Genomic DNA, 56666 nt, shown 5'->3' on the forward strand with positions numbered 1-56666 from the left:
GGATCCGACATGCGCGACACCCCACCCTGAGCGCGGATGTCAGCAGGCACCCGCTCCAGGGCCATCACAGCCACCGCACCGGCACCCTCGGCGATCTTGGCCTGCTCGGGGGTGACCACGTCCATGATCACCCCACCCTTGAGCATCTCAGCCATCCCGCGCTTGACGCGCGCGGTACCGGTCTGGTTGCTCGAACCGTTCTGCGCCGCGCCAGCGACTCCCCGGTCGCTGCGCTGCTGCCCGCCGATATCCACTGCTATGTCCTCCAATTTGCTACTGATTCAGTCTAGTGGAGCCGCCAAATCCATTAAATCCGCAGTCAACGGATGGATTGCAGCTCGCGAGGCGCGGTCCCGCGCGTGTTCGCCAGCGTCGTTGCCGGCTGTTCGGCCAGTTCATTGGCCTGAGCCAGCAGCTCACCCAGTTGAAGCGGATACACGGCCTCCCCGCCGGCAACCAACTCGGCGATCATTGTCTCATCGCACCACCGGTGGCCGTGAATGTAGTGCCGCTCCAGCGTCGTGCGCCCCGTTGCCGACGGCTCGAACCGCGTGGTCCGGTGGATGAAGAAGTACTCCTCGCTACGGATCACCGACGCGTTGAAGTCGATGACGGCATCGCGGCGCCACACCGGGCCGACGAGATCGGCCGGGTCCGCCTCCAAGCCGGTCTCCTCGGCCAGTTCGCGCGCCGCGGCCGTAGCCAGATCCTCACCGGGCTGAACCGCCCCGCCGACCGTGAACCACCACCGCGGCGCGGGCTTGTCCGGGTCGTCGATCGCCGGATCACTGCCATGCAGCAGCAGTACCGCGCCGGTTTCGTCGAGCAGCACCACGCGCGACGAGGTTCGACGGCTCACCGGGTTGACCTCGTCCTGGGATTCGGGACGTTCGACGATCTCGAAATAGCTTGGTAATGCCGCGGTTCCACCGAGTCGCAGCGCCCGCACCGCCGGCCGTTCCCGCAACGCCAAGGTGTCGCGCACGGCGTCGTTGTGGAAGCGGCGGGCCAGCAGCACCCGGGCTTCGGCGTCGGCCAGCTCGGCGACCAGCCGCACCGGAAGATCGGCCGGGTCGACCGCGGCCAGTGCCGCCGACAAATCGTTCTCGGCGGCTTCACGTCCCGATCGCGGCGCCCGTTCGGCTGCATCGGCCAGCGCCACCAGCCGCTTGCCCTGCGCAGCCCCGGCGTAGGCGTCGATCGCGACGGCGCGAGCCACCACGGCGCGCCGCGCCAGCGCACCGTCGAGCGCCTGCCAGGACAGGTCGTAGCGCACGTGCAACCGGTCGAGGCGATTGGCGGTCTGATAGGCCCATCCCCCGGCCAGTAGCAGGACCACCAGCACCACCAGTGCCGCGATCACCATCCAGGTAGCCATGTCTAGTCACCCACCTGCACTTTGCCTCCGGTACTGGCCACCGTCTCGTACACCCGGAGAATCTGGCCGGCGACCACCGACCAGTCGTAGCGGGCAACGCGCTCGGTCGCCTTGTCGATGTACCGCGCGCGCAAGTCGGCGTCGTCCAGCACCTCGATCAACGCGTCGGCCAGCGCCTCGGCGTCGCCGATCGGCACCAACCGCCCGGCCTGTCCGCCGTCGAGCACCCGATTGAAGGCATCCAGTTCACTGGCCACCACCGGGGTTCCGGCCGCCATCGCCTCGACCAGCACAATGCCGAAGCTCTCCCCGCCGAGGTTGGGTGCGCAATAAACATCGGCGCTGCGCATCGCCGCAGCCTTGGCATCGTCGTCGACCTGTCCCAGGAACCGCAGGTGCCCGGCCAGCTCACCGGCTTCCTCGCGCAACGCGTCCTCGTCGCCGCGGCCCACGATCAGGATCTCGATGTCGGTGAAACGTCGAGCCAGTTTCGGCAAGGCGCCCAGCAGTACCGCCATGCCCTTGCGCGGTTCATCGAACCGCCCGAGGAACAGCACGCTGCGGCCGGGCCGCGGATACCCATCGAGGCGAGGCGCATTCGCGAACGACGGGACGTCGACCCCGTTGGGAATCTCGACGGCGTCCGAGCCCAAAGCCTCCATCTGCCAGCGCCGGGCCAGATCGGACACCGCGATGCGACCGACGATCTTCTCGTGGTATGGCCGCAGAATGCCCTGGAACACGCTGAGCGTCAACGACTTTGTCGTCGAGGTGTGGAAGGTCGCCACGATCGGGCCCTCGGCAGCCTGCAGTGCCAGCATGGACAAGCTGGGCGCATTGGGTTCGTGCAGGTGCAGTACGTCAAAGTCCCCTTCGGCGATCCACTTCTTCACCTTGCGATGGGTGGCCGGGCCGAACCGCAGCCGGGCCACCGAGCCGTTGTAGGGAATCGGGACGGCCTTGCCGCCCGAGACGACGTACTCGGGCAGTTTCACATGTGGTGAGGACGGGGCCAACACGCTGACGTAGTGCCCGCCCGCCCGCATCACCTCGGCCAGTTGCAGCACATGGGATTGCACACCGCCCGGGACATCGAACGAGTACGGGCAGACCATCCCGATACGCATCGCTAGCTCCGTCGCCTCTTCGCGCAAGCGCTCATCAGGTGGTACCCAGTCGGGCACGACGCTCATCGGACAGATCGGACAGCCACTGCGGTTGCAGCATGTGCCAGTCGGCCGGATGGGCGGCGATGTTCGCCTCGAACACCTCGGCCAGTTGCTGGATCACCACCGACACCTCCCCCGACGACGTGTCGAGTGCGTCGAAGACCTCGACCACACAATCTTCACCGTCGTAGTGGACGTGCGCCGGGTGCAGCGGTGCGCCGGTTTCGATTGCCAACTTGGCCGGCCCCGCCGGCATTCGGGTCGGCTCGCCGAAGAAGTCGACCTGCACCCCGTTACGGGTCAGGTCGCGGTCGGCCATCAGACAGACGAACATGTTGTCCCGCAACCGTTCCGAAAGCACCTCGAACGGCGGCCGCTCGCCGCCCGACAACGGGAACACCTCGAATCCGAGGCTCTCGCGGTAATCGATGAAACGCCGATACAGGGATTCGGGCTTGAGCCGTTCGGCCACCGTGGCGAAGGTGCCGTACTGCTGGGCCAGCCACACCCCGGCCATGTCCCAGTTACCGCTGTGCGGCAACGCCAGCACAGCGCCGCGGCCGGCCGCGTGCGCAGCGGCCAACTTGTCCGCACCGACGAACACCTCGTCGAGACGTTGTGCCACAGCGGTCAGATCCATCGACGGCAACCGGAACGCCTCCCGCCAATACCGAGCGTAGGAGGCCAGTGAAGCACGCATCAGCGCATCGGGCACCTCGTCCGGGGCAACCCCGGTCACCCGGGCCAGGTTCTTGCGCAGTTGCTGCGGCCCCCCGCCACGTGCGGCGTAACGGGCGCCCGCATCGAACACGTTGCGCGCCATAAGTTCCGGCATCGACCGGACGAGCTGCCAGCCCGCCGCATAACCCAGATCGGTCACCTGTCCCGACAGCGGAATGATCACGACGCTCCCGGCTCCTGTGTGTCGTCGCCGTCGGGTTGCGGACGTTGCAGCAGATCCATGGCACCCGGCGAGGTGCGCACCGCGTGGATCCGCTGTGCCACCGTGATCACGCTGGCCAGCGCCAGCAGCCAGGCGGCCCCGTGCAGCAGCCACGGCGCATGCAAGAACGGCACACCTGAGAGTCCCGCACCGACGAGCACGATCACCAGGCGCTCCGGGCGCTCGATGATGCCGCCGTCGCCGCGGAGTCCGCTCGCCTCCGCGCGGGCCTTGATGTAGGAGATCACCTGTGAGGTGACCAGGCAGATCAGGAGCGCAACCACGAGCGTCGGATCATGCAGGCCGAACGCCGCCCACCACAGCAGGCCGGCGAAGATGGCGCCGTCGGCTATCCGGTCACACGCGGCGTCCAGGACGGCGCCGAAGCGGGTGCCGCCGCCGCGTTCCCGGGCCATCGCTCCGTCGAGCATGTCGGCCAGCACGAAGAGGAACACCGCGAACGCGCCCCAGAACAGCTGACCCATGGGGAACAACGTGAGCGCTGCGGTGACCGACCCGGCGGTGCCGACGATGGTGACGATGTCGGGTGTCAGGCCCGCGTGCAGGGCCGCCTTGGCCACTGGCCTCGACAGCTTGGCGTAGGCCGCCCGGCTCATCAGGAACAGGTTGCTCACGGCTGACGGGCCCATTCCGCGGCCAGCAGCTCCCTGGTCTGGCTCAGCAGCTGCGGGATGACCTTGGCGCCGCCGATGATCGTGATGAAATTCGCGTCACCACCCCAGCGCGGCACCACGTGCATGTGCAGGTGCTCGGCAAGCGAACCGCCGGCCGAGACGCCCAGGTTCAATCCGACGTTGAACCCGTGCGGCCGGGAAACGGCCTTGATGACGCGAATCGCCTTCTGCGTGAAAGCCATCAGCTCAGCGCTCTCGGCTGCGTCGAGATCCTCGAGCTCGGACACCCGCCGGTAGGGCACCACCATCAGGTGGCCCGGGTTGTACGGGTAGAGGTTGAGCACCGCATACACCAGCTCACCGCGGGCGACCATGAGCCCGTCCTCATCCGACATCGCGGGGATGTCGGTGAACGGCTGCGACGAGCCGGCCGAGCCCACCTTCTGGTCGCCCTTGACCGCCTCGGTGATGTAGCTCATCCGGTGCGGCGTCCACAGCCGCTGGAGATGGTCGGGGGAACCCACGCCGTGGTCGATGATGGCGTCTCCGCCGCCGTCCTCGGTCACTTGACCACCTGAATCAGATCGGCCGTCGGCACCGCGTTGTCGCGATCGGCAATCCACTTCACGATCGCCTCGACCGCCTCGTCACGCGGCACACCGTTGATCTGGGTGCGGTCACCGAAGCGGAACGAGACGGCCCCTGCTTCTATGTCCTTGTCCCCCGCAAGGAGCATGAACGGCACCTTCTGGTTGGTGTGGTTGACGATCTTCTTCGCCATCCGGTCGTCGCTGCCGTCGACCTCCACCCGGACACCACGCGACTTCAGTTGGGCCGCAACGTCGTACAGGTAGTCCAGGTGCGCGTCGGCCACCGGGATGCCGACCACCTGCACCGGCGCCAACCAGGCTGGGAACGCGCCCGCGTAGTGCTCGGTGAGCACCCCGAAGAAGCGCTCGATCGAGCCGAACAGCGCGCGGTGGATCAGCACCGGACGCTGACGTGTTCCGTCGGCGGCGGTGTACTCCAGCTCAAAGCGATCGGGCATGTTGAAGTCCAGCTGGATCGTCGACATCTGCCAGTTGCGGCCCAGCGCGTCCTTGACCTGAACGGAAATCTTGGGGCCGTAGAACGCCGCGCCACCCGGATCCGGTACCAGATGCAGACCCGAGGCCTCGGCGACCGACCGCAGCGTCTCGGTGGCCTCGTCCCACATCTCGTCGGAGCCCACGTACTTGTCGGGATCCTTGGTGGACAACTCCAGGTAGTAGTCGTCCAGGCCGTAATCCGAGAGCAGATCGAGTACGAACTGCAGCAACGAGGTCAGCTCGTCGCGCATCTGCTCCCGCGTGGTGTAGATGTGCGCGTCGTCCTGCGTCATACCGCGCACGCGGGTCAGCCCGTGCACCACGCCCGACTTCTCGTAGCGGTACACCGAGCCGAATTCGAAGAGCCGCAACGGAAGTTCGCGGTACGAGCGGCCCCGGGCCCGGTAGATCAGGTGGTGCATGGGGCAGTTCATCGGCTTGAGGTAGTAGTCCTGGCCCGGCTTGCGCACCGTGCCGTCCTCGTTGTACTCGGCGTCGATGTGCATCGGCGGGTACATGCCGTCGGCGTACCACTCCAGGTGGCCCGAGGTGATGTAGAGGTGTTCCTTGGTGATGTGCGGGGTGTTGACGAACTCGTACCCCGCCTCGGCGTGTTTGCGCCGCGAGTAGTCCTCGAGCTCCTTGCGGATCACGCCACCCTTGGGGTGGAACACCGGCAGGCCCGAGCCGAGCTCGTCGGGGAAGCTGAACAGGTCGAGTTCGACGCCGAGCTTGCGATGGTCGCGGCGCTGGGCCTCCTCGATCAGTTCGAGGTGGCGGTCGAGAGCCTCCTGGGATTCCCACGCGGTGCCGTAGACGCGCTGCAGGCTGGCGTTCTTCTGGTCGCCGCGCCAGTACGCGGCGCTGCTGCGGGTCAGCTTGAACGCCGGGATGTACTTGGTGGTCGGGATGTGCGGACCGCGGCACAGGTCGCCCCAGACCCGTTCCTTGGTGCGGGCGTTGAGGTTGTCGTAGGCGGTCAGCTCGTCGCCGCCGACCTCCATCACGTCCGGGTCACCAGACTTGTCGTCGACCAACTCCAGCTTGTACGGCTCGCCGGCCAGCTCCTCGCGGGCCTGATCCTTGGACTCGTAGACCCGCCGGGAGAACAGCTGGCCGTCTTTGATGATCTTGGCCATCTTCTTCTCGAGCTTGTCGAGATCTTCTGGGGTGAACGGCTCGGCGACGTCGAAGTCGTAGTAGAACCCGTCGGTGATCGGCGGACCGATACCCAGCTTGGCCTGCGGGAACAGATCCTGCACAGCCTGGGCCAGCACGTGGGCGCACGAGTGCCGGATCACGCTCCGGCCGTCCTCGGTATCGGCGGCGACCGGGGTCACCTCGACGTCGGTGTCCGGGGTCCACGACAGATCACGCAGCCGTCCGTCGGCGTCGCGCACCACCACGATCGCGTCGGCGGCCCCGCGGCTGGGCAGACCCGCCTCGCGCACCGCCGCACCGGCGGTCGTCCCGGCCGCAACCCGGATCGGGGCAGCGGGGGCTGAGCTGAGGGCGGCGCTCATCGGGGAGTCTCCTACCATGCGAGGGCTAGTGCGAACGCTGTCATGTTATCGGTGTGGGCCACCGGGGTTGCTGATCAGGACCCCAGCCCGATGGGACTCTTGAGCCACGGCTGCTCGGCGCCCACCCAGCCCGCCACGAGGCCGATCGCGCCGAACAGCCACAGTGTGGCCACCACGATCAGTGCGGTGAACGCCGCACTGAGTCCCTTGACCGCGATGTGCTGGCGATCGAACCAGGCCATCACGGCGTCGTAGCGGATCCGCACGTAGTGCAATGCCCGCTTGGCGAAGGCGAACTCGCTGGCCAGAATCGCCAGCCCGAGAAACACGATGGCCCAGCCGGGACCGGGATACGGAATCGCGATGATGCCGACCACGAGCACGAGCGTGCCGACGACGGCGATGGCAATCCGGTAGGCGAAGTCGGCGGCCCGGCGCGCGCGCAGCTTGTCGCGCCATGCCGTCCAGCGTCGCTTCACCTCGGCGAGGTTGTTCGCGAGGCTCATGGCTGCCCCGGCTTGAGCCGCACGAACAGCGCATTGCCCTCGGTGAGCACCTGGCCGTCGTCGAGAACCCGTCCGGCGACGAAGATCTTGCGGCCCTCGATGCGGTCGATCCCGGCGTCCACCTGTAGCTGCGTACCGATCGGCACGATCTTGCGGTAATCGATGCCCAGGTGCGCGGTGCGTTGGTAAGGACTCTGGGTGAGGCTCGCCGCGGTGTACCCGAGCAGCGAGTCGAACATCAGCCCGAGCACGCCGCCGTGCACGGCACCGTTACGTCCGAGGTGGTACCGGCGAAAACGGACCGTGCCGGTGACCCGGCCGTCGGTGACCGAGACCCGCAGCGGCACGGAGGTGATGTTGCCGCGGTTGGGCAGATCCAGCCGCCGCCCCGACGGTGCGTGCCATTCGTCGGCCTCGTACGGGGCGAGCAACGCCGACACTTTCTCGATCAGGTCGGCGGCCTCGGTGATCACCTCATCGGGCGCGTCCGCACCGCGGGCATGGTCCTGCAGGGTGCGTACCGCCTCGATGAACCGGCCGTAATCGGGCCCACCACGATCGGTCGGGTTCGGCGGGTTGAAGCCGCCGCCAGGGTGGGATCTGGCGGTATCGATTTCTGGGGCCACGAAGCCACCGTATTGGTGTCATGGTGGTGACGTGAAACTGCACGAGTTGATGCGGCTGTCGTTGACCTATCCGGAGGTCGGCGCCACGGCCGGCGAGCTGCCTGCCGGTTACCGCCACACCCGGGCTTCGGCGGTCATCGGCACCGGCCGCGACCGCTTCGAACAAGCCGGCGCCTCGGTGCTGCGGTGGGGCATGCAACGCGGCGCAGGTCTGCGGGTGCAGGCCGCCACCGAGACCGCCGCGGTCGGCACCGACCTGCTGGTCCGGCTCGGTCCGGTTCCGGCGCCGTGCCGGGTGGTCTATGTGCTCTCCGAATCAGGTCCTGACACCGACCGCCGCGGGTTCGCCTACGGCACCCTGGCCGGCCATCCCGAATCGGGCGAGGAGTTGTTCTCGGTCCGCTACGACCCGGCGACCGACGAGGTGCACGCCGAAGTGGTGGCGTTTTCCCGGCCTGCCACCTGGTGGAGCCGGTTGGGTGGGCCGGCGACGCGGCTGCTGCAGCGCGTCGTCACACGCCGGTATCTCACCGGCATCTGACTACCTGACGACGGCCGAGCTGGGTTCGCGCGGCGCACCCAGCATGTCGCGGTGCGACGGCGGCACCCGCCCACCTTCGTCGGTGATGCCGTAGCGGGTCGCGAGTTCGGCACCGATCACGGTGTGCCCGGACAGCTGCGGCAGCTCCGGATCCCGGTACAGCGCATCGATGAGATGGCCGGTGAACTCAGGGGTCTCGGCGTGCTCGGCGGTCTTGGCGAGGGCCTCGGGGTGCCCGGCGAAGGCAGCCTTGAATTTCTCGGTGAGCAAGATGCCCATCCAGATCGACACCGTCGACACGCCGGTGCCGTCGAAGTCGACTGCCATGTCCGCGGCCAGCTTGTCCACGCCCGCCTTCTGCGCACCGTAGGCCGGGCCGTGCATGTAGCAGACCGATCCGGGCGACGAGGTGAACGCGATCAGGCCCTTGTCGGCGGCCAGCAACAACGGGGCCGCATACCAGGACGCCACATAGGCCGATCGCAATCCGACGTCGAGCACATCGACCAACTCGATCGGCTTCTCCCAGAACGGTTTCGGATTGACCAGATCATCGTGGACGGCGGCGGCATTGTTGACCAACAGGTCGAGCCGGCCTTCCTGCTCACCGATCCGGTCGAAGAACGCACCGACGGCAGCGTCGTCGGAGTGGTCGAGCTGAACGGCGATGCCGCCCTCCCCCGGATCGGTCACCGTCCGCCCGGTGACATATACCCGCCAACCCGAAGCGAGCAGGGCGGCGGCGATCCCGCGGCCCGCGCCACGGCTCGCCCCGGTGACGACAGCGATGGGGGTGTCCACGGGTACCAAACTACGGCTATGCCAACCGGGCTTTGTCACGCCGGCGCGGCGGTGGGCGGCGAGAGCCACGCCGGCGTGACAAAAGATGTGATCAACCTCAGCGCGAGGGCAGGCCCAGACGTTCCAGTTGCTCACGCAGCAGGTGCCGTCCGGACAGGGAATGCGGGCCGGCCAGCCGGCTCAGCACCCGCTCACTCCAGCTGCCCGACAAACCGTACCGGTTGTTGTAGACCGCCAACCGTTCGTCGTAGGCCGGCACATGCGAATCCGCAGTCTGCGCGTCGTACCGTTCGCGGTGCAGCACCGCGTCCCGGGGCAACCGCGGCTTGATTCCGGCGTTCTCCGTCGGGTCCGGCGCGCCGACCGCCAGGCCGAAGGTGGCGACGGCGTGCGGCGGTAACCCCAGCTCGGCCGCCACTTCTTCCGGGTGGTTCCGAATGGCCCCGACGAAAACTGTTCCCAAACCAAGTGATTCGGCGGCGACGACAGCGTTCTGTGCGGCCAGCGCGGTGTCGACGAACCCGATGATCGTGGATTCCAGGTAGTCCGCCCCGTCCAGCGCGGTACCGGACCGCTGCGCCAGCCGACGGGCCCGCCCCAGATCGGCCACCCACACCAGGAACAGCGGCGCTTCGTTGATGAACTGCTGGTTGTTCGCCAGTGCGGCCAACCGGGCCTTGCGTTGCGGATCGCGGATGGCGATCACGCTCCACGGCTGCAGATTCGAGCTCGTCGCCGCCGACTGGGCGGCCGCGACCAATGCCGAAAGGTGCTCATCGGTCACCGGTTTCGCGGTGAACTTGCGCACCGACCGGTGCGCGAGTTGCAGTGCCAGCGTCTCGTTGTGCACGGCCAGCGCCGCGTCGATGTCGCCGTAGCGTGCGGTGACGGTCATCACGCTCCGTAGAACGGTTCACCGGACACCGACTCGGACACGCGTCCGTCCACACCCTTGGGCACATCGCCTTCGAGCGTGACCCGGTAGAGCACCCGGTCGTAGTCAAGGTGGCCGGCGTCGGCGATCGCCAGGTGCGCGGTGGCCCGGTTGTCCCAGAACGCGATACTGCCCGGGGCCCAACGGAACCGCACGGTGTATTCGGTGCGGGTCGCCTCGTCCCACAACAGCTTCAGGATCGCCTCGCTCTGCGTCGGCGTGTAACCCCGGATCTCGCGGGCACCCCGGGTGAAGCCCGGACTGACGAACAGGGCCCGCTCCCCCGTGACCGGATGCACCCGGACCGCAGGGTGATAGCTCACCAGATTCGCCTCGCGCACCTTGCGGTCGCGCTGGCTGCCGGCCACGGCCCGGGCATTGAACTGATGCCTGATGTCAAGCGTGTCGGCGAAGTCACGCAGATCCTTGGGCAGATTCTCGTAGGCCGCAACGAGATTCGTCCACGCGGTGTCACCGCCGTAGGGCGGCAGGATGTGTGCCCGCAGGATCGACGCCGCCGGCGGATTGATCAGCGCGGTGACGTCGGTGTGCCAACTGCTGTCGTAGGACGTGCGCTTGCGACCCAAATGACGTTCGTAGCGGCGGCTGTCGATCGGCAGGATTTCGGGGAAACCCTCCGGGGGCTCCTCCTCGTGCGGATGGGCCGGGGTCACCTTGCCGAACCTCCGCGCGAAGGCAACCTGTTCGGCGTGACCGATCTCCTGGTCGCGGAAGAAGATCACCTTGTAGGTGTGTAGGGCGTTGCGGATCTCCTCGACGACGCCGGCCTCCAATTCATCGCGCAGATCGACACCACGGATCTCGGCGCCGATGTAGCCGGCCACGGGCACGACGTCCAGCCCAGTGTCGGTGAGAATGCTGCTTTCCCTGGCTTTTTCGCTGACATCGGTCATCTGCTGGCTCCCTTGTCTCGGTGGTGGGCTGAGCGAGGCCTCTCGCACTGGCCAGAGTCGATGCGACCGCGGACACGAACAACAGTCTTTGGCTACCGGAATCCTTCAGCACGACTTAATCCCGCGTGAAGCCTGGATGACGCCAGAATTACAATTGCAATGATTTCTGTCGCATCGACGCCCAAAAGACCTGCTCACCGAGATCTGGCTGATTAGCGCGGCGTATCTTTGAGCTGCGCTCAACCGCCGATTCTGTCATTCTGTCGACCGTGTATCCGACGGAGAGCACCATTGGGCAACACCGCGTCGGCGGTGCGTGATGCTGGACCTTCGTCGGATGATGCTGCTGGCAGACCTTGCCGACCTCGGCTCGGTCAGCGCCGTGGCATCGCAGCGAAATATCACGAGTTCTGCGGTGTCCCAACAGCTTCGAGTCTTGGAGGAAGAGGCCGGAGCGGTGCTCTTCCGCCGGGACGGACGCACCCTCGGGCTGACCCGCAGCGGCCAGGTCCTCGCCGAGCATGTGCGACGAATCCTGGTCGCCGTCGACGAAGCCATGACCGCGGTGGCGCAAACCCGGGACCGAGCGGCCGGGCAGGTCGCCATCGCCACGTTCAACATGGGCATTCCGACGCTCGCGGTGCCGCTGATGCAACGCCTCACCACCGAGGCGCCGGATCTGCGGGTGCAGGTTCAGCAGGACACGAGCACTGCCGCACTGCGCCTGCTACGCCAGGGTGAGGTCGATGTCGCGATCACCTGCCGGTACGACTTTCTCGGTCCGGACCCGGCCAGCGGACTGGTCACCACGCCGTTGGTGCGCGAGCCGCTCGTGCTGCTGGCCCCCACCCACGCGCATTTGAGAATCCGCAAACAGGGCCTGTCCGCGCTGGCCGACGGCTTCTGGGTCACCGGCCCGCAGAATTCCGGGATCGAACTGGCCACGATGCGGGCGTGCGAACACGCCGGTTTCATACCTCAGGTCAAACACCGGCTGATCGGTGCGCAGAACCTCTGCGAGTTGGCGGCCACCGAGGTCGCGTCGGCCATCGTGCCCCGGTTGTCGGTGCCCGCTCACCTGGAAAGCCTGATTGTGCCGGGCCTCGATCTCGGCGGCCGCGCCATCGCTGCCGTCGTCCGCGCCGGGCGGCAGCGCGATCCGAACATCGGCCTCGTCCTGCGCACGTTGCAGACGATCGCAGCTCAGGCGTTACCCGAGCCGCTCGGCGTCGCATCGTGAGATACCACCGTCGTGCTCTGCACACCGAAGAATCGAGGCAACCTGCGATGGCGAGAATTGTGACCCGCCCGTTCGTGGTGTACGGCGTCGGGGCGATCGGTGGTGTGATAGCCGCCCAGTTGCGGTTGGCCGGGTACGACGTGACGGCGGTCGCCCGTGGCGCGCACCTCAACACGATCCGCACCTGCGGACTCACCCTGGTGACGCAGTCCGGTACCGACACCGTCGACCTGCCGGCCGCCGCCGGGTCCGGTGAGGTCGACTGGTCCACACGTCCGGTGGTGATATTGGCCGTCAAGAGCCACCACACCGCCGCGGCACTCGAGGATCTCAGCGCCCACGCCCCGACGGACACACCGGTGTTCGTCGCTCAGAACGGGGTCGCCAACGAGGCTGCCGCGCTACGCCGGTTCGCCAATGTCTACGGCGTCACGGTGATGCTGCCGGCGGCTCATCTCGATCCCGGAGTCGTCATCCAACAGAGCCATCCGGTGGCGGGCATCCTCGATCTCGGCCGCTACCCGACCGGCTGCGACGCACTGGCCGAACAGATCTCGACCGCCCTACGGGTAGCGCGGTTCGAATCACAAGTCCGCGACGACATCATGGCGTGGAAATACCGCAAGCTGATCGCCAACCTCGGCAACGGGGTGATCGCGGCCTACCGGCCGGGACCCGAGGCCGACACCTTGATCGCCCGGGCCCGCGAGGAGGCCGAACACGTTCTCACCGCTGCCGCGATTCCCTTCGTCACCGCAGAACAGGACGCGCAGCGTCGCGGCGATCTGCTGCAGGGCCGGGTTCACGACGACTACTTCAGTTCCACCTGGCAGAGCGTGGCCCGAGGGCACACCCAGGTCGAAACCGACTGGTTCAACGGCGAAATCGTGCTGCAGGCGCGCCTGCACGGCCAGAGCGCCCCGGTCAACGAGTTGATCCAACGGGTCACCGCCGAACACGCTCGGGTGGGCCGCCCGGTACGTTCACTCGATGCCGCCGCCGCGCTGAAGAAGCTGAGGCCTGAGCCCGATGCGCGATTTCGACGCGCCGTCGCCGTGACGACAAGCGCTTAGCCGCGCACCCCGGATCACCTCGGTGCGGAAGAATCGTGTCCGCCATGACCGATTCTCCCCTGACTGACGAAGACGACCCGTCCGCCACCAACCGGTGGCCGCACATCCTGCGGCTCATAGCGTTCGTGGCGTTCCTGTTCGGCCTGTTCTACCTGGTGGCCGTTGCCCGCGTCATCGACGTCGACGACGTTCGGGGCGCGGTGGCCGCCGCCGGCCCTGCCGCGCCGCTCGTCTACGTCGTGGTCTCGGCGGGCCTTGGCGCGCTGTTCGTGCCCGGTCCGATCCTCGCTGCCGGCAGCGGCGTCTTGTTCGGGCCGGTCCTGGGCACCTTCGTGACACTGGGCGCGACGGTGGGTACCGCCGTGGTCGCGAGCCTGATCGGCCGGCGCGCGGGACGCGACAGCGCCCGAGCCCTACTCGGAACCCAGCGGGCCGACCGGCTCGACCGCCAGATCCAACGCGGCGGCTTGTGGGCCGTGGTCGGACAGCGTTTCGTCCCGGGCGTGTCCGATGCCCTCGCGTCGTACGCCTTCGGTGCGTTCGGGGTTCCGTTGTGGCAGATGGCTGCCGGGGCGTTCATCGGATCGGTTCCCCGCGCGTTCGTCTACACCGCGCTGGGCGCGTCGATCGGCGACCTGTCCGCGCCCTTGGCCTACACCGCGATCGGCGTATGGTGCGTCACGGCCGTCGTCGGGGCGTTCGCCGCCCACCGCGGGTACCGCTCCTGGCGCCGCCGCGAGCCCTAACGTCCGAAGCCGGCGTTGCGCAGCGCCTCGGCCATCGAGCCCATCGGCTGGTTCGAGTCGCGACGCCCGGAATTCTTGCCGCGGCTCTGATTCTGGTTCTGGTTGCGCCGGTCGCCACCGCGGCCCTGATTGCCGCCGTCACGACGGTTCGGGCCGCCCTGGCCACCTTGGCCGGACCGCTTGCCGGCCTCACGCTGCGGAGTGTCGTTGAGCCGCAACGTGAGTCCGATGCGCTGCCGTTCCACGTCGACGTCGACGACCTTGACCTTGACCACCTGTCCCGACTTCACCACCTCGTGCGGGTCCGAGACGAACCGGTCGGCCATCGCCGAGACGTGGACCAGGCCGTCCTGATGCACACCCACGTCGACGAAGGCGCCAAAGGCCGCGACATTGGTCACCACACCCTCCAGCACCATGCCCGGCTTGAGGTCGGCCACCTTTTCGACACCGGCGGCAAACGTGGCGGTGGAGAACGCCGGACGCGGGTCACGTCCGGGCTTCTCCAGTTCGGCCAGGATATCGGTCACGGTGGGAACGCCGAACCGCTCATCGGCGAAGTCGGCAGGCTTGAGGGTCCGCAGGGTGCGCTCATCACCGATGAGCTCGGCGAGCGTCACGTTGGAGCGGTCGAGGATCCGGCGCACCACCGGATAGGACTCGGGGTGCACCCCGGAGGCGTCCAGCGGGTCCTCACCGTCGCGGATCCGCAGGAAGCCCGCACACTGTTCGAAGGCCTTGGGGCCCAGGCGCGGAACGTCCAGCAGCGCCTTGCGGCTCCGAAACGCACCGGTGCTCTCGCGGTACGCCACGATCGCCTCGGCCAGGGACTCGGTCACTCCCGACACCCGGGCCAGCAGCGGCACCGAGGCGGTGTTGAGATCCACGCCGACGGCGTTCACCGCGTCTTCGACCACCGCGTTGAGGCTGCGGGCCAGCGAGCCGGGCGTCACGTCGTGCTGGTACTGGCCCACCCCGATCGACTTCGGGTCGATCTTGACCAGCTCGGCCAGCGGATCCTGCAGCCGCCGGGCGATCGAGACTGCGCCGCGCAGCGTCACGTCCAAGCTGGGCAGCTCCCGCGCCGCATACTCCGAGGCCGAGTACACCGAGGCGCCGGCCTCACTGACCATGGCCTTCACCGGCGCTTTCGCCCCGGCTGCGCGGATATCGGTGATCAGCTCACTGGCCAGCGCGTCGGTCTCGCGCGAGGCAGTGCCGTTGCCGACGGCGATCAACTCGACGTTGTGCCGGGCGACCAGGGCCGCCAACGTCGCCTTGGACTGGTCCCACTGCTTCTGCGGCTGATGCGGGAAGATCGCACAGGTGTCGACCACCTTGCCGGTGGCGTCGACGACCGCGACCTTGACCCCGGTGCGGAACCCCGGGTCCAGGCCAAGTGTGGCGCGAGTGCCGGCCGGGGCGGCCAGCAGCAGGTCCTTGAGGTTGCGGGCGAACACCGCGACGGCCTCTTCCTCGGCGCGCTGACGCAGCCGGATGCGCGCATCCACGGCAGCCGAGATCATCAGCTTGGCGCGCCACGCGAGCCGCACCGTGGTGGCCAGCCACGGGGTCGCCGGGGTCTTGGCGGTCATGTCGATGCCGAGCGCCGAAGCGATCATCGCCTGGTACTGCTCGTCCTCGCCGCCGTCGAAGTTCAGCGACAGCGCCTGCTCCTTCTCACCGCGCAACACGGCCAGCACCCGGTGCGACGGCATGTTCTCCAGTGGTTCGGAGAACTCGAAGTAGTCACGGAACTTCTGGGCGGCAGCGCTTTTCGCAGCCTCGTCGGACCACGGGCCGGTACGCAGCGAGCCGTCGGCCCAGAACTTCTCACGAGTGGCGCCGACCAGCTCGGCGTCCTCGGAGGCCCGCTCGATGATGATGTGGCGGGCGCCCTCGAGGGCCGCGGCCGCGTCGGCGACATCGTCGTTGAGGAACTCACCGGCCACCTCGTCGGGCACCAGGGTGGGATCGGTCAGCAGCCGGTCGGCCAGCGGCTCCAGCCCGGCTTCCCTGGCGATCTGGGCCTTCGTGCGCCGCTTCGGCTTGTAGGGCAGGTAGATGTCTTCCACCCGGGCCTTGGTGTCGGCCGCCATCAAGGCAGCGCGAAGTTCGTCGGTGAGCTTGCCCTGCTCCTCGATCGAGGCCAGCACGGCCTCACGGCGCTGGTCGAGCTCCCGCAGGTAACCCAGGCGCTCCTCCAGGGTGCGCAACTGCCCGTCATCAAGGCTGCCGGTGACCTCCTTGCGGTACCGGGCGATGAACGGGACCGTGGCACCCTCGTCCAGCAGCGCCACCGTGGCGGCGACCTGCCGCTCGCTCACGGCGAGTTCCTCGGCCAGACGGGCGGTTACGGACTTGATGGTTCCCACGGTCACGCTCTGAGTCACGTCGGAGGACCCTACCGAATCGAACCGACAACACCCGGGCACGGGGAACTGTGTGTCCGGCCACGAAAAAACGGCCCCGGATTTCTCCGAAGCCGTGAGTGGTGATGGTGGTCCCGGCTGGGTTCGAACCAGCGACCTTCCGCGTGTGAGGCGGACGCTCTCCCACTGAGCTACGAGACCGTGGGAACGACGTCGAACACTAGCACGCATCTGCAGCCATCCCCGAATCGGCGCCCGCGCGACAGAGTTGTTCCGTTTGCCAAAAATGCACGCCGATGCGGGCGTATCGTCACCCGCCATGGTCCACCTGCGTGTCCGGCTGACTGCTGTCAGCGGCGCTGTTTTTGCTGCTAGTGCCGTATTTACCGGCTGTGGCAGCGATCCGACCACCGTGACAGATCCGGCCCCGGGCGTAACGCCGCACGTTCCGAACGTGTCCGGATTGGCGAACCAGCAGGTCAACGGACCGACCAGTTTCAAATCACCGTCGGGCAGCGTGCGGTGCCGGCTCGATGCCGAGCTGGCCCGGTGCGACGTCGCCGACCGTAGCTGGGCCCCGCCGATGCGGCCGGCCAGTTGTGAGTTCGATTACGGCCACGGCATCTCGGTGCGTCCGGGTCGCCCCGCCGAGTTCGTCTGCGCCACCGACACCACCCCACAGACGAATGCCCAACTGAGGGAGCGGGAGTCGGTCACCGCCGGAACCCTGCGCTGCGAGAGCGCCGGAACCGGCATCACATGTCGGGACATGAAATCCCGTCATGGTTTCGCCATCTCACGCCAGGGGTACCAACTGTTCTGAAACACCGTTTTAAGCCCCACTTCGCCCTTGCGTAATGGGGATTTGTGTCTGCGCGCGTCCGTGGACTAATGTTCTGCATCGCGACGGGCGACGATCTCGCTCGTGGCGCGCGGATGTAGCGCAGTTGGTAGCGCATCACCTTGCCAAGGTGAGGGTCGCGGGTTCGAATCCCGTCATCCGCTCGAAGGTGCGATCGTGGCATCAACCCCAGTGGTGGAGTGGCCGAGTGGTGAGGCAACGGCCTGCAAAGCCGTGCACACGGGTTCGATTCCCGTCTCCACCTCCAAGAAAGAGTTTCAACCCGCGCGATTAGCTCAGCGGGAGAGCGCTTCCCTGACACGGAAGAGGTCACTGGTTCAATCCCAGTATCGCGCACCAGCATAGCCCCTGATCAGGGCTATTTTTTTGCCTCGATTCGGTTGCCGACCCCGTGCACGTCCAACGTTGGCTTGTGTTCGAAGATCCATTGACCTTTCGCGCACAAGCCGACGTTCGTGGCGCAAGTTGCTGTGCGGGAACAGCACCTACGCCGGCGGGGATGGCGGAGCCGATGGAGGCCCTGGCGGCGGAGGCACCGGCGGACCGGGCGGCGGAGGCGGTGCGGGCAGTTGAGGAGCCGGCGGCAGCGGGTCGGCGACCGCGGCGGGATTGGCGACCGGGCTGCCCGGCAAGGCATCTCCCAGACGGGTGGCGCGAACCGGCACGGTGATCACCGCACCCTGCAGTCCGCACTCGTTCGATTGGATGGTGGTGGTCTGCGCGCCGGCCAGCCCACCGTCGGGCTGTGGCGCCAACGCCAACGCCGTATCCATCGCCTGGAATTGACCGACGATCGGCGCCTCGCACGGCAACGACCCTCTACCCGGATCGCCCTGCCAAGAACTCTCGATGAAACGAAATATGGCAGTCATGCCGCCACCCTCGGCGGAGGGGACCGCATTGTTGGTGCCGTCCATGCGCGTCGACGTCGCCACACATCCCGAGGGTCTACACGTCGAACGGAATGCCCACCAATAGCTGGCGATCTGGTTGCCCGCCGCCGGCCAGGGATTGCCGTTGAGGGCGGCGTGTGGGTTGTCGTAGTCGAGGCGGTAGAGGCCGTCGAAGGTGGGACCGGTGGGCTGCGCCGGAGTGTTCGCCACGTTCGCGCCGACCACGTTGGCAGCGCTCGGCGGTGGGCTGGGCTGTCCACTGGCCGCCGCGTTCGGAGACGGCCACAACTGCCACAGTCCGATACCGACGACGCTCACGGCGGCGATCACGGCGGCAGGAACCCAGCCCGATTGCTCGAGAACCCTGTATCGGGGCTCAGGCTGAGCGGCAGCAGGTGCGGCCTGGTTCGGAGCCAAAGCCGGTGCAGCCATGGGAGTTTCGTCAGCAAGTGCGTGTGCGAAAGCGCCGCAGCTGGCGAACCGGTCAGCCGGGTTCTTCGCGAGAGCTTTGGCCAGCACCGGATCGAGGTCGGCCAATTCCGGCCGACCGTCGGCCAATTCCGGCGGCTTCGAGTTGACGTGACGGCTGACCACGACAGCGGGATTGGAATGCGCGAACGCTTGCATCCCGGTCAAGAGGTGATAGGCCGTACAAGCCAAGGCGTACTGGTCGGCCCGGCCGTCGACCTCCTCCCCCACAAGTTGCTCGGGTGCGGCATAGCCGGGCCCGACGTTGTGAGCGATACCCAGTCCGACGACGGTGACTGGCGCCTCCCCGATACCGTTGACATCACCGCGGATGACGTTGGCCGGCCGGACGTCGCGATGTACCACGCCATGCTTGTGTGCGTAGTCGAGTGCTGCGGCAACCGTGGTGATGATCCGGAAAACCTGCTCGCGCGGCAGGCCGTCGGGGTGCTGTTCAAGGAGACCAGAAAGATCCGTGCCGTCGACGAAGTCCGTCGACAACCAGAGCTGACCGTCATGTTCCCCGTGCTCGCGAACCCGAGCGATGCTGGGATGCCACAACCCGGCGGCACCATCCGCCTCCCGGTGAAACCGCTCCCGGTACTCCGGGTCGGCGGACCACGCCCGCGGCAGCAACGTCAACGCGTCACGGCCGGGGCGCCGGGCATGTTGAGCGAGGTAGACCTCCCCGGCCCCGCCTGAGCTCAGCGGTCGAATGATCCGGAACACGGCGAACGTCTCACCGACGTTGAGCGGCATCCAGGAATCCTACGAACTGCGCTCCACCGCCTGCCGTCGGCATCCGGATCACCGGCGCCCCTAGCCGAGCGGGCACCGTTTGCATTGCCCCACAAAGCAAGTCAGAGGCGAGGAATTTGTGCCTGCGTACATCGGTGGGCTAGTGTTCTGCATCGCGACGGGCGACGACCTCGCCTGTGGCGCGCGGATGTAGCGCAGTTGGTAGCGCATCACCTTGCCAAGGTGAGGGTCGCGGGTTCGAATCCCGTCATCCGCTCCACGATGGGTTTGTGCCATCAAATTCCGCGGGCCGACTGCTAAGGCTGCACTAACAGCTTCGGACTTCGCGGCGGACGTTAAAGTCGAGCGTGCCCAGGATCAGCGCCTCATCGGTCGAAGAACACCGCGAGCTGGTCCAACAGCGCATCTTCGAGGCTTTCGCCGCGCTGATGGCCGAGCACAGTTTCGACGCGATCACCATGGCCAAGCTGGCGGCCGAGGCCGGCATCGGACGGACCGCGATCTACCACCACTTCCCCGACAAGGAATCGGTGGTGATCGCCTTCGCCTCCCACGAGACCACCCGGTATCTCGACGGGCTGCGCGCCGCGCTGTCCGAGGTCGAGGATCCGGTCGAACGTCTCAAGGTCTACATCGGCCATCAGCTCGAGGCCGGCCAGGAATTCCATATGGGCATGGGCATGCAGCTCTACGGAGCCCTGTCCACTGAGACGATGCTTGCCATCCGCGATCACGTGGTGGCGGTCGAAGACGTGCTGCGCGAGATTCTCACCCGGGGTGTCGCCGCCGGGCAGTTCGTGGTCGACGACGCGGCCGCCACCATGTCTCTGCTGCATGCCTGCCTGGCGCCGCGCCATTTGCCGCGGGCGAACATCGAGCGGTTTGTGCTGCGTGCGCTGAACGCGACGCCGTAACTCACAATCCGTAGCTCCCCGAACCCGTCGGGACCGTGTTAGGTTTCCGACAGGTTGTCAGCATGATGCTGACAACCTGTCAAAGCGCAGCCCTACCAAGTGGAGCCGAAATGCCGCCGAGTGCCGTCGCCGCCGAGTCCATCCGCCGCCTGTCGGCAGCCATGCGTCAGGACTCGACCGACCAGCACGAGGCCGCCGAGCAGTCGCCGTTTGTCACCGAACTCCTCAACGGCCGGGTGAACGAGCAGGGCTACGTCGACTATCTGCTGCGCCTGCGGGTGATCTACCACGCATTGGAGACCGCCGTCCGAGAGCACCGGGACGATCCCCTCGTCGGCGCGGTGTACGACCCGGCACTCGAGCGGCTGGATGCCATCGACGCCGATCTGGACCACTGGGCGCCCGGCACCGAGCGCGACATCGACTCACCAGCGGCCCGTGCCTACTGCGCCCGGTTCGCCGACTCGCCGTGGGGCGGCGCGCTGGTGGCGCATCACTACACCCGCTATCTCGGTGATCTTTCGGGCGGACAGGCCATCGGCCGGATCTTGGAGCGCTCGTTCGACCTCGACGGAAAAGGCTTGGCGTTCTACACATTTCCGGTGCGCCCCAAGCCCTACAAGGATGCCTACCGCGATCGCCTCGACGGACTGGGCTTGGCCGAGGACGAGATCGATCGCGTGGTCGATGAAGTGAAGGCGGCATTCAGCCTCAACCAGCGCGTCTTCGACGAACTGGCCGAGAAGCTGCCCACCTACCACCGCTGACCAGCCCGAACTTCAATTGACGATTCCGCCAAAACATAGGAACTTCATACCCCAAACCGGCTGAAGTTAGCTTACGCTAACCATACTTTCTGCTGGGGGGGCACCGCGATCGAGAGGAGACGCCCGCGCGATGACCGCCCCCGTCTGGATGGCCATACCCCCCGAGGTGCACTCAGCCCTGCTCAGCAGCGGCCCCGGCGCCGGCCCACTGCTGGCTGCTGCCGGAGCCTGGAGCGCGTTGAGTACCGAATATTCCTCAGCAGCAACAGAATTGACGACGCTGGTGGGGTCGGTGACGGCAAGCGCATGGGAGGGACCGAGCGCCGAGCGTTACACCGCGGCACATGGCCCCTACGTGGCCTGGCTGAGCCAGAGCAGTGCCAGCACTGCCGGAGTGGCCGCGCAGATCGAGACCGCCGCCGCGTCGTACAGCGCAGCCCTGGCGGCCATGCCGACGCCGGCCGAGTTGGCCGCGAACCGCACCACCCTCGGTGTGCTGGTGGCCACCAACTTCTTCGGCATCAACACTGTCCCGATCGCGGTGAACGAAGCCGATTACGTCCGGATGTGGATCCAGGCCGCCTCGACGATGACCGTCTACCAGAGTGCCTCCGAGGTGGCCGTGACCACCGCACCGGCGTCGACCGCGGCCCCGCTGCTTCTGGTTCCGGCTGCCGGGGAGGTCGGTTCGGCCTCGGCAATGATGATGCAGTCCGCGGCCGGAGCCCGGGCCACCGAGTCGGGGCTCGCGCTGAGCAACCCGTTCAAAGACTGGATCGAAGCAAATGATCCCATCGGGAACTGGCTGGCCGGGCAATCGGAGCATTTCTACGGAATGTACGACCAACTCCGGGAATTCATTCTCGAGCCATGGCGGATCCCCCAGGTTCTCGCCGAGATCATCGCCGATCCCTCGTTGCTGTTCAGCACGTACATGAACGTCTTCTTCCTCGGCGCCTACTCGGCAGTCTTCGCCATCTTGGGGACCCCGCTCTACGCCGCGGTGACCGCAGCGGTATCCCCCGCCATGCTCGGGCTGCTCGGCATCGTCGGGCTGGCGCAGAGCTACGACATCCCGATCGATGCGCCCGCCGACGAGATCGCCACGCCGGCCGAGCATCCCGCAGGGGCCGCGATGCCGGCCTCACCGGCACCGTCGGCACCCGCGAGCGCACCGACGTCGCCGGCACCGACGCCGGCCACGCCCGCCCCCGTGTCGGCGCCCGCCCCGATCGCCGGCGGGGCCGAGGCCGCCATGTATGCGGTGGGCGGCGGCGGTCCCGGATTCGGCTTCGGCCCGACCATGCGCCACGCTGCCACCGCCCAGGCCTCGGACTCCGTGGGGGCATCCGCGGCGGCCGCCGCCACGGCCGCGGCGTCCAATCGGCGACGGGCGCAGGCACGCAAGCGACGTGGCGGCACAGTCAAGGATCGTGGCTATCGCTACGAGTTCATGACCGCCGGCGGCGACACCGAGACGCCGCCACCGCCGGAGACCGTCACCACCAGCGCGTCGGCCAGCGGATCCGGGAATCTGGGATTCAGCGGCACCGCAGTGAAGGCCACGGCCGGCGGACCAGCCGGGCTGACCACGCTGGCCGATGACACCTACGGCACCGGTGCGGCCCTGCCGATGATGCCGGGGAGCTGGCAACCCGACGGCGTGGATGACACCGGCTCCGAAAAGGACGCTTAACCGAACTATGTTGGGGCTATGAGCAATTCGTGAGAATTGCGGTGCGCGGTCCGTGCCGGCGAGCCGTCGGCACCCCGGTATGCCGATACTGGGAGCCCGAGGAGGAGGGAGCACCGCATGACCGGCGACACCGCACCGCAAGCTGACACCTGGGACAGCACGCTTCCGCACTTCTCCACTGTCGAAAAGCACGGCCGGATCACCGTGCCCGTCACCCATCCGTCGGAAACACTGCGTTTCTTCGCCGTGCTCACGTTCATCCTGTGGATACCGATCGCCGTCGGCGCAGCATTCTGGATTCACGGCATGCAGACCCGCGAACCGTCGACGTGGTTGGGCATCGCCGCGATCGTCGGTTCGTTTCTTCCTGCCATCCTCGGCGGCATCGTCTCCGACGAGGCCCGCGATACCTTCGGCCAGCGCAGTACCGGCCACCGGGTGGCCCTGATCCCGGCATTGACCGGCATCGCGGTCGGATTGCTCGGGGCCGCACTGTGGTTCAGAGACTTCAGTGCCGGTGTGATGGCGACGCTCAGTGTCGTGTTCGCTTTTGGGGCAGCAATCGTCACCTTCGCCGCGTGGCAAGGCATCCGCTACACCCGGCGGCGGCAGCGCCGGCTGGCATCGCTGCGACGGCACGGTGTGCGTTCGCCCGGCGAGCTGCGCAACGTGAAATTCCTGAAGCGCTGGACCGCAGACGACCCTCAGTTCACCGTCACCATCGCCTTCGACGCCCCGACCGGACGCCGAGTGGTGGCCGCGAACATGGTCGCCCACCATTCCCGAGTTCCGCTGGCAGGGTCAGCCGTCGTCGTGTTCAGCGCACCCCATGACGCGGGCGACGACGTCTTGATCGAACTCGACCCCGCCGAACCGCCCAAGTACGACCGTGACCCCAGCGGTCAGTACCGTAAGCCGACCGGCAGCTAGACCGCGCGGCGGGCCAGCTCCCGCAACACCAGATCCGTTGCCTCCCAATCCATGCACTTGTCGGTGACCGACTGGCCGTAGGTGAGCGGGCGCGCTTCGGGAGACTGCGCGCCGGCGATCAAGAAGCTCTCCAACATCACACCGCTGATCGGCAGGCCGTCGCGCACCAGCTGCGCCACCTCGGCGGCCACCGAGGCCTGGCGGACATGATCCTTGCCGGAATTGGCATGGCTGCAATCGATCACGATCCGACCGGGCAGCCCGGCGCCGGTCAACTTCGCGGCGGCGTCGGATACCGAGTCGGCACCGTAATTCGGCCCGTCAGTACCGCCGCGCAGGATCACGTGGCAGTCCTCGTTACCCGCGGTGCTCACCACGGCTCCCCGGCCCATGTCATCCATGCCGAAGAAGACATGTTGGGCGGCAGCGGCTTTCACGCCGTCGACCGCGACCTGAACGTTGCCGTCGGTGCCGTTCTTGAAGCCGACCGGCATCGACAACCCCGACGCCAGCTGACGATGCACCTGCGACTCGGTGGTCCGGGCCCCGATCGCACCCCAGGCGACCGCGTCGGCGATGTATTGGGGGCTGGTCGGCTCCAGGAACTCGCAGCCGACCGGCAGGCCGATGTCGATGATGTCGAGCAGGAGTTGGCGGGCCACCCGGAGGCCACGCGCGACATCGTAGGTACCGTCCATACCCGGGTCGTTGATCAGGCCCTTCCAACCGATCGTGGTGCGCGGCTTCTCGAAGTACACCCGCATCACGATCTTGAGCTGGTCTTTGAGGGCGTCGGCCAGCTTCACCAGGCGCGACGCGTACTCCAGCGCAGCGGCGGGATCATGTACCGAACAGGGTCCGACCACGACCAGCAACCGGTCGTCGCGGCCGGCCAGGATGTCGGCGATCTCATCGCGGTCGCGGGCCACGCGTTCGGCCCGGCGCTCGCCGAGCGGGAACTCGGTCAGCACGTCGTGCGGGCTGGGGATCGCGCTGAAGCTGCGGACCCGTCGGTCTGATGTGGCGGGGGCGTTGGCGATCTGCGCCAAGTTCATTGTCAGGTGCCTTCCTGGTGGTGGGCACCTGCGAGAGTTCCGGCGCCCTGTAACGACGAAAGGCAGCGACCGATGGTCACTGCCTGGGCTCCGGGTGGATGCGTGCTTAGTGCTGCGCTTTATCGGCTCCGCCCGGAGCCTTGATAAAGCGCCAATAGCCGGCACACACACCGATAGTCACGTCGGCCAGGCTACACCACTGCGGCCCGCGGACCACAACCGGCGCGTTCACAAGCATGGTTTGTGGCCGCAACCTACGATCCTGGCATGCCGCTGAGCGCCCGGATGCCAGAGCTGGCAGCGTTCGAAGTGCTGCTGGCGATCGCCCGCACCGGCAGCCTCGGAGCTGCGGGACGTGAGCTCGGATTGACCCAGCAGGCGGTGTCCTCGCGACTCGCCTCCATCGAAGCTCAGACGGGGGTGCGGCTGGTTCAGCGCGGACCCCGCGGATCACGGCTGACCGCGGCCGGTGCGGTGGTCGCCGAGTGGGCGGATCAGTTGGTCGACGTGGCACACCGGGTGGACTCCGGATTGGCGGCGATGCGCAGTGAGAGCCACAGCCGTATCGCCGTCGCCGCCAGTCTGACGATCGCCGAGCAACTCATGCCGCGCTGGCTGGTGTCGCTGCAGGCCGAGGCGGCGCGCGCCGGTGCCACCGTGCCTCAGGTCATCCTCACCGCGGCCAACAGTGACCAGGTGATCGCCGCGGTGCGCGACGGCTCGGCCGATCTGGGGTTCATCGAATCTCCCGGTCTGCCACGAGGACTGCACAGCCGAGTGATCACGCACGACGAGCTGGTGACCGTGGTGCGGCCCGATCACCCCTGGGCGCGACGGTCTGCTTCGGTCACCGCCGCTCAACTCAACGACACCGCACTGGTCTCCCGCGAACCGGGCTCCGGCACACGGGAAGCCCTCAGCACCGCCCTGCGCGCGGCGTTGGGCCCCTCGAGTCGGCAAGCCGAGCCGGCCATCGAATTGTCGTCGGCGGCCGCGATGCGCGCCGCGGTGCTGGCCGGTGCCGGGCCCGCCGTGATGAGCCGACTGGCCGTCGACGACGACCTCACCCTGGGCCGGTTGACCGAAGTGCCCGTGGCCGGACTGGATCTGCGCCGCCAACTGCGTGCCATCTGGTCAGGCGGGCGGACTCCGCCGGCCGGGGCAGTACGTAACCTGCTCGCTCACATCGCCTCGGCGCGGTGAGATCAGCCGCGCAACAGCCGGCCGGATCGCAACCCGCGAGCGGTGTTGGTCGCCACCGTCGCCCACGCTCCCAACAGCAGCACATACAACGCCACGGCGAGCCACGAGATCACCATCGCGCCAGTGGCCGCACCGAGCGCGGACGCCCCCGTCACGCAGGTACCGACCGGGAAGGTGAAGCTCCACCAGGTGAGGCTGAACCTCAACCCGCGGCGGGCGCCGTGCACCGTCAGCGCCGCCGCCAGGCAGAACACAAACGCCCCGAAACCTGCCATCACCAGCCCGTACACGATGCCGAAGGCGTGCAGAGCCGAAACCGCGGCAGGATCGTCGAGCACCGCGCCGGCATGGGCGCCGAGCAGGTTGGCCGCGGTGATCGACTGCCCCACCACGCCGAGCACGATCCACACCGTGGGAATCGCCTGCACCTGGCTGAACCCGCCGTGCATGAGCCGCGAATACACCATCGTGGTGGTGATCAGACCGGCCAGCAGGCTCAACCCGAACATCGCATAACACGCCACCAGCAGCGTCATCCCGGCCTGCCCTGGGCCGAGGTGTGACAACAGCAGCGCGCCGGTCGAGGCCGAGACCATGGGCGAGACCACCGGCATCATCCAGGCCGGCACCGCCGCGATGTCGCTGTGATCCGCACGGGTGATCATCGCGAACGGAAGCCACAGGCTGACAACCAATCCCAACAGCGTGCCGGCGGTCCACAGACCCACGTCGAGCGCCAGGGCGACGGACTCACCGAACATCGCCGGCCCGAGCAACAACGCACCTGCGCCGACGGTGAGCAGCGCCATCGCCGGGGCGCCGTAGAACTGACCCATCACCTCATGTGCCGCATAGGCTTTCGCATGTTCGCGATGATGGATCCAGTGGGCCGCGAATGCGACGGTCAAGATCACCAACACGGTGCCGGCGAGAATCCAGACCGCCGTGGCGAATTCAGGCAGACCAGGCACGCGCAACGGCAGGGTCGTCGCGGCGGTCGCGACGATCCCGGTGCCCATGACCGAGGCGAACCAGTTCGGCGTGATGTGGCGCAATACCGAACCGGCACTGTCCGACTCGGCCACCAGCGCGGTGTGGAACGGTCTCTGGGCTGTGTAGGCGGCGGTGTAGGCGGTCACACCGTCAAGCGTGGTGGTTGTGACCGCTCAGCGGTAGCCACCACAACGTTGTGGGCTCACAAGGACGTCTTGTGGGTCAGACGTAGCGGTTACGGCCCGACAACGCCCCCGCCACCATCTGCACGAGGTAAACGACCAACGCCATCGCCCACGGTGCGGTCCAACTACCCGTCAGCTCGTGCAGCAGACCGAACAGGAACGGGCCCACGCCGGCCAGCAGGTATCCGAAACCCTGCGCCATACCGGACAACTGCGCGGTGTCCTCGGCATTGCGCGCCCGTAGCGCGATCACGGTCAGCGCCATCGAGAACACGCTCATCCCGATACCGACGAACAGACTCCACAGCAGCGGCGCCGCGCCGGGATCGACGAGCAGGCCGATCATCCCGACGATCCCGATCAGGCCGAGTCCGACGATCCAGCCGCTCTGGTGCTTCTGCTTGGCCGCCAACGGCGGGATGATCAGGCTGATCGGAACGGCCAGGATCGACACCAGCCCGACCAGCAGACCCGCGTCGGTCTTGCTGACTCCGTTGTCGATGAAGACCTCGGGCAGCCAGCCCATCACGATGTACGCCAGGAAGGACTGGCAGCCGAAGAACAGCGTGACCGTCCAGGCCAGCGGGTTGCGCAGCAGCGAGCGGCGGGCCGCGCCCGCCGATTCCGCGGCGCGGGCCGAGCTGATCCCGCGCGCTCCCACGAGCCAGAAGAGCAGCGCGATGACGGCCACGACTGCCCACGAGCCCAACGCCCCGCGCCAGCCGCCGAGCAGCGGTTCCAGCGGTGGTGTGACCGCGGACCCCAGTGCCCCGCCGCCCTGCAGCGCCGCGGTGTACACACCGGTCATCAGACCGATCTGGGCCGGGAACGAACCCTTGATCACCACCGGGATGAGGACGTTGACCAACGCGATACCGGCGGTGGCCACCAAGGTTCCGCCGATCACCACATAGGGGCCGTCGACCACCCGGATGACGAGGCCGACGCTGAGGATGACCAGCGCAATCGAGATGGCGCGCCCCAGACCGATCCGGCGGGCCAGCCATGGGGCGGCCAGACCGGCCGCGGCAAAGCACAGGCCGGGCATGGTCGTCAGCACACCGGCCCAGACCGCCGACGCACCGAGCGACTCGCGCATGTCGCCGAGGACGGGCCCGATGCTGGTGATCGCCGGGCGCAGGTTCAGCGCGGTCAAGACCACCGCGACAACCAGCAGTGCCCCACCGGCCGCCATCGCCGCCGGGCGAACCTTTACGGCGCCGTCCAGTTCGAGTTCCAGATCGTGCTCGTAACTGTTCAGCGATTCGCTGCGTAGAGGCCGGTTCACTCGGCTATGGTGCCATACATCCCATGATTGGATGAAAGGATTTTTGAGTGCCGCTCGCCACAACGCGACGCACCGGCCTGGTCGATCAGGTGATCGAGCAGCTGCGCACCCTGGTCACCACGGGTGAATGGCCGGTCGACAGCCGGATTCCCACCGAGCCCGAACTGGTCGAGGCGCTCGGCGTCGGACGCAACACCGTGCGCGAAGCCGTCCGGGCACTGGCACACAACGGCATCTTCGAAGTTCGACAAGGCGACGGCACCTACGTGCGTGCCACCAGCGAGGTATCGGCCGCCCTCCGCCGGTTGTGCGGATCCGAACTGCGCGACGTGCTCCAGGTCCGGCGCTGCCTCGAGGTGGAGGGGGCCCGCCTGGCCGCGGTCGCCCGGACCGACGACGACGTCGCCAACCTGCGCTCTCTCCTGGTGCACACCGACACCACGGATCATGTGCAGTTCACCAAGTCCGACACCGAGTTCCATCTCGCGGTCGTGCGCGCGTCGCACAACCCGGTGCTGATCGAGATCTACCGCGGGCTTCTGGAGGCGATCGCCGCCAGCGTCGCGACGACGAGCGCCGCACCCCACGGGCTCATGTTCCCGCACACCGAGCTGGTCGAGGCGATCGCCGCCGGCGACGTGGACCGCGCCGGACGCGAAGCAGCGGGCTTTCTCGACGAGATCCTGGCCCGGACACCGGTTCAGGACTGCTGAGCACGCCGGAGTTCAGAACGGCGCGTCGTCCATCCGTCCCCGGGTCAGCGGCAGCCGTAGCAACAGCCGCGCCCCGCCCAGCGGGCTCTCCAACAAAGCGGCTGTGCCGCCGTGCAATTCGGCCTGCTGCGCCACCAGTGCCAGCCCCAACCCGGACCCAGACCGCGACGCCGTGGAACCGCGCGCGAAACGCTCGAACACCCCGGCCCGCTCGGACTCGGGCACGCCGGACCCGTTGTCGTCGACCACGATCTGCACGTCGTCGGCCGAGCTCACCGCACTGAGCCGGATCTCGGTGGCACCACCATGCTTGACGGCGTTGGCGATCGCGTTGTCGATCACCAGCCGCAGCCCGGCCGGCATGCCCAGCATCAACACCGTCGGCGAGGGCATCAAGGTGGCCCGCAGCCCTGGATAGGTATGCAACGCATCGTGCGCGGCCCGGTCGAGCAACTCGGTCACATCCATCGGCACGAAATCCTCGACGGTGGTCAACTCTCCCTGCGCCAACCGCTCCAGCGCGGTCAGCGTGCCCTCGATACGACTCTGGGTGCGCATCACGTCGGCGATCACCTCCTGACGCTGCTCGGCGGTCATGTCCAGGGTCGAGAGCACCTCGAGGTTGGTCCGCATGGCCGTCAACGGAGTCCGCAACTCATGGGAGGCCACCGCGGCGAAATCGCGGGCCGATTCCAGCGCGGCCTTGGTGCGTTCCTGTTCATTGCCGATGCGCGCCAGCATGCCCTCGACCGCCTCGGCGATCTGCACCGCCTCGAGCACGCCGCGCACCTGCACCTCGTCGGGCTTGGACTGGGCGTTGATGGCGCGGGCCTGCTGGGCCAGCAGGCGGAACGGGGTGATCATCACCAGGGAGATCATCCAACCCACCACGACCGTGCTGCCGATGACGCCGGCACAGATCAACAGCACCCGCAGATGTAATTCGTCGATCCGGCGCTGCGTCTCGGCCAGCGGTGCGCCCAACGCGATCGTGGCCGGCCCCGCGGTGAACGTCCGCACCCGGTACTCGACACCGTCGATCGTGGTGTTGGCGTAGCCGTTCTCCAACTTGGGCAAGACGATGTCACTGGGCACCGAGACACTGACGCCCCCGATGTGTGCGGTACGCACCAGACCGCCGTCGTCGGGCATCGTCGTGTCCGCCGATCCCGGTTTGGCCGCGGTGAGCAGCGTGCTCACGTCACCGAGGCTGCTCAGCGAATCCAGACGCCGGTCCAGCTGGCTGTACTGGTCGTTGGTGACGCCGAGCCACACCCAGGTTCCGAGCGTGATGACCGTGACCACCACCGACAACGCAGCGACGATGACGATGGTGCGCAACGACAGCACCCTCATCACGGGCCGCAGCACGGGGCGCAGCAGTCGCAGCACGCGCTCTTCGAGACTCACCGGCGTTATCTTGCCTGATCCGCACAACGCGCCGCTGCGACACCGGCACCGCCCCGTCCCGGCCGTCAACCAATAGTTGACGATCGGGCATCGTCAACCTACGGTTGACGTATGAGCCAACCCGTCGTGATCACCAACCCCGTCCGCCTCGACGACCTCATCGGGGCGATCAAGAAAGCCCACACCGAACCCCTCGAGCAATTGATCGACGCAGTCATCGCCGCCGACGCCCTCGGCGAGATCGCCGACCACCTCATCGGACATTTCGTCGACCAGGCGCGGCGCTCGGGCGCCTCCTGGACCGATATCGGCAAGGCCATGGGCGTCACGAAACAGGCCGTCCAGAAGCGTTTCGTGCCAAAGGTTCCCGATTTCGATCCATCCACACTCGACCCGAACACCGGCTTCGGACGGTTCACCCCGCGGGCCCGCAACGTCATCGTGGTCTCCCAGAACACCGCCCACGATGCCGGCAATTCCGAGATCACCCCCGATCACCTCCTCCTGGCGCTGTTCGCCGAACCCGAGGGGTTGGCTACCAAACTCCTTGCCAGCCAAGACATCACCGCTGAATCTGCCCGAGCTGTGATCACCCTGCCACCGCCTTCCGGCGCGGTGCCGGCGCTGATCCCGTTCAACGGCGCGGCCAAGAAGGCGCTGGAACTGACCTTCCGCCAAGCGCTTCGCCTGGGGCACAACTACGTCGGCACCGAACACATCCTGCTGGCCCTGGCCGAGGCCGAAGACGAAGACGGTCCACTGCACCGACTCGGCGCCGACCTCACCCGGTTCGAGTCCGAACTCGCCGCTGCCCTGGCCCCGCTCATGGCGAAAAATCAGGAGCCATCGGGGAATGAATGAGGCGAGGCATTCGTAGAAGCAAAGGTGTTACTCAACGACGCCGCACGCGAATTGATCGGCGCAGGAGCCGACGCCACCCTGGTCACGCTGAATCCCGACGGCGGTCCACAGGTCACGCTGGTCTGGGTGGCACTGCAATCCACCCCGGCCGGTGACGAACTCGTCACCGCACACCTGGCCGAGCACAAGAAGGTCCGGAACATTCGCCGCGACCCGCGGGTCGCGGTGACCATCCTGGACCCCGGACGGGTCGGCGAGGCGATGCGTCCGTACCTCGCGATCAACGGCACCGCGCGTGTCGTCGAGGGCGGTGCGCCGGAACTTCTCGAACAGCTGGCCCAGACCTTGGCCGCACCCGGGGTTCCGTTCCCGCCAAAAGACGCCCCGCCCGGTTGGCTGACCCGCATCCGGATCGACAAGGTCGGCGGCGTCGGGCCCTGGGTGTCCTGACCAACCGGCTGTAACACGTTTCAGTCTGTGCGATCATGCCTGGCATGCCTCGCTGGTTCGCGTTCATGTTCACGGCCGTGATGGTGGCCGTTGCCACCGTCGTGGCCCCACCGGCGGCTTCGGCCGAAGGAACCCCCATCGGTCGGATCGGTGAGACGCTGCGCGTCGAGAACGACGGCGTCGTCGCCGATGTCACCGTCCACGACGTGCTCGCCAGCGACGTCCCGCCGGGCTGGGGCTGGAACGGCTCACCCCGCTGGCGCGCCCAGGGCGGCCCCTGGCGCGCCCCGGTCACGGTCACCACCATCGCGGCGCCCAACCCGTACCAGATGGCACTGGACTTCACGTTCAACGGCGTCACCCCGTACGCCGACGCCTACGTACCCAAGCACACCGATGCACCGAATCGGCTTGAGGCGGCACTGCGCAACGCGCCCCCGGGCGCCACGGTCAACGGTGACGTGTACTGGGATGTCTACCGCGCCCTGGTGACCAACGTGGTCCTGGTCGACACCCGCTCGGGCAAGCACCTGGCGCAGTGGAATCTGTGGCAGCCGGGCAGCCCGTTGCCTTGATCGAGCCGGCCACGGCGGCGGACGTCCCCGAACTTGCCGCGGTCGCGGCCGCCACGTTTCCCCTTGCCTGTCCCCCGTCGGCCACCGGCGACAACATCGCCGCGTTCATCGCCGAGACCCTCTCAGAGAAACGCTTCGCCGCGTACCTGACCGATCCCGGGCGCATCGTGCTGGTCGCACGAAGTCCGGCAATCACCGGGTACGCCATGCTCATCCACGGTGTCCCCGACGACCCCGACGTCCAGCGGGCGGTGACGCAGCGGCCCGCACTGGAATTGTCCAAGATCTATGTGCTGCCCGATCGTCACGGCCGCGGGGTCGCCACCGCCTTGATGACCGCGGCCCTGGACGCCGCAGCCGACTCCGGTGTCCGCTGCGTCTGGCTCGGCGTGAACCAGGAAAACGAACGCGCCCAGCGCTTCTACGCCAAGAGCGGATTCACGGTCAGCGGCACCAAGACGTTCCGGCTCGGCGCCGGCGTGGAGAACGACTACGTGATGGTCCGGCCGGTTTAGCCGGTCCTCTGCGCCGCAGCCGTCAGGGCCAGCAGGCGCGAAGTGGCACGCAGGTATTTCTTGCGGAAGCCACCGGCCACCATCTCCGGGCTGAAGATCGTGTCCAACTTCGTCCCCGACGCGAGCACCGGGATGCCCGCGTCGTAGAGCCGGTCGGTCAACGCCACCAGACGCAGCGCCACACTCTGATCCTCGATCGGGTGCACTCCGGTGATGAACACCTCGGTGACACCTTCGATCAACGCGTGATACCGGGACGGATGCATGGTGGCCAGGTGGGCGCACAGCGCGTCGAAGTCGTCGAGGGTTGCCCCCGCGATTCCCTCGGCCCGCTCGGCCACCTCCCCGTCGGACAGCGGCTCGGGGGCCGGCGGCAGATCGCGATGCCGGTAATCCGGTCCCTCGATGCGCACCGTGGTGAAGATCTGAGCCAGCGTGTTGATCTCCCGCAGGAAGTCCTGGGCGGCGAACCGGCCCTCACCCAACTGCTCGGGCAAGGTGTTGGAGGTGGCCGCGATCGACACGCCACGCTCCACCAGAGCCGACAGCAGCCGGGAGATCAGCGTGGTGTTGCCGGGATCGTCGAGTTCGAACTCGTCGATGCACACCACCACGTACTCCGACAGCAACTCGATGCACTCGTTGTAGCCGAACACCCCGGCCAGCTGGGTCAACTCGCCGAACGTGGCGAAGGCCGTCGGGGCTTCCCCCTGCGACAACGTGTAATAGGTCGAGGCCAACAGGTGGGTCTTGCCGACACCGAAGCCGCCGTCCAGGTACAACCCCACCCCGGGCAGCACCTCGCGCTTACCGAACAGCTTCTTCTTCCCCGCCCGGCGGAGGGCTGCCTGCTCGCAGAAAGCGCGGCACGATTGCACCGCGGCGGCCTGCGACGGCTCGGCCGGATCGGGACGGTAACTGTCGAAGCTGACCTCGGCGAATGTCGGCGGCGGGATCAGCTGTGCGACCAACCGCTCCGGCGTGACGGTGGGATGACGATCGGCGAGATGAGCGACGCCGCTGGACCCGTGCATGCAGGCAGCGTAGCCACGTGCTCCAATTCAGTTCATGTCCGATGACATCGCCGGATTCGACCTGACCGTGCTGGGAAACGTCGACACTGTCGCCGACGCACAGCTCCAGGCGTACTACGCCTACCCCGATGACCTGCAAAAATGCTGGGTGCGGGGCAACATGATCAGCAGCCTGGACGGGGGCGCCACCGAAGACGGCAAGACCGGCGGCCTGGGCAACCGGGGTGACCGCGCTGTGTTCAATCTCATGCGGCAGGCCGCCGACGTGATCCTGATGGGCGCGGCGACCGTGCGCATCGAGAACTACTCCGGGGTACAGCTTTCGGTCGCCCAACGCCAGGAGCGTCAGCGCCGCGGCCAGGCCGAGGTACCGCCGATCGCCGTCGTCACCGCGTCGGCCGACCTCGACCCACACGCCAAGTTCTTCACCCGCACCGAAGTACCGCCACTGATCCTGACCGGCAGCCGAAACGTGGTCGACGCCCGCCGCCGACTGGGCGCGGTCGCCGAGGTGATCGACGCATCGGGCGCCGACCCGACCCTGGTCGACTCCGCGGTGGCATTGCGAATCCTCGCCGAGCGCAAGCTGTTCCGAGTGCTGACCGAGGGCGGCCCGCAACTGCTCAGCACGTTGATCGAAGAGGATCTGCTCGATGAGTTGTGTCTGACCGTGGCGCCCATCCTGGTGGGCGGGGTGGCCAGGCGCATCGCCACCGGGCCGGGCCAGGCGCACACCCGACTGCGGCCGGCCCACCTGCTCACCGACGACGAGGGCTACCTGTACACGCGCTACGTGCGATGAGCATGTCGCTACTGTGGTCAGCATGCGTCATCAGCTGGTGAAAGCCCTGCGGAGGTCGGCAGTCGCGGCGCCCGTCCTGTCACTACTGCTCACCGCCTGTTCACCGCTGTTGGCCGCTGATCCGCGCTATGCCACCGACCACGGCGAGCACCCGGAGGGGCAGCCGCAGACCACCGTTGCCGCCCCGGCCGGTCCGCCCGGCATCGAAGCGCCGAAGAACGACCTGTCCTGGCGGGACTGCACTCCCCGCGTCTTCGGTGACGCCGGCGTCCAGCCGCCGCCCGACGTCACGCTCGAGTGCGCAACCTACGACGCCGATCTGGATCCGATCAGCGGGGCCACCGGCACCCTCAGCATCGGCGTGGTCCGCGCCAAATCCACACAGACGCCGGCCGATGCCGGCCCGCTCGTGATGACCACCGGATCCGACATCCCCACCTCGGTGCAGTTGCCGACGTGGTTGTCGCGCTCGGGAACCGACATCCTCAAGACCCACCCCATCGTGGCCGTGGACCGACGCGGCATCGGAATGTCCGGCGCATTGGACTGCCGCGACCTCTACGACCGTCAGGAAATGCTGGATCAGACGCAGTTCCAGGCCGGCGACGATCCGGTGGCCAACCTGGGTGCGGTCACCATGACGGCCACCACCAGTTGCACCGACACGATCGCCCCGGGCGACTCGGCCTACGACAACGCCCACGCCGCCGAGGATCTCGAGAGACTGCGCAGCACCTGGGATGTGCCCACGCTGGCGCTGCTCGGCGTCGGCAACGGCGCCCAGGTGGCGCTGGCCTACGCCGGCTCGCATCCCAACAAGGTGTCCCGGCTGGTCCTGGATTCCCCGCTGCCGCTGGGCATCGCCGCGGAGGCCGCCGCCGAGCAGCGGGTCAAGGGGCAGCAGGCCGCCCTCGACGCGTTCGCCGCGCAGTGCGTCGCCACCAACTGCCCGCTGGCACCGGACCCGAAGGCCGCCGTCGACGCCCTGTTGACCGAGGCCCGCGCCGGACGCGGCCCCGGCGGCGCGTCGGTGGCCACTCTGGCCCACGCGATCGCCACCGGAATGGGTTTCCCGCAAGGTGACCGGGTGGCCGCGACCAACAATCTGGCCGCCGCCCTGGCCGCGGCCCGGGCGGGCGACGCCGGTCCGATCTCGGCGCTGATCACCCAGAGCGACAACCTGCGCCAGTCCGACGGGCACTTCGTCAACTCCTGCAGCGACGCGCTCAACCGGCCCACCCCCGACCGGGTCCGCGAACTCGTCGTCGCCTGGGGCAAGCTCTATCCGCAGTTCGGCACCGTGGGCGCACTCGACCTGGTGAAGTGCCTCAACTGGCCCAGCGGCTCGGCACCGAAGGACCCGCACGATCTCAAGATCCCGGTGCTGCTGCTCGGTGTCCACAACGACCCGATCGTCGGCAACGAAGGCGTCGCCGCCGTCGCGGCGACCGTCATCAACGCCGGCGCCAACAACCGACGGGTGATGTGGCAGGGCATCGGTCACGGGGCGAGCATCTATACCGCCTGCGCGCTGCCGCCGGTGGCCGGCTACCTCGAAAGCGGCAACCTGCCCGAGACCGACACGTACTGTCCCGCCTGACGACGGGCCCCGACGGCGTCGGTGTACGGTTCGCTGGTGGCGGCAGCAGATTCCATCATTTCCGGCGTCCTGAACGCATTCCGTCCCCGCACCTCCCCGCCGAGCACCGCCACGGTGCTGCGCTCGGCACTGTGGCCGATCGCCATCCTGTCGATCATCCACCGCAGCTACGTGCTGTCGACCAACGGCTACATCACCGACGACTTCGGCCCGGTGTACCGCGCGGTGTCGAACTTCCGTCGGCACTGGGACATCTACAACGAGCACTTCAACTTCGTCGATCCGCACTACCTGTATCCGCCGGGCGGCACGCTGCTGCTCGCGCCCTTCGGTTTCCTGCCCGAGTTCGCCTCCCGCTTCTGGTTCGTGGCGATCAACTCGGTGGCCGTGGTCATCGCGGCCTGTCTTCTGGTACGGCTGTTCAAGTTCTCGCTGACCTCGGTGGCACTGCCGGCCCTGCTGCTGGCCATGTACTGCACCGAATCAGTCACCAACACACTGGTCTTCACCAACATCAACGGCTGCATCCTGCTGGCCGAGGTGCTGTTCTTCACCTGGCTGCTGTCGGGCAAGGTGAGCCATCAGTGGTGGGCCGGCGCGGCGATCGGACTGACCCTCGTCGTCAAACCCGTGCTGGCGGTGCTGCTCCTGCTGCCCCTGCTGAACCGGCAGTGGCGGGCATTGGTGACGGCGTTCGCCGTCCCGATCGTGTTCAACGCGGTGGCCTGGCCACTGTCATCGGACCCGATGGGCTTCGTGCGCAACACGCTGCCCTACATCATGGAGACCCGCGACTACTTCAACTCCGCCATCCTGGGCAACGGCATCTACTACGGCCTGCCGATGTGGCTGATCATCGTGCTGCGGGTCGCGATCGTGGTGCTCGCGGTGATCAGCCTGTGGCTGCTGTACCGCTACTACCGCGAACGCGATCAACTGTTCTGGATGCTGACCTCCTCGGGTGTCCTGCTGGTCACCTCGTGGCTGGTGCTCTCACTCGCCCAGGGCTACTACTCGATGATGCTGTTCCCGTTCCTGATGACGGTGGTGCTGCCGAACTCGGTGCTCCGCAACTGGCCGGCCTGGCTCGCGGTCTACGGGTTCATGACGATGGACCGCTGGCTGATGTGGCGCTGGCCGACCACCGGGCGCTTCCTCGAATACATGAAGATCACCTACGGCTGGTCGCTCTTGGTGGTGGTCGTGTTCTGCGTGCTGTACTTCCGCTACCTCGACGCCAAGTCCGACGGCAGGCTCGACGAAGGCATCGACCCGCCGTGGATGGCTCGAGCCCGAGAACCCGAATCAGCCTGAGGTGAACTGCATGATCTGACCCGCCAGCTGGGTCCTGGTCTGCATCTCCAAACCGTGCCGGGCACAGACCCGGTCGAGTTCATCGGGATTGACCAGCCGGAACGGCGAGCGGTCGAGCCGGTGGATCGCCGTGGCCACCGGGGTCCGGGTCAGGTCGTACCCGGTGAACACACCTCCGGGCCGCAACACCCGGGCGATCTCGGCGACGGCTTTCTCCCACTCCACGATGTGGTGCAGCATCAGGCAACTGACCACCGAATCGAAGGAATCGTCGGCGAACGGCAGATCGGTGGCGTCGGCTCCGCGCACCGTCACGTCCGGGTACACCTGCAGCCGCCGCGCCGCGGAGCGCACCATCGCAGGGTCGAAGTCGGTCGCGGTGATCGCCAAATCCGGATTGGCCTGCCGCAGCCGCGCCGCGATATCACCACTGCCGGAACCGATTTCGAGCACCTGACGACCCAACCGGTCAACCGGGAGGCTGCCGAGCACGGCCTGACCGGTCCCTTTCCGCCACAGCGCGGTCTTACAGAAGGCACGCTCGATCTGTGACATTGTCGGCATGGGGGCTCCTGTCGTCGGTGTGGACTTCCAGGATCGCCCGGCGTGCCGGCTCAATGCTTGTATGGATCCGTCCGATCAGCCCAACGCCCGTGCGACGTCACTGGGGGCGACACCGGTCAACTCACGGCACACCCGCGCGGCGTGAGCGCCGTCGGCGAATCCGGCCTGATGTGCCGCATCGGTGATCGACGCACCGGCGCCGAGATACTCCAGCGCGCACAGCAGGCGCGTCCACCGCGCCATCGCCCCGAACGACGTTCCGGTCTGTCTGCGAAAAAGCCGGCCCAGATAGTCCGCCGAGATCGCCACCTCACCGGCGACCGAGCCCAGATCCGTCGGACTCGGCATCCAGGCCGTGACGAGTTGGATCGCCGCCCTCACCTGCGGGTGCACCGCCGCCTCGGTGTCGGCGCCGGCCCAGCCGAGCAGGGCGTCGACAACCATGTCCGCCGCGTCGGCGAGATCCTCGGCCCGCACTGCGGCAGCCACCACCACCGCCGGCGAATCGTCACCGTCGATCGCCCACAGCCCGGGGCTGGCACCCCGTGCCCGGATCACCGCGTTGAGCCTTGTCGCAGTGGGTGTTTCAGCACTGAGATAGACCGACAGCGCGGCGCTCGCACCGCCCGGCCGCATCGCATGCCGGGTACCACTGGCCACCGCCGCGACGGAGCAGCGCTGTTCGGTACCGTCGCCGGCCACCAACACCAGCGGGCCGTCGATCCCGACCGCGATCTGCACCGCGGGATGGTGGTGCACCTCGATGTCACCGAACGAACCCACCACCGCCGTCACGCCTGGTCTGGTGAACCAACTGCCGCTCATACCGCAGGCTATCGCGCTGACGACCGCCGGCGTCGGGTAGCGATCCGGCGTACCTGGCGCGCACCGGCGGACACCACGTAATTTGGGGTCATGACGACCGACGGTCCCAAGCTGCAACTGACCGATGACCAGTGGCGCGAGAAGTTGACCCCCGAGGAGTTCGCGGTGCTGCGTCGCGCGGGCACCGAGCGGCCCTTCACCGGGGAGTACACCGACACCAAGACCGAGGGCGTGTACGAATGCCGGGCCTGTGGCGCCGAGCTTTTCCGCAGCACCGAGAAGTTCGAATCGCATTGCGGGTGGCCCTCGTTCTTCGACCCGACCGATTCCGATGCGGTGATCCTGCGCTCCGACGACTCACTCGGGATGCGTCGCGTCGAGGTGTTGTGCGCCAATTGCCACAGCCACCTCGGCCACGTGTTCGAAGGTGAGGGCTACCCCACCCCGACCGATCAGCGGTATTGCATCAACTCCATCTCACTGAAGCTGGTGCCCGCGTCCGAGTGACGAGCGGCCTCAGTCGACCCGGGTGGCGTGCACCTCCCAGAACGGCATGTGCACGCGGCCGTCGACCAGCCACGGTTCGATCACCCGCAGTCGCTCCAACACCGGCGCCATCTGGTCGGCCCTGTCGGGGTTACGCGCAGACATCGTCTCGAACGCCTCGACGCTGACGTTGCCCTGGTAGGTCGTCGTCCCGAGGTAGGTGATCTCCCAGCCGGCCTCCGGGAGCACGCCGCGGAAATCGTCGGCCGACATCGACCGCGGCATCTTGAAGCCGTTGACGTTGTGCTCACCGAATTCGTACATGTACAGCCGCGCACCGGGTTTGGTGGCTCGGTGCAAGGCCCGCACGTACGACTTCTGCAGTTCGGGCTCGTCGGTGAACACATGGTAGAAGGCGGTGTCGACGACGGTGTCGAACCTGCCTTCCAGCCCGTCCAGCTTCGTGGCGTCGGCCACCTGGAAGTCAACGGTCACCCCGGCCTGCCGCGCGTTCTGCCGAGCCCGCTCGATGGCGGCCGGTGAGGCATCGATACCGGTGGCCGACAACCCTTTTGACGCGTAGTGGATGGCGTGGTGCCCGGGTCCCGTGCCGGGATCGAGCACCTCCCCCTTGACGGCGCCCAGTGCGACGAGCTGCTGCACGACCGGCTGCGGCCCGCCGATATCCCATGGCGTCGCGGCGGGCAGTCCGTGCGATGTCCGCTCGTCGCGATACATCTCTTCGAATCGATCGGATTCTTGCGGAGCAGTCATGTCCGCGAGAGTAGACCCGTGGATGGATAGCCCAGGTCAGGCCGCTCGCGCCGGACTTGTCTGCGGATCATGGCGGCCCCACGCCACCCGATTGTCACGCTGGAGTGGCGCCCGACGGCGAGGGCCACTCCAGCGTGACAATCGCGAAACGACCGGACCTGCTTTGTCACTCCAGCGTGGCAGCGGAGCTCGACAGCCACTCCAGCGTGACAAAGCGGGCGGCGGCACGGCCAGAGTAGACCCGTGGATGGATAGCCCAGGTCAGGGCAACTTGGCGACGAGATCCTCGACGCTGATCCGCGGGCCGGTGAAGAACGGCGTCTCCTCACGGGTGTGCCGACGCGCGTCGGTAGCCCGCAGATCGCGCATCAGATCGACGATGCGGTGCAGTTCGGGCGCTTCGAAGGCGAGGATCCACTCGTAGTCGCCGAGCGCGAATGCCGGCACGGTGTTGGCCCGCACGTCCTTGTAGCCGCGGGCGGCCATCCCGTGCTCGGAGAGCATGCGGCGACGCTCTTCGTCGGGCAGCAGGTACCACTCGTAGGACCGCACGAACGGGTAGACGCAGATGTAGTTGCCCGCGTCTTCACCGGCGATGAAAGCCGGGACATGGCTCTTGTTGAACTCGGCCGGCCGGTGCAACGCCACACTGCTCCACACCGGGTCGCTGATCCGGCCCAACGCGGTGGTGCGGCGGAAGTCCGAGTACGTCGCCTGCAGCGCCTCGATGTTGTCCGCATGGGTCCAGAACATGAAGTCGGCGTCGGCGCGCAAGCCGGCCACGTCGTACAGACCGCGCACCACCACACCACGTTCTTCGGTGGTCTTGAAGAACGCCGCCGCCTCGTCGGTCACCTCGGCACGGGCAGTGTCTTCTGCACCCAGGATTCCAGGTTGCACCGCGAACACCGAGAACATCAGGTAGCGGATGGTGGAGTTCAGTTCGTCGTAGTCCAGCTTGGCCATAGGCCTATCGTGCCACGCGGGCGTTCACCAGTTCCGCGGCCGCCCGGGTGGCGGTGCCCACACACGCGGGCACCCCGATTCCGTCGAGATATGCGCCGGCCACCGCCAAGGTCGGCGGCAGCCCGGCCCGCAGTTCGGCGACCAGATCGCCATGGCCGGGACCGTACTGTGGCATCGCGTCGATCCAGCGGTGCACATGGCTGTCCACCGGGTCCACGGTGACACCGAACAGGGTGTTCAGATCGCGGGCCGACCAGGTCAACAGGTCCTCGTCGCCGGTACTGCGCGCGATATCGTCGCCGTAGCGGCCGAAAGACAACCGCACCAACTCGACGTTGCCGCGTCGGCCCCACTTGCGCGACGACATGGTGACGGCCTTGGCGTTCAAGCGTTCCCCCGCAGCCACCAGCACCCCCGATTGCTGCGGCAACGGCGTCCCGCCGGGCAGGGCCAGGGCCACCACCGCGGCCGAGGCCACCCGGATACGTCGGGCCGCGACGGCGGTACGCGGCGCGATGTGCTCGATCAGCCCAGGCAGGTGTGGCGCCGGAACCGCCAGCAGCACCGCGTCGGCGTGCCACTGCGCGCCTTCGTCGTCGAGCACCGCCCAGCCACGGTCACGACGATCCACCCGCACCGCGGCAACCTGGGCCCAGCGCACGTCGGCCCGACGCGCCAACTCCTCCAGCAGCACCGTGTAGCCGCCGTCGACCGCACCGAAGATCGGGCCGTCCGACGACGGCGGCAGGGCGGCTCGGACCGCCTCGGTCAGGCTGCGAGCACCGCGATCCAGCGCGGCGGCCAACGATGGAACGGCCGAACGCAGGCCGATCGTGGCCGACGACCCGGCGTACACCCCGCTGAGCAGCGGGTCGACCGACCGGGTGACCACCTGCGGGCCGAAGCGGTCTCCGACCAGGTCAGCGACCGACGGATCCGCGCCCCGGCTCCAGCGCAGCGGCCGGTTACGTTCATCGAGGATTCGCGCCACGGTGTCGTCGTCGACGAGACCCAGCATCGACGACGCCTGGGCCGGAATGCCCTGCAGTGTGCCCTGCGGCAGCTGATGCAACCGGGCTCCGCTGTAGATCAGCGGGCGGGCACCGGTGGGGCTGAGCCGCCGGCCCGTCAGGCCCAGCTCCTCGAGGAGATCCAGCATCTCGGGCCGGCGCGCCACGAACGCTTCGGCTCCGACGTCGAACGGTTGCCCGCCGACCCGTTCGGTGCGCAATACCCCGCCGAGGCGGTCGGCCGGGTCGAGCACCGTGATCTGTGCTCGCGGCCCGGCGGCCAACCGCAACCGGTACGCCGCGACAAGGCCCGAGACGCCCCCGCCGACAACGCAATAAGCGGCACTCACAGCGAGTGCACCAGCGTCACCGCCTCGGTGATGATGCCGGGGTCGGTCGCCGGCAGCACACCGTGGCCCAGATTGAAGACGTGACCGGCCGCCCCCGCCGCCACCGCGGCACGACCGTCGTCGACCACGCGGCGCACCGCCTGCTCGGCCACCGGCCAACCCGCCAGCAGCACCACCGGATCGAGGTTGCCCTGCAGCGCGGTGCCCGGCTTGACCCGGGCCGCGGCGTCGACCAGCGACGTGCGCCAGTCCACCCCGACCATGGTGGCCGGCGCGGAGCCCAGCGCCTCGGACATCGCGCCCAGCAGCTCGGCGGTGCCGACGCCGAAATGCGTCATCGGCACACCCGCGGCGGCCATGGTCGCGAACACCCGGGTGGTGTGCGGGAGAACGTACGTGCGGTAGTCGGCCAGCGACAACGTCCCGGCCCACGAGTCGAAGACCTGCAGGGCATCCACCCCGGCGTCGACCTGAGCCTGCAGGAACGCGATGGTCAGATCGGTCAGCGAGGTCATCAGGGCATGCCAGGTGGCCGACTCGCCGAGCATCATCGCCTTGGTGCGCTCGTGGTGACGGCTGGGACCGCCCTCCACCAGGTAGGACGCCAGGGTGAACGGGGCACCGGCAAAGCCGATCAGCGGCACCTCCCCCAGCTCACGCACCAACATCGAGACAGCCTGCGAGACCGCCGAGACCTGCTCTGGTTCAAGCGGTTTCATGGCGTCGACGTCGGCCGATGTGCGGATCGGGTGTTCGATCACCGGCCCCACATCCGGGACGATGTCCAAGCCGATTCCCGACGCCTTCAGCGGCACCACGATGTCGGAGAACAGGATCGCGGCGTCGACACCATGCCTGCGCACCGGCTGCAGGGTGATCTCGCAGACCAGTTCGGGATCGAAGCAGGCCTCCAGCATGCGGTGCTGGGCGCGCAACTCGCGGTATTCGGGCAACGAGCGGCCGGCCTGCCGCATGAACCACACCGGCACACGGTGCGGGGTGCGGCCGCTCGCGGCGGCAAGATAGGGGGAATCGGGCAGCTCCCGGCGGGTGTTCATCGGCTCCTATGGTGCCACGAGCCCGCCGGCGCAGACCGTTGCCGGTTCGTGACGCTCCCGCTACGGCGCGCCTGCGAACTGTCCTGGCCGCATCCGCTAGCGTCAAACGCCGTGACCTCTGCCGAACCGGCCCAGTTCCGGACGGCGGTGGCGGCCATGAGTGCCACCACCGTGCGGCCGGAAATCGAGCTGGGTCCGATACGCCCGCCACAGCGGTTGGCGCCGTACAGCTACGCACTGGGCGCCGAGGTACGACATCCCGAGACCACGGTGGTCCCCGAGCGCTCCGAGGGCGACGCCTTCGGACGGTTGATCCTGCTGCACGACCCCGACGGGGCCGAGGCGTGGGACGGCACGATGCGCCTGGTCGCCTACATCCAGGCCGACCTCGATTCCAGTGAAGCCGTCGACCCGCTGCTTCCCGAGGTGGCCTGGAGCTGGCTCGTGGATGCCCTGGAATCGCGTGCCGAGCACGTCACGGCGCTGGGCGGCACCGTCACCGCCACCACGTCGGTGCGCTACGGCGACATCTCCGGCCCGCCGCGCGCCCATCAGCTCGAGTTGCGGGCGTCCTGGACCGCCACCAATCTGGAATTGGGCCCGCACGTCGAGGCGTTCTGCGAAGTTCTCGAACACGCCGCCGGCTTGCCGCCGGCCGGTGTCACCGACCTGAATTCCCGTACCCGCGCTTGACATGATGGACGAGGACCCTCGACTCTCAGAAGCCACCGAGCCCGCCGAGGCCGAAGCAACCCCATTGCTCACCCCTGCCGATGGCGTTCCCGACGTCTGTGTCACCGCAGATGAAATTTCTTCTGCGGCAATATCTTTGGCAAAGGGCAGTGGCCCGTTCGCGATCGACGCCGAACGCGCATCGGGCTTCCGTTACTCCAATCGCGCTTACCTGGTGCAGATCCGCCGCTCCGGCTCGGGGACCGCGCTGATCGATCCGGTCAACCACGGCGGCTCCCCCATCGACGCGATGGCGCCCGTGGCCGATGCCCTGTCCGACGACGAATGGGTGTTGCACGCCGCCGACCAGGACCTGCCCTGTCTGTCGGAGATCGGCCTGCGCCCGGGCCGGCTCTACGACACCGAACTCGCGGGCCGGCTGGCCGGTTTCGAGCGAGTCAACCTGGCCGCGATGGTGCAACGCCTGCTCGGTCTGCAACTGATGAAAGGCCACGGCGCGGCCGACTGGTCCAAGCGCCCGCTGCCCGCGGAGTGGCTCAACTATGCCGCCCTGGATGTCGAGGTACTGCTGGAACTGCGCAACGCGGTCGCCGCGGTCCTCGAAGAACAGGGTAAAACCGATTGGGCGGCACAGGAATTCGAGTATCTGCGGGCCTACGTAGCGCAGCCCACCCGGCGTGACCGCTGGCGGCGCACCTCCGGTATCCACAAGGTGCGCAACCCGCAGGCGCTGGCCGCGGTCCGCGAACTGTGGACGACGCGGGACACCATCGCCCGCGGTCGCGACATCGCCCCGGGCCGGATCCTGCCCGACTCCGCGATCATCAACGCCGCCACGGCCGATCCCAAGACGGTCGACGAGCTCATCGCACTGCCGATCTTCGGCGGCTCCAAACAGCGCAAGAGCGCCGAGGTCTGGTTGGACGCGCTGGACCGGGCCCGGGACAACACCGATCCGCCGGAAGCCAACGACGCCCAGAGCGGCCCGCCGCCGGCGGCCCGCTGGGCCAGACGCAAACCGGAGGCCGCCGCCCGGCTGGAAGCCGCGCGGGCCGGCCTGGCCGAGCTGTCGCAACGGGTCTCGGTGCCCGCCGAGAACCTCATCACCCCCGAGGTGGTGCGCCGGCTGTGCTGGGACTGGAACCCCACCGGCGACGTCGCCACCGCGATATCGGAATTCCTCGTTGCGGCCAACGTCCGGCCCTGGCAGCGGGAGCTGACGATCCCGGTGTTGACCAAGGCGCTCAGCAGCAGCGACTGATCCCCGTCAATCGACCTGGTGGCCGACTTCCTCACCCTCGGGCACCCCGATCGCGGCAATCCAGCCGGTGATCTGGCGCGCGATGTGCTGATCGGTCAACCCGATCTCGGCGAGCACCTCACCGCGTGAGGCATGGTCCTGGAACACCTGCGGGACACCGAGATCCCGGCACGGCACGTCGATCTCGGCGTGCCGCAGCGCCGCGGACACCGACGAACCGATGCCGCCGTGCACCCCGTTGTCCTCGACGGTGACCACCAGCTTGTGCTCGCGGGCCAACTCACCGACAACCTCGGGGACCGGGAGCACCCAGCGTGGATCTACCACCGTGACCCCGATGCCCTGGTTGCGCAGCCGTTCGGCCACCGCCAAGGCCATCGACGCGAACGATCCCACCGCCACCAGCAGCACGTCGTCGGTGAGACCGGCCGCCGGAACCGCGAGCACGTCGACGCCGCCGCGGCGCTCGATCGCCGGAATGTCTTCGCCCACATCGCCTTTGGGGAAGCGGAGGGCGGTCGGACCGTCGTTGATCGCCAACGCCTCGTTGAGTTCCTCGCGCAGGCGCGCGCCGTCGCGGGGGGCGGCCGCACGCAGACCCGGGATGATGCCCAGGATCGACAGATCCCAGACCCCGTTGTGGCTGGCGCCGTCAGGCCCGGTGACCCCGGCCCGGTCGAGCACCATGGTGACGGGCAACTTGTGCAAAGCGACGTCCATCATCAGCTGGTCGAACGCCCGGTTGAGGAACGTCGAATAGAGCGCCACCACCGGGTGCAGGCCGCCCATCGCCAACCCGGCCGCCGAGGTCATGGCGTGCTGCTCGGCGATGCCGACGTCGAAGAACCGGTCGGGGAAGCGATCCCGGAATACGCTCAGCCCCGTCGGGCCCGGCATCGCCGCGGTGATCGCCACGACGTCGCGGCGTTTGGCACCGATCTTGACGAGCTCGTCGGAGAACACCGAGGTCCACCCCGGGCCCGAAGCCTTCGTCGGCAACCCCGTCTCCGGATCGATGACGCCGCAGGCGTGCATCTGATCGGCCTCGTCGTTCTCGGCGTGCGCATACCCCATGCCCTTGCGGGTCACCACGTGCACGATCACCGGCGCCTTGAAGCCTCGGGCGTACCGCAGCGCGTTCTCCACCGCATGCTCGTCATGACCGTCGATCGGGCCGACGTACTTCAGGCCGAGGTCGGTGAACATCACCTGCGGGGCGATCGCATCCTTGATGCCGGCCTTGATGCTGTGCATGCACTGGTAGCAGAACTCACCCACGACGGGCAGGCCGCGCACCGCCTTGCGGCCCTCCTCAAGGAGCCGCTCGTAGCCCGGCTGCAACCGCAGGGCGGCCAGGTGTTCGGCGAACCCACCGATGGTCGGTGCGTAGCTGCGGCCGTTGTCGTTGACGACGATGACCACCGGGCGACCCCCGGTGGCGATGTTGTTCAGCGCCTCCCAGCACATCCCACCGGTCAGCGCGCCGTCACCCACGACGGCCACCACGTGCCGGTTGCGGTGCCCGGTCAGCTCGAACGCCTTGGCCAGACCGTCGGCATAGGACAGCGCGGTGCTGGCGTGGCTGGACTCCACCCAGTCGTGCTCGCTCTCGCTGCGCGACGGGTATCCCGACAAACCGTTCTTGGAACGCAAGGTGTCGAATTCCTGTGCCCGCCCGGTCAGCATCTTGTGCACGTAGGCCTGATGACCCGTGTCGAAGATGATCGGATCGTGGGGCGAATCGAACACCCGGTGCAGCGCCAGCGTGAGTTCGACGACACCCAGATTGGGGCCAAGATGTCCGCCGGTCGCAGCCACCTTGTGGATCAGAAATTGCCGGATCTCGACCGCCAGATCACTCAATTGTGACTGCGACAGGTGCTGCAGATCAGCGGGACCGCGGACCTGTTCAAGCATTCCGCCAGTGTACGCACGCATCAGAATTCAGTCCTGTCGAGGCTGATAGATGTCGGGCACCCCGTCGTCGTCGGCATCGAGGGTTTCCAGCTGGTGAATTCGCCGGTATACGGCATTGCGCGACACCAGAACCACCGATGCCAGCAGGCCCGCGACCACCGATCCGGTGGCCACCGCGATCTTGACGTCGTCGTCGGCGACAGTGCCGTGCCCGAAGGCGAGTTCGCCGATCAGCAGCGAGACGGTGAACCCGATGCCGGCCAACAACGCGACACCCAGCACGTCGCGCCAGGCAAGATCCTCGTCCAGGGTCGCGTGGGTGAAGCGAGCCAGCAGATAGGTGGTGCCCAGCACGCCGATCGGTTTGCCGAGCACCAGGCCCACGATCACGCCGATGGTCACCGGATGCGACAACGCCGCCGAGAAGCCCGACCACCCGCCGACGGTCACGCCCGCGGCGAAGAATGCGAACACCGGGACGGCGAACCCGGCCGACAGCGGCCGCACCAGGTGTTCGAAGTGTTTGGCCGACGCATGGCGACCCAGCACCGGCACGGTGAATCCCAGCACCACCCCGGCCACCGTGGCGTGCACGCCACTGGCATGCACCAGCGCCCAGGCCAACACCGCCGGCGGCAACAGGATCCACCACTGCCGAGCGCCGCGCTGCACGGCGAGCGCATACAGCCCGATCGGCACCAGAGCGCCCAGCAACGGTCCGGGCGCGACGTGATCGGTGTAGAAGAGGGCGATCACGGTGATCGCCAGCAGATCGTCGACCACGGCCAGCGTCAACAGGAAGATCCGCAGCGCCGCGGGCAGGTGCGTGGACACCACGGCCAGGACCGCCAAGGCAAAGGCGATGTCGGTGGCGATCGGCACCGCCCACCCGTCGAGCGTCTCCGGATGGTCCGAGAAAACGTTGATTCCGACGAAGATCACCGCAGGCACCACCATGCCGCCGACGGCGGCCGCGATCGGCAGCGCCGCACGGGCCGGGTCCCGCAGATCTCCCGCGACGAACTCCCGCTTGAGTTCCACGCCGACGACGAAGAAGAAGATGGCCAGCAGACCGTCGGCGGCCCAGGACGACAGCGAAAGATCGAGGTGCAGTGACTGCGGGCCGACGACGAATTCCGAGAGCCGGTGATAGCCGGACGACCACGGCGAATTGGCCCACACGAGCGCCGCACCCGCCGCCGCCAGCAGCAACGCCCCGCCGAACGTCTCGGTGCGCAGCAAGTCGGACACCCGCTGCCACTCGGGCCACGATCCACGCGCCAGCAGGCGTCGGCCGCGGTGGTCACGGCGGTCAGTCATCCGGGGGCTCCTGTGCTCAGCATTCAACGACCGCCGACCAGACTTCCCAGCACACCAGGGAATCACGCTAACAGGCCCGCCGGCACCTCGAATCCACCACAAACCGGCCGTCGCCGTGATTACGTAAAGTAGAGGCGAAGTCGACAAGTCCGGGGTGCTGGTTGAGTCCTTTCGATCACTATTACGCGCGTACCGCCCTGCTCGCTGCCCAGGGCAAGCGCACCCTGATGCAACGCACCGTCGGCGCCACGATCATCGGGCTGAGCCTGATCCCGCTGTTGGTACTGATCAGCCCGCAAGGTCCACACGGGGCCCTGCAGTACGTGGCGGTGGGTGTCGGTGTCGGAGGTCTGACGCTGGCCCAATGGTGGTGGCGGCGCCAGTGGCCCAGCCGCACCCAGTCCTGGATCGTGGTGTGCATCGGCACGGTGTGTATCGGGGCCACCTGCATCCTGCTGGTGGATCCGACCGTCGGACTGCTCGGGTCGAGCTCGTTGAGCCTGGTCACCGGCTATACGGCGTTTCTGCACAGTCGGCGGGTGTTGCACCTGACCTGGCTGGCCTCGGCCGCGGTGGTGATCTGTCTCGGCGTGCGGGTGGCACTGACCGACATCTGGCTCGGGATCGCCGGGGCACTGGTGTCACTGCTGGTGATCCTGAGCACCTCGGCCCTGGTACGGATAGCCGTCGAGTTGATCGAGCCCGACCGCGTCCAGCATCCCGCCGAGATCGACCCGCTGACCGGTCTGCTCAACCGCGAGGCCTTCGACATGCACACCGCGACGATGCTGGGCTCCCACAGTCGCCACGACGACCAGTACCTGGTGGTCGTGGCGGTCGGTATCGACGACATGGCGTTGCTGAGCGACATGGACGGCAGCCACAGCACGTTGCACGCCCGGGTCGCCGTTGCGCAGGCGATGCGCGAGACGGTGCGACACAAGGTGCCGCTGGCCCACGTGTCCGACAGCGAGTTCCTGATCGCCGACGTGTTCAAGACCAACGATCCCTCACCGTTGGTGAACCGGATCCGCATGGCGATCACCACCACGCCCATGCGCCTGACCGCCAGCATCGGCACGGCGTGCAGCCAACTGCGGCCGCTGACCGAACTACCCACCGAGCAGATCGTCGACGCCCTGGTGGCCCTGGCCGTCACCGCGATGAACCAGTCGAAGGCCGAGGGCGGCAACCGGGCCACCTATGCGCACTTCCCCACCCCGACGACCGGGCCCGACGACCGCACCGAGTGAGCGGCACCGATGAGTTCCCTCAGCGGGTCAGCACCGCGATGCACTCCACGTGGTGGGTGAGCGGGAAAGAATCGAACACCCGCAAGTCCTCCACGGAGTAACCGTGCCGCACATACATCCCCACATCTCGAGCGAAAGACGCGGCCTCACAACCGATGTGGATGATTCTGGGCACCTCGGTGGCGGCCAGTGCGTCGATCACCTCGCGGCCGGCGCCGGTGCGGGGCGGATCGAGCACCGCGACGTCCGGACGCCCCGACTCGGCTGACAGCGCGCGACGCACCGAATCGGTGACCACCGAGACCCACGGCAGATCGGCCAGCGCTCGGCGGGCCGTGCGCGATGCCGAACGCGAGGTGTCGACAGTCAGGATCCGACCGTCGGGCCCGACCTGCTGCGCCAACGCGGCGGCGAAAACCCCTGCGCCACCGTAGAGGTCCCACGCGGTCATGCCCGGTTGCAGCTCGGACCAGTCGGCGACCAGCCGGCTGTAGAGTTCGGCCGCATCACGATGGGCCTGCCAGAACGCGGTCACCGGCAGCATCCACTCCCGGCCGCCGATCCGCTGCACGGCCTCGTAATCCCCCTCGACGACCCGCGTGGCGCTCTTGCGGCCGGCCTTCGGACCGGACTGCACGACGTGCCGACGACCGTCTGCATCCAACACCGCGTGCACGTGCGCGCCCGGAGTCCAACGCACCGTCTCCAGCCCGGCGGTCAGCTCGGGGGGCAGCTGCCCGCAATGGAGTTCGGTTACCAGGTCGGCGCTGTGGTAGCGGTGGAATCCGGCTCGGCCGTCGGATGTCGTGTCCAGCCGCACGCGGCTCCGCCAGCCCCGTGCCTCGCCGTCGCCGACCGCCTCGGCGACGGCCGTCTGCTCGTCGCGCCAGGTGAACCCGCCGAGCCGCGAGAGCTGGTTGGCCACGACCGAACCCTTGATGCGGCGCGCCGCCTGCGGCGCGATGAACGCCAGGTCGCAGCATCCGGCGCCGTGGACCCCGGCGATCGGACACAGCGGGTCGACGCGGTCCGGCGATGGTTCCAACACCTCGACCACCTCGGCGTGCCAATACGATCCGCGTTCGTCGAACACGTTGACCCGCACCGTCTCACCGGGCACCGCGTACCGGACGAACACCACCCGGCCCTCGTGGCGTGCCACGCAACTGCCGCCGTTGGCCGCCGAACCCGCGGTCAGGATGAGCTCGGTCACTCCAGGAATCCTCTGCGGGCATCGCCGGGGGTGGCACGCGGCTGCAGCGCCTTCAACCGCTCCGACGAATTCAACTGCCACGGAACCGAGGTCACCATCACGTTCGGCATGAACAGCAGCCGGCCCTTGAGCCGCAACGCACTCTGATTGTGTAGCACCTGCTCCCACCAGTGACCCACGACGTATTCGGGGATGAACACCGTCACCACGGTCCGCGGTGATTCCTTGGTCACCCGTTTGACGTAATCGAGGACCGGCCGGGTGATTTCGCGGTACGGCGAGGCGATCACCTTCAGCGGCACGCTGATGTCGCTGTCCTCCCACTGATGCACCAGGGCACGGGTCTCGGCGTCGTCCACACTCACCGTGATCGCCTCCAGCACGTCGGGCCGCGTAGCACGCGCATACGCCAACGCCCGCTTGGTGGGCAGGTGCAGTTTCGACACCAGGACCACCGCGTGGTTGCGGCTCGGCAGCACGATGTCACCACCCTCGCTCTCATCCTGCGCCTCGAGCTCGCGGGCCACGGTGTCGTAGTGCTGGTGGATCATCTTCATGACGACGAACAGCGCGGTCATCGCCAGGATCGCGATCCAGGCTCCGGCGGCGAACTTCGTCACCACCACGACCACGAGCACCGCGCCGGTTGCGGTGAGGCCGACCGCGTTGATGATGCGCGACCGCATCATCTTGCGGCGCACCGTCGGATCGGTTTCGGTGCGCAACAAGCGGGTCCAGTGCCGCACCATGCCGATCTGGCTGAGCGTGAACGACACGAACACCCCGACGATGTAGAGCTGGATCAGCGCGGTCACCTCGGCCCGGAACGCGACCACGAAAGCGATCGCGGCAAGCGCCAGGAACAAGATGCCGTTGGAGAAGGCCAGCCGATCACCTCGGGTATGCAGCTGCCGCGGCAGGAAGCGGTCCTGCGCCAAGATCGAGCCGAGCACCGGAAACCCGTTGAAGGCGGTGTTGGCGGCCAACATCAGGATCAGCGCGGTCACCCCGGCGATCAAATACAGACCGACCGGGAAATTGTGGAACACCGCATCGGCAAGCTGGGCGATCAAGGTCTTCTGGTGGTAATCGGGAGGTGCACCGATCAGCTGCTCGTGGGGACGCTCGGCGATCTGCACGCCGGTGGCCTTGGCCAGCAGGATGATGCCCATCAAAAGTGTCACCGAGATCACCCCGAGCAGCAGCAGGGTGGTTGCCGCGTTCCGGGACTTGGGTTTCCGGAAGGCCGGCACACCGTTGCTGATCGCCTCGACACCGGTCAGCGCCGCCGAACCCGACGAGAACGCCCGCGCCACCAGGAACACGAGCGCGAAGCCGAGCACCTCACCGTGTTCGGGATGCATCTCGAAGCCTGCGGATTCCGCCCGCAGCGGATGACCCAGAACATAGATCTGGAACAACCCCCAGCCCAACATGATGAACATGCCGACCATGAACGCGTAGGTGGGAATAGCGAACGCGGTACCGGACTCTCGAAGCCCGCGCAGGTTCATCGACGCCAGCAGCAGGATCGCCACCACCGCGAACAACACCTTGTGTTGCGCGACGAACGGCACCGCTGAGCCGATGTTCGACATCGCCGACGACATGGAGACGGCCACCGTCAGCACGTAATCCACCATGAGTGCACTGGCCACGGTCAGACCGGCGGTGGGCCCGAGGTTGGTGGTGACGACCTCGTAATCACCGCCCCCGGAAGGGTAGGCATGAACGTTCTGCCGATAGCTGGCGATCACGATCAGCATGACGCCGGCCACCGCCAGCCCGATCCACGGGGTCAGTGAGTAGGCCGTCAGCCCGGCCACCGACAGCACGAGGAAAACTTCCTCGGGCGCGTAGGCCACCGACGACAACGCGTCGGAGGCGAACACCGGCAGGGCGATCCGTTTGGGCAACAGCGTGTGCGAGAGCTTGTCGCTGCGAAACGGCCGCCCCAGTACCAACCGGCGCGCTGCCGTCGAAAGCTTGGACACGAGAGCCAAGACTAAGCCCGAAGACGAAAAGTCGTCACAAAGCTGTAGCGTTCGAGGGCACGGAGAGAGCAACAGCGCTCTTCTGCGACCGGAAAGGACCGTCGGGTGCGTGTAGTCGTCATGGGGTGCGGTCGAGTCGGCGCGTCCCTCGCGGACAGCTTGGCCCGCATCGGCCACGAGGTTGCGGTCATCGACCGCGACAGCACCGCGTTCCATCGGCTTTCGCCGGAGTTCGCCGGGGAACGCGTGCTCGGCATGGGCTTCGACCGCGATGTCCTGCTGCGCGCCGGGATCGAGGAGGCCGGCGCGTTCGCCGCCGTCTCCTCCGGTGACAACTCCAACATCATCTCGGCGCGGGTGGCCCGCGAGACGTTCGGCGTCGAGCGCGTGGTGGCCCGGATCTATGACGCCAAGCGTGCCGCGGTCTACGAGCGGTTGGGTATCCCGACCGTGGCCACGGTGCCGTGGACCACCGATCGTCTGCTCAACGTGCTGACCAGAGAGACCGAGACCACAAAATGGCGTGACCCCTCGGGCAACGTGGGTGTGGCCGAACTTCCGTTGCACCAGGACTGGGCCGGACATCTGGTCACCGAACTGGAGGCGGCCACCGGCGGCCGGGTGGCGTTCATGATCCGGCTCGGGAGCGGTTATCTGCCCGAGCCGAAGACCGTGATCCAGGCCGGCGACCAGGTGTACGTCGCCGCCGTGTCGGGCCACATCGCCGAGGCGCTGGCGATCGCGGCGCTGCCGCCGAGCGAGGACTTGGAGTCGCACTGATGAAAGTTGCCATCGCCGGGGCGGGGGCCGTGGGCCGTTCCATCGCCCGCGAGCTGCTGGAGAGCAACCACGACGTGACCCTGCTCGAACGCAACCCCGACCACATCGACGTCGACGCCATCCCGGCCGCGCACTGGCGGCTGGGTGATGCCTGTGAGCTCACCATGATGGAGTCGATCAAGCTCGAGGAATTCGACGTGGTGATCGCGGCGACCGGCGACGACAAGGCCAATGTCGTGGTCAGCCTGCTCGCCAAGACCGAATTCGCGGTACCCCGGGTGGTGGCCCGGGTCAACGATCCTCGCAACGAGTGGCTGTTCGACGAGAACTGGGGCGTCGACGTGGCGGTGTCGACGCCGCGGATGCTGGCCTCGCTGGTCGAAGAAGCCGTGGCAGTCGGCGATCTGGTCCGGCTGATGGAGTTCCGCAAGGGGCAGGCCAGCCTGGTCGAGATCACCCTGCCCGACGACACCCCGTGGGGCGGCAAACCCGTCAAGCGCCTCGATCTGCCCCGCGACACCGCGTTGGTGACGATCCTGCGCGGAGCCAGGGTGATCGTGCCCGAATCCGACGAGCCCCTCGAGGGTGGCGATGAACTGCTGTTCGTCGCGGTCACCGAGTCCGAGGACGAACTGCGCGAGCTGTTGCTGCGTCCGGCGCCGCGCTAATCGGCGCTAATCTGCATCGACGCCGTGGGCGTCGTCGGCGGCGTGCACCGCACGCTGCGCGGACCGGATGGCGAGATAGGTCACCAGCGCCGCGACCGCGGTCAGCGGCCAGCCCATCGCGATGCGGGCGAAGCCCAGCCAACCGGTCTCATCCGAGTCGTACAGGTACTGCTGGACCAGAAACCGCGAGGCGAACACCACGACCCAGGTGAGCGTGGCGACGTCGAAGGCCACCACGGCCTTGCGCACACCACGCCACTCGCGGTCGTGCGTGTTGACCCAACCCCAGATGTAACCGACCACCGGGCGGCGGATGATCACCGACACCCCGAACACCACCGCCCACAGCAGTGACGTCCAAATACCAAGCAGGAAATAGCCTTTCGACTCCCCCACCAGATACGCGATGAGCGCGCTGACGCCGACGGCAAAGAATCCCGACACCGCCGGTTGAACAGATTCGCGGCGGACCAGCCGCCAGATCAGGATCAGGGTCGCCACCCCGAGCGCGGCAGCGATCGCGGGCATCAGGCCGAATGCCGTGGACACCGGGACGAACACCACCACCGGCAACGACGAATAGATGAGGCCGCTGACCCCACCCATCTGGTCCAACACGGCCCGCCCGCCGCCGTGGGCAGGGGCCGGTGCCGGCTCGCTCTCGGCGGGTTGAGGCGCGTTGCCTGCGTTCGGTTCGGCCTGACTCACTTCTGGATTTCGTAGCGCGGGTTGTAGATCGCTTTGGTGCCGTTCTCCAGCTTGCCCACGCGACCGTGCACGCGCAGCGTGCACCCGGATTCGATACCGGGGATGCGGCGCTGACCCAACCACACCAGCAACACCGTGTCGGTGCCGTCGAACAGTTCGGCCTTGATGCCGCCGGAACACCCCTTGCCGTTACATTCGACGCTGCGCAGGGTGCCGACCATCGTCACTTCCTGGCCGCGCTGAACGTCGATCGCCCGCAGTGCGCCGGTGTTCGCGGCTTCATCGCTGAGCTCTTCGACATCAAGCTGTTCGGGGTCTTCCGTCAGGCGTCGCGTAAGCCGGCGCAGATACCCTTCGGCCGTAGCCATGGCCTCTCCTGACCTTCTGCGGATCCACTGTGAATCCGCCCAACCAACGCCACGGTAGCCCTCTTGTTCGACGAATGCCACGTGGGGTACGGGTCGGCGCGCCGATGATTTGACGGGGCAGGCACGATCGTGTGATGAGCGTCATTCTGCGCAGTGTCCCAACCGTTCTGCTGCCCGGTACCGGGTCCGACGACAACTACGTCTACCGGGCATTTTCCGCTGCACTGCACGATCTGGACGCACTTGTGGTGACCCCGCCTCCGACACCCGAGCGGCTCATCGAGGGTTATCTGCACGCGCTCGACGACGCGGCGCGGTCGGGCCCCATCGCGGTCGGCGGCGTCTCGATCGGGGCGGTGGTCGCGGCCCGATGGGCACTGGACCACCCCACCCGTGCGGTGGCGGTGCTGGCCGCCCTGCCGCCCTGGACGGGTTCGTCCCAACATGCACCGGCCGCACTGCTGGCCCGGCAGTCGGCCGAACTGTTGCGCCGGGACGGGCTGGCGTCCGCGGTCGCACAGATGCGTGCTGCCAGCATGCCGTGGCTGGCCGACGAACTGGCCCGGTCCTGGGTGGGCCAGTGGCCCACGTTGCCCGACGCGATGGAAGAAGCGGCCGGCTACCGGGCACCGGACTGCGCCGAGCTCGAACTGCTCAGGGTGCCGATGGGTGTCGCAGTGGC

55 protein-coding genes, 5 tRNA genes and 1 pseudogene (1 of these 61 running past the window's edge) are annotated in these 56666 nt (G+C 67.6%); 29 read left to right on the forward strand and 32 right to left on the reverse strand.

Annotated features, from left to right (window positions below; all coding sequences use genetic code 11):
• The 9 genes and pseudogenes from A5740_RS15500 to A5740_RS15540 form a co-directional block, all read right to left on the reverse strand.
• A pseudogene (locus tag A5740_RS15500) lies at positions 1-254 on the reverse strand (pyridoxal 5'-phosphate synthase lyase subunit PdxS); the annotation flags it as partial.
• 65 nt (positions 255-319) lie between these two features.
• Positions 320-1378: an NUDIX domain-containing protein gene (locus A5740_RS15505; RefSeq protein WP_076195376.1), complete on the reverse strand. Its 1059-nt coding sequence runs from the start codon at positions 1376-1378 to the stop codon at positions 320-322.
• 2 nt (positions 1379-1380) lie between these two features.
• Positions 1381-2505 carry a glycosyltransferase family 4 protein gene (locus A5740_RS15510; RefSeq protein WP_076195445.1) on the reverse strand — a complete coding sequence of 375 codons (1125 nt, stop codon included), beginning with the start codon at positions 2503-2505 and terminating at the stop codon, positions 1381-1383.
• A gap of 34 nt (positions 2506-2539) precedes the next feature.
• Positions 2540-3451, reverse strand: coding sequence for a phosphatidylinositol mannoside acyltransferase (locus A5740_RS15515; protein ID WP_076195377.1), 912 nt, complete (start codon positions 3449-3451; stop codon positions 2540-2542).
• Positions 3448-4125, reverse strand: coding sequence for a phosphatidylinositol phosphate synthase (pgsA, locus tag A5740_RS15520; protein ID WP_076195446.1), 678 nt, complete (start codon positions 4123-4125; stop codon positions 3448-3450). Before pgsA ends, A5740_RS15515 begins: the two co-directional genes overlap by 4 nt.
• On the reverse strand, positions 4122-4691 hold the full coding sequence (locus A5740_RS15525; protein WP_076195378.1) for an HIT domain-containing protein: 570 nt from the start codon (positions 4689-4691) through the stop codon (positions 4122-4124). Before A5740_RS15525 ends, pgsA begins: the two co-directional genes overlap by 4 nt.
• Positions 4688-6736: a threonine--tRNA ligase gene (gene thrS, locus A5740_RS15530; protein WP_076195379.1), complete on the reverse strand. Its 2049-nt coding sequence runs from the start codon at positions 6734-6736 to the stop codon at positions 4688-4690. Before thrS ends, A5740_RS15525 begins: the two co-directional genes overlap by 4 nt.
• Positions 6737-6810: 74 nt before the next feature.
• Positions 6811-7242, reverse strand: coding sequence for a TIGR02611 family protein (locus tag A5740_RS15535; protein WP_076195380.1), 432 nt, complete (start codon positions 7240-7242; stop codon positions 6811-6813).
• Positions 7239-7868 (reverse strand): PaaI family thioesterase, encoded by a 630-nt coding sequence (locus tag A5740_RS15540; protein ID WP_076195381.1) that lies wholly within the window; start codon positions 7866-7868, stop codon positions 7239-7241. The genes A5740_RS15535 and A5740_RS15540 overlap by 4 nt, the downstream gene beginning before the upstream one ends.
• A gap of 31 nt (positions 7869-7899) precedes the next feature.
• On the opposite strand from A5740_RS15540, the gene A5740_RS15545 reads away from it, so the two are divergent.
• Positions 7900-8409, forward strand: a complete 510-nt coding sequence (locus tag A5740_RS15545; protein ID WP_076195382.1) for a DUF1990 domain-containing protein — start codon at positions 7900-7902, stop codon at positions 8407-8409.
• Here A5740_RS15545 and A5740_RS15550 read toward each other — a convergent pair whose 3' ends face one another.
• The 3 genes from A5740_RS15550 to A5740_RS15560 form a co-directional block, all read right to left on the reverse strand.
• Positions 8410-9219, reverse strand: a complete 810-nt coding sequence (locus A5740_RS15550; protein WP_371454762.1) for an SDR family NAD(P)-dependent oxidoreductase — start codon at positions 9217-9219, stop codon at positions 8410-8412.
• 88 nt (positions 9220-9307) lie between these two features.
• Positions 9308-10105: an NADPH-dependent oxidoreductase gene (locus A5740_RS15555; protein ID WP_076195384.1), complete on the reverse strand. Its 798-nt coding sequence runs from the start codon at positions 10103-10105 to the stop codon at positions 9308-9310.
• Positions 10105-11058 carry a TauD/TfdA family dioxygenase gene (locus A5740_RS15560; RefSeq protein WP_076195385.1) on the reverse strand — a complete coding sequence of 318 codons (954 nt, stop codon included), beginning with the start codon at positions 11056-11058 and terminating at the stop codon, positions 10105-10107. Before A5740_RS15560 ends, A5740_RS15555 begins: the two co-directional genes overlap by 1 nt.
• A 319-nt stretch (positions 11059-11377) precedes the next feature.
• On the opposite strand from A5740_RS15560, the gene A5740_RS15565 reads away from it, so the two are divergent.
• From A5740_RS15565 to A5740_RS15575, 3 genes are read left to right on the forward strand one after another with little or no spacing between them, the layout of a single operon-like run.
• The gene (locus A5740_RS15565) at positions 11378-12298 is read left to right on the forward strand and encodes a LysR family transcriptional regulator (RefSeq protein WP_076195386.1); all 921 of its coding nucleotides are present in this window, start codon (positions 11378-11380) and stop codon (positions 12296-12298) included.
• A gap of 47 nt (positions 12299-12345) precedes the next feature.
• Positions 12346-13371 carry a ketopantoate reductase family protein gene (locus tag A5740_RS15570; RefSeq protein ID WP_076195387.1) on the forward strand — a complete coding sequence of 342 codons (1026 nt, stop codon included), beginning with the start codon at positions 12346-12348 and terminating at the stop codon, positions 13369-13371.
• 44 nt (positions 13372-13415) lie between these two features.
• The gene (locus A5740_RS15575; RefSeq protein WP_371454761.1) at positions 13416-14117 is read left to right on the forward strand and encodes a TVP38/TMEM64 family protein; all 702 of its coding nucleotides are present in this window, start codon (positions 13416-13418) and stop codon (positions 14115-14117) included.
• Here A5740_RS15575 and A5740_RS15580 read toward each other — a convergent pair.
• Together A5740_RS15580 and A5740_RS15585 are read right to left on the reverse strand one after the other, a co-directional pair.
• Complete coding sequence (locus tag A5740_RS15580) at positions 14114-16510, reverse strand: Tex family protein (RefSeq protein WP_076195388.1); 2397 nt, start codon at positions 16508-16510, stop codon at positions 14114-14116. The two genes, A5740_RS15575 and A5740_RS15580, sit on opposite strands and share 4 nt — an antisense overlap.
• 105 nt (positions 16511-16615) lie before the next feature.
• Positions 16616-16690: transfer RNA gene (locus A5740_RS15585), tRNA-Val, on the reverse strand.
• Positions 16691-16943: 253 nt separating this feature from the next.
• On the opposite strand from A5740_RS15585, the gene A5740_RS15590 reads away from it, so the two are divergent.
• From A5740_RS15590 to A5740_RS15605, 4 genes are all read left to right on the forward strand, one after another.
• Positions 16944-17312 (forward strand): hypothetical protein, encoded by a 369-nt coding sequence (locus tag A5740_RS15590; RefSeq protein WP_254849201.1) that lies wholly within the window; start codon positions 16944-16946, stop codon positions 17310-17312.
• Between the two features lie 109 nt (positions 17313-17421).
• Positions 17422-17494 (forward strand) — tRNA-Gly (locus A5740_RS15595).
• 30 nt (positions 17495-17524) lie between these two features.
• Positions 17525-17598, forward strand: a tRNA-Cys gene (locus A5740_RS15600).
• A gap of 17 nt (positions 17599-17615) precedes the next feature.
• Positions 17616-17690: transfer RNA gene (locus A5740_RS15605), tRNA-Val, on the forward strand.
• A 146-nt stretch (positions 17691-17836) separates the two neighbouring features.
• On the opposite strand, the gene A5740_RS15610 is transcribed toward A5740_RS15605, so the two are convergent.
• The gene (locus A5740_RS15610) at positions 17837-19471 is read right to left on the reverse strand and encodes a serine/threonine-protein kinase (protein WP_076195389.1); all 1635 of its coding nucleotides are present in this window, start codon (positions 19469-19471) and stop codon (positions 17837-17839) included.
• A 183-nt stretch (positions 19472-19654) separates the two neighbouring features.
• On the opposite strand from A5740_RS15610, the gene A5740_RS15615 reads away from it, so the two are divergent.
• The 5 genes from A5740_RS15615 to A5740_RS15635 all read left to right on the forward strand — a co-directional run bounded on the left by A5740_RS15615 (position 19655) and on the right by A5740_RS15635 (position 23778).
• Positions 19655-19730: transfer RNA gene (locus tag A5740_RS15615), tRNA-Gly, on the forward strand.
• An 88-nt stretch (positions 19731-19818) separates the two neighbouring features.
• Positions 19819-20385: a TetR/AcrR family transcriptional regulator gene (locus A5740_RS15620; protein ID WP_076195390.1), complete on the forward strand. Its 567-nt coding sequence runs from the start codon at positions 19819-19821 to the stop codon at positions 20383-20385.
• Between the two features lie 110 nt (positions 20386-20495).
• Complete coding sequence (locus A5740_RS15625; RefSeq protein WP_076195391.1) at positions 20496-21152, forward strand: heme oxygenase (biliverdin-producing); 657 nt, start codon at positions 20496-20498, stop codon at positions 21150-21152.
• A 130-nt stretch (positions 21153-21282) separates the two neighbouring features.
• Positions 21283-22848 carry a PPE family protein gene (locus A5740_RS15630; protein WP_076195392.1) on the forward strand — a complete coding sequence of 522 codons (1566 nt, stop codon included), beginning with the start codon at positions 21283-21285 and terminating at the stop codon, positions 22846-22848.
• Positions 22849-22965: 117 nt separating this feature from the next.
• The gene (locus tag A5740_RS15635; RefSeq protein ID WP_076195393.1) at positions 22966-23778 is read left to right on the forward strand and encodes a hypothetical protein; all 813 of its coding nucleotides are present in this window, start codon (positions 22966-22968) and stop codon (positions 23776-23778) included.
• Here A5740_RS15635 and A5740_RS15640 read toward each other — a convergent pair.
• On the reverse strand, positions 23775-24833 hold the full coding sequence (locus tag A5740_RS15640; RefSeq protein ID WP_076195394.1) for a 3-deoxy-7-phosphoheptulonate synthase: 1059 nt from the start codon (positions 24831-24833) through the stop codon (positions 23775-23777). The two genes, A5740_RS15635 and A5740_RS15640, sit on opposite strands and share 4 nt — an antisense overlap.
• A 267-nt stretch (positions 24834-25100) precedes the next feature.
• On the opposite strand from A5740_RS15640, the gene A5740_RS15645 reads away from it, so the two are divergent.
• Positions 25101-26036, forward strand: a complete 936-nt coding sequence (locus A5740_RS15645) for a LysR family transcriptional regulator (RefSeq protein WP_076195395.1) — start codon at positions 25101-25103, stop codon at positions 26034-26036.
• 2 nt (positions 26037-26038) lie between these two features.
• On the opposite strand, the gene A5740_RS15650 is transcribed toward A5740_RS15645, so the two are convergent.
• On the reverse strand, positions 26039-27175 hold the full coding sequence (locus tag A5740_RS15650) for a TDT family transporter (protein WP_076195396.1): 1137 nt from the start codon (positions 27173-27175) through the stop codon (positions 26039-26041).
• Positions 27176-27251: 76 nt separating this feature from the next.
• Positions 27252-28409 carry an MFS transporter gene (locus A5740_RS15655; RefSeq protein WP_076195449.1) on the reverse strand — a complete coding sequence of 386 codons (1158 nt, stop codon included), beginning with the start codon at positions 28407-28409 and terminating at the stop codon, positions 27252-27254.
• Between the two features lie 140 nt (positions 28410-28549).
• Here A5740_RS15655 and A5740_RS15660 point away from each other — a divergent pair, with 140 nt between their 5' ends.
• A complete protein-coding gene (locus A5740_RS15660; protein WP_076195397.1) occupies positions 28550-29215 on the forward strand; it encodes a FadR/GntR family transcriptional regulator in 666 nt (221 codons plus the stop codon).
• Positions 29216-29227: 12 nt separating this feature from the next.
• Here A5740_RS15660 and A5740_RS15665 read toward each other — a convergent pair whose 3' ends face one another.
• Positions 29228-30571 (reverse strand): HAMP domain-containing sensor histidine kinase, encoded by a 1344-nt coding sequence (locus A5740_RS15665; RefSeq protein ID WP_076195450.1) that lies wholly within the window; start codon positions 30569-30571, stop codon positions 29228-29230.
• A gap of 165 nt (positions 30572-30736) precedes the next feature.
• Between A5740_RS15665 and A5740_RS15670 the strand changes: the two genes are divergently transcribed.
• The 4 genes from A5740_RS15670 to A5740_RS15685 are packed head-to-tail and all read left to right on the forward strand — an operon-like array spanning position 30737 to position 33026.
• A complete protein-coding gene (locus A5740_RS15670) occupies positions 30737-31486 on the forward strand; it encodes a Clp protease N-terminal domain-containing protein (protein ID WP_076195398.1) in 750 nt (249 codons plus the stop codon).
• 24 nt (positions 31487-31510) lie between these two features.
• On the forward strand, positions 31511-31936 hold the full coding sequence (locus tag A5740_RS15675; RefSeq protein ID WP_076195399.1) for a PPOX class F420-dependent oxidoreductase: 426 nt from the start codon (positions 31511-31513) through the stop codon (positions 31934-31936).
• 44 nt (positions 31937-31980) lie between these two features.
• The gene (locus A5740_RS15680) at positions 31981-32511 is read left to right on the forward strand and encodes a hypothetical protein (protein WP_076195400.1); all 531 of its coding nucleotides are present in this window, start codon (positions 31981-31983) and stop codon (positions 32509-32511) included.
• Complete coding sequence (locus A5740_RS15685; protein ID WP_254849202.1) at positions 32475-33026, forward strand: GNAT family N-acetyltransferase; 552 nt, start codon at positions 32475-32477, stop codon at positions 33024-33026. The genes A5740_RS15680 and A5740_RS15685 overlap by 37 nt, the downstream gene beginning before the upstream one ends.
• Here the strand turns inward: A5740_RS15685 and zapE are convergent.
• Positions 33023-34060, reverse strand: coding sequence for a cell division protein ZapE (gene zapE, locus A5740_RS15690; RefSeq protein ID WP_076195401.1), 1038 nt, complete (start codon positions 34058-34060; stop codon positions 33023-33025). The two genes, A5740_RS15685 and zapE, sit on opposite strands and share 4 nt — an antisense overlap.
• A 34-nt stretch (positions 34061-34094) precedes the next feature.
• On the opposite strand from zapE, the gene A5740_RS15695 reads away from it, so the two are divergent.
• The 3 genes from A5740_RS15695 to aftC are packed head-to-tail and all read left to right on the forward strand — an operon-like array spanning position 34095 to position 37776.
• Positions 34095-34862 (forward strand): pyrimidine reductase family protein, encoded by a 768-nt coding sequence (locus A5740_RS15695; protein ID WP_076195402.1) that lies wholly within the window; start codon positions 34095-34097, stop codon positions 34860-34862.
• Positions 34863-34884: 22 nt separating this feature from the next.
• Complete coding sequence (locus tag A5740_RS15700) at positions 34885-36462, forward strand: alpha/beta hydrolase (RefSeq protein ID WP_076195452.1); 1578 nt, start codon at positions 34885-34887, stop codon at positions 36460-36462.
• Between the two features lie 21 nt (positions 36463-36483).
• On the forward strand, positions 36484-37776 hold the full coding sequence (gene aftC / locus A5740_RS15705; RefSeq protein ID WP_076195403.1) for an arabinofuranan 3-O-arabinosyltransferase: 1293 nt from the start codon (positions 36484-36486) through the stop codon (positions 37774-37776).
• Here the strand turns inward: aftC and A5740_RS15710 are convergent.
• Together A5740_RS15710 and A5740_RS15715 are read right to left on the reverse strand one after the other, a co-directional pair.
• Positions 37768-38340, reverse strand: coding sequence for a class I SAM-dependent methyltransferase (locus A5740_RS15710; RefSeq protein ID WP_076195404.1), 573 nt, complete (start codon positions 38338-38340; stop codon positions 37768-37770). The two genes, aftC and A5740_RS15710, sit on opposite strands and share 9 nt — an antisense overlap.
• Positions 38341-38415: 75 nt before the next feature.
• Positions 38416-39165: a helix-turn-helix transcriptional regulator gene (locus A5740_RS15715; protein ID WP_139335155.1), complete on the reverse strand. Its 750-nt coding sequence runs from the start codon at positions 39163-39165 to the stop codon at positions 38416-38418.
• A gap of 90 nt (positions 39166-39255) precedes the next feature.
• Between A5740_RS15715 and msrB the strand changes: the two genes are divergently transcribed.
• Positions 39256-39672 carry a peptide-methionine (R)-S-oxide reductase MsrB gene (gene msrB, locus A5740_RS15720; RefSeq protein ID WP_076195406.1) on the forward strand — a complete coding sequence of 139 codons (417 nt, stop codon included), beginning with the start codon at positions 39256-39258 and terminating at the stop codon, positions 39670-39672.
• Positions 39673-39681: 9 nt separating this feature from the next.
• Here msrB and A5740_RS15725 read toward each other — a convergent pair whose 3' ends face one another.
• The 4 genes from A5740_RS15725 to hemE form a co-directional block, all read right to left on the reverse strand.
• A complete protein-coding gene (locus A5740_RS15725) occupies positions 39682-40425 on the reverse strand; it encodes a class I SAM-dependent methyltransferase (protein WP_076195407.1) in 744 nt (247 codons plus the stop codon).
• Positions 40426-40686: 261 nt separating this feature from the next.
• Positions 40687-41391, reverse strand: a complete 705-nt coding sequence (gene hemQ / locus A5740_RS15730; protein WP_076195408.1) for a hydrogen peroxide-dependent heme synthase — start codon at positions 41389-41391, stop codon at positions 40687-40689.
• A gap of 4 nt (positions 41392-41395) precedes the next feature.
• Positions 41396-42751 carry a protoporphyrinogen oxidase gene (locus tag A5740_RS15735; protein WP_076195409.1) on the reverse strand — a complete coding sequence of 452 codons (1356 nt, stop codon included), beginning with the start codon at positions 42749-42751 and terminating at the stop codon, positions 41396-41398.
• Entirely contained in the window at positions 42748-43809 is a 1062-nt protein-coding gene (hemE, locus tag A5740_RS15740; protein WP_076195410.1) for a uroporphyrinogen decarboxylase, read from the reverse strand. Before hemE ends, A5740_RS15735 begins: the two co-directional genes overlap by 4 nt.
• Before the next feature lie 156 nt (positions 43810-43965).
• Between hemE and A5740_RS15745 the strand changes: the two genes are divergently transcribed.
• Together A5740_RS15745 and A5740_RS15750 are read left to right on the forward strand one after the other, a co-directional pair.
• Positions 43966-44502 carry a DUF3000 family protein gene (locus tag A5740_RS15745; RefSeq protein ID WP_254849207.1) on the forward strand — a complete coding sequence of 179 codons (537 nt, stop codon included), beginning with the start codon at positions 43966-43968 and terminating at the stop codon, positions 44500-44502.
• Between the two features lie 4 nt (positions 44503-44506).
• Entirely contained in the window at positions 44507-45763 is a 1257-nt protein-coding gene (locus tag A5740_RS15750; protein WP_139335156.1) for a ribonuclease D, read from the forward strand.
• Between the two features lie 6 nt (positions 45764-45769).
• Here A5740_RS15750 and dxs read toward each other — a convergent pair whose 3' ends face one another.
• Positions 45770-47680: a 1-deoxy-D-xylulose-5-phosphate synthase gene (gene dxs, locus A5740_RS15755; RefSeq protein ID WP_076195413.1), complete on the reverse strand. Its 1911-nt coding sequence runs from the start codon at positions 47678-47680 to the stop codon at positions 45770-45772.
• Positions 47681-47707: 27 nt separating this feature from the next.
• Positions 47708-49000 (reverse strand): Na+/H+ antiporter NhaA, encoded by a 1293-nt coding sequence (gene nhaA, locus A5740_RS15760; RefSeq protein ID WP_076195414.1) that lies wholly within the window; start codon positions 48998-49000, stop codon positions 47708-47710.
• Positions 49001-49161: 161 nt separating this feature from the next.
• On the opposite strand from nhaA, the gene A5740_RS15765 reads away from it, so the two are divergent.
• Entirely contained in the window at positions 49162-50253 is a 1092-nt protein-coding gene (locus A5740_RS15765) for a GGDEF domain-containing protein (RefSeq protein ID WP_076195415.1), read from the forward strand.
• A 19-nt stretch (positions 50254-50272) separates the two neighbouring features.
• Here the strand turns inward: A5740_RS15765 and A5740_RS15770 are convergent, their stop codons facing one another.
• Both A5740_RS15770 and A5740_RS15775 read right to left on the reverse strand, forming a co-directional pair.
• Positions 50273-51466: a class I SAM-dependent RNA methyltransferase gene (locus tag A5740_RS15770; RefSeq protein ID WP_076195416.1), complete on the reverse strand. Its 1194-nt coding sequence runs from the start codon at positions 51464-51466 to the stop codon at positions 50273-50275.
• Entirely contained in the window at positions 51463-53460 is a 1998-nt protein-coding gene (locus A5740_RS15775) for an APC family permease (protein ID WP_076195417.1), read from the reverse strand. The genes A5740_RS15770 and A5740_RS15775 overlap by 4 nt, the downstream gene beginning before the upstream one ends.
• Positions 53461-53565: 105 nt before the next feature.
• Between A5740_RS15775 and A5740_RS15780 the strand changes: the two genes are divergently transcribed.
• Both A5740_RS15780 and A5740_RS15785 read left to right on the forward strand, forming a co-directional pair.
• Positions 53566-54240, forward strand: coding sequence for a TrkA family potassium uptake protein (locus A5740_RS15780; RefSeq protein WP_139335157.1), 675 nt, complete (start codon positions 53566-53568; stop codon positions 54238-54240).
• Positions 54240-54908, forward strand: a complete 669-nt coding sequence (locus tag A5740_RS15785; RefSeq protein ID WP_076195419.1) for a TrkA family potassium uptake protein — start codon at positions 54240-54242, stop codon at positions 54906-54908. The genes A5740_RS15780 and A5740_RS15785 overlap by 1 nt, the downstream gene beginning before the upstream one ends.
• Before the next feature lie 6 nt (positions 54909-54914).
• Here the strand turns inward: A5740_RS15785 and A5740_RS15790 are convergent, their stop codons facing one another.
• Positions 54915-55514 (reverse strand): DUF3159 domain-containing protein, encoded by a 600-nt coding sequence (locus A5740_RS15790; protein WP_139335160.1) that lies wholly within the window; start codon positions 55512-55514, stop codon positions 54915-54917.
• A 98-nt stretch (positions 55515-55612) separates the two neighbouring features.
• Positions 55613-55984 (reverse strand): OB-fold nucleic acid binding domain-containing protein, encoded by a 372-nt coding sequence (locus A5740_RS15795; RefSeq protein WP_076195421.1) that lies wholly within the window; start codon positions 55982-55984, stop codon positions 55613-55615.
• A gap of 134 nt (positions 55985-56118) precedes the next feature.
• Between A5740_RS15795 and A5740_RS15800 the strand changes: the two genes are divergently transcribed.
• Positions 56119-56666: the 5' portion of an alpha/beta fold hydrolase gene (locus tag A5740_RS15800; protein ID WP_076195422.1), read on the forward strand. It continues 172 nt past the right edge of the window; only the first 548 of its 720 coding nucleotides appear in the window; the start codon lies at positions 56119-56121; its stop codon lies off the right edge, out of view.

Source organism: Mycobacterium sp. GA-1841 (assembly GCF_001954135.1).
Lineage (GTDB): Bacteria > Actinomycetota > Actinomycetes > Mycobacteriales > Mycobacteriaceae > Mycobacterium.

Bases quoted from the DNA above. Each gene is read 5' to 3' on its own strand.
- A5740_RS15655 (WP_076195449.1), bottom strand. From the start codon at position 28,409: ATGGCGGCCGGTGGGGCACTGCTGGTTGTCGCGGTGGTCTTGACCGCG.
- msrB (WP_076195406.1), top strand. From the start codon at position 39,256: ATGACGACCGACGGTCCCAAGCTGCAACTGACCGATGACCAGTGGCGC.
- thrS (WP_076195379.1), bottom strand. From the start codon at position 6,736: ATGAGCGCCGCCCTCAGCTCAGCCCCCGCTGCCCCGATCCGGGTTGCG.
- A5740_RS15570 (WP_076195387.1), top strand. From the start codon at position 12,346: ATGGCGAGAATTGTGACCCGCCCGTTCGTGGTGTACGGCGTCGGGGCG.
- A5740_RS15625 (WP_076195391.1), top strand. From the start codon at position 20,496: ATGCCGCCGAGTGCCGTCGCCGCCGAGTCCATCCGCCGCCTGTCGGCA.
- A5740_RS15565 (WP_076195386.1), top strand. From the start codon at position 11,378: ATGCTGGACCTTCGTCGGATGATGCTGCTGGCAGACCTTGCCGACCTC.
- A5740_RS15785 (WP_076195419.1), top strand. From the start codon at position 54,240: ATGAAAGTTGCCATCGCCGGGGCGGGGGCCGTGGGCCGTTCCATCGCC.
- A5740_RS15725 (WP_076195407.1), bottom strand. From the start codon at position 40,425: ATGACTGCTCCGCAAGAATCCGATCGATTCGAAGAGATGTATCGCGAC.
- A5740_RS15535 (WP_076195380.1), bottom strand. From the start codon at position 7,242: ATGAGCCTCGCGAACAACCTCGCCGAGGTGAAGCGACGCTGGACGGCA.
- A5740_RS15790 (WP_139335160.1), bottom strand. From the start codon at position 55,514: ATGGGTGGGGTCAGCGGCCTCATCTATTCGTCGTTGCCGGTGGTGGTG.
- A5740_RS15560 (WP_076195385.1), bottom strand. From the start codon at position 11,058: ATGACCGATGTCAGCGAAAAAGCCAGGGAAAGCAGCATTCTCACCGAC.
- A5740_RS15710 (WP_076195404.1), bottom strand. From the start codon at position 38,340: ATGCCGACAATGTCACAGATCGAGCGTGCCTTCTGTAAGACCGCGCTG.
- dxs (WP_076195413.1), bottom strand. From the start codon at position 47,680: ATGCTTGAACAGGTCCGCGGTCCCGCTGATCTGCAGCACCTGTCGCAG.
- A5740_RS15505 (WP_076195376.1), bottom strand. From the start codon at position 1,378: ATGGCTACCTGGATGGTGATCGCGGCACTGGTGGTGCTGGTGGTCCTG.
- nhaA (WP_076195414.1), bottom strand. From the start codon at position 49,000: ATGACTGACCGCCGTGACCACCGCGGCCGACGCCTGCTGGCGCGTGGA.
- A5740_RS15610 (WP_076195389.1), bottom strand. From the start codon at position 19,471: ATGCCGCTCAACGTCGGTGAGACGTTCGCCGTGTTCCGGATCATTCGA.
- hemE (WP_076195410.1), bottom strand. From the start codon at position 43,809: ATGAACACCCGCCGGGAGCTGCCCGATTCCCCCTATCTTGCCGCCGCG.
- A5740_RS15750 (WP_139335156.1), top strand. From the start codon at position 44,507: ATGGACGAGGACCCTCGACTCTCAGAAGCCACCGAGCCCGCCGAGGCC.
- A5740_RS15700 (WP_076195452.1), top strand. From the start codon at position 34,885: ATGCGTCATCAGCTGGTGAAAGCCCTGCGGAGGTCGGCAGTCGCGGCG.
- A5740_RS15575 (WP_371454761.1), top strand. From the start codon at position 13,416: ATGACCGATTCTCCCCTGACTGACGAAGACGACCCGTCCGCCACCAAC.
- A5740_RS15665 (WP_076195450.1), bottom strand. From the start codon at position 30,571: ATGAGGGTGCTGTCGTTGCGCACCATCGTCATCGTCGCTGCGTTGTCG.
- A5740_RS15680 (WP_076195400.1), top strand. From the start codon at position 31,981: ATGCCTCGCTGGTTCGCGTTCATGTTCACGGCCGTGATGGTGGCCGTT.
- A5740_RS15635 (WP_076195393.1), top strand. From the start codon at position 22,966: ATGACCGGCGACACCGCACCGCAAGCTGACACCTGGGACAGCACGCTT.
- A5740_RS15640 (WP_076195394.1), bottom strand. From the start codon at position 24,833: ATGAACTTGGCGCAGATCGCCAACGCCCCCGCCACATCAGACCGACGG.
- A5740_RS15715 (WP_139335155.1), bottom strand. From the start codon at position 39,165: ATGAGCGGCAGTTGGTTCACCAGACCAGGCGTGACGGCGGTGGTGGGT.
- zapE (WP_076195401.1), bottom strand. From the start codon at position 34,060: ATGCACGGGTCCAGCGGCGTCGCTCATCTCGCCGATCGTCATCCCACC.
- A5740_RS15630 (WP_076195392.1), top strand. From the start codon at position 21,283: ATGACCGCCCCCGTCTGGATGGCCATACCCCCCGAGGTGCACTCAGCC.
- A5740_RS15795 (WP_076195421.1), bottom strand. From the start codon at position 55,984: ATGGCTACGGCCGAAGGGTATCTGCGCCGGCTTACGCGACGCCTGACG.
- A5740_RS15555 (WP_076195384.1), bottom strand. From the start codon at position 10,105: ATGACCGTCACCGCACGCTACGGCGACATCGACGCGGCGCTGGCCGTG.
- hemQ (WP_076195408.1), bottom strand. From the start codon at position 41,391: ATGGCCAAGCTGGACTACGACGAACTGAACTCCACCATCCGCTACCTG.
- A5740_RS15670 (WP_076195398.1), top strand. From the start codon at position 30,737: ATGAGCCAACCCGTCGTGATCACCAACCCCGTCCGCCTCGACGACCTC.
- A5740_RS15745 (WP_254849207.1), top strand. From the start codon at position 43,966: ATGAGTGCCACCACCGTGCGGCCGGAAATCGAGCTGGGTCCGATACGC.
- A5740_RS15510 (WP_076195445.1), bottom strand. From the start codon at position 2,505: ATGCGTATCGGGATGGTCTGCCCGTACTCGTTCGATGTCCCGGGCGGT.
- A5740_RS15695 (WP_076195402.1), top strand. From the start codon at position 34,095: ATGTCCGATGACATCGCCGGATTCGACCTGACCGTGCTGGGAAACGTC.
- A5740_RS15645 (WP_076195395.1), top strand. From the start codon at position 25,101: ATGCCGCTGAGCGCCCGGATGCCAGAGCTGGCAGCGTTCGAAGTGCTG.